Here is a 55254-nt window from a genome sequence, read left to right on the forward strand (position 1 = left end):
CGCCTGCGCGAACGGCCCGCCCTTGGCGCCGAACTGCTCGTGGAGCTGGTCGAAGAAGCTCAGGTCGAGGTAGACGCGCTGGTCGCCGGGGCAGTAGAAGGGGCCGACCGCGGAGCTGGCCGTGCCGCAGCTCGTGCGTAACCGGCCGGAGTACAGGATCGTCTTGGCCTGACGATATTCGGAAATTTCCTGCTTCCAGTAGTCCTGGATGCTGTTGACCACGCCGACCACGCGGCACCGCTCCGACTGGTCGGCGTCCTTGCCCGTGTGGCACTGCTCCGACAGGTTGGCTGGGGGCCGCCGCTGGGCCGGCTCGGCGCCGCCGCCCACGTTGTTCAGCACGAAGACGAGCACGAGCGCGATCAGGCCGATGATGCCGCCACCACCGATGATCATGCCTCCGCCGGGGAAACCGCCACCGCCGCCGCCTCCGGCGTCCTCCACCTGCGAGGGGTCGAGTTCGACGTCGTCTCTGAAATCCATTCTGACGTCCTTCCGGGGGGATACCGCCGCCTGACAGCTTCCCCGGCGGGCCGGCTAAATGCCTCCGGAGAACGTGTCGCACCGCTTCGGGTCCCCGCTGTCGTACCCGATACTGAACCACTTCTCCCGCTGCCGCGACGTGCCGTGCGTGAACGCGTCGGGGGTCACCCGGCCCTGCGTGCGGCGCTGGATGCTGTCGTCCCCGACCGCCGCCGCGGCGCTGAGCGCCTGGTCGACATCGCTCTTGGAGAACGGCTCGCGGAAGAAGCCGGTCTTGACCGCGTTGTGCGCCCAGACGCCCGCGTAGCAGTCTGCCTGGAGCTCCAGCCGTACCGACGGGCTGTCGGCGCCCGGCCGGCCGCCGGGGCCGACCTCGCGCATGGTGCCGAGCAGGTCCTGCACGTGGTGGCCGTACTCGTGGGCCACCACGTACGCCTGCGCGAACGGCCCGCCCTCCGCGCCGAAGTCGCGCTGGAGCGTGTTGAAGAACGTCAGGTCGAGGTAGACCTTGCGGTCGGCCGGGCAGTAGAACGGCCCCACGTCCGCGTCGGCCGCGCCGCAGCCGGTGTTGACCTCCCGCGAGAACAGCACGGTCTTCGCGGGTCTGTACGCCCCGCGCCCGCGCTCCTGGAACACCTGCCGCCAGTACGACTGGATGCTGTTGACCGTGCCGACGACCCGGCAGTCCGCGGACTGGTCGGCGTCGGCCCCCGTACGGCAGCGCGAGGCCAGGTTGCCCGTCGGCGACTGCGCGGGCGGTGCGCTCGGCTGCCGCCCCCCGCCCTGCCGCCCGCCGTTCCCGCCGCCGGTGAACGGCGAGGGGATGATCCCGAACAGGAACAGCCCGGCCACCGCCAGCACCAGGATGAGGCAGCCGCCGCCCCGGCCCGCGAACGGCAGCATGCATCCGCCTCCGCCGAAGGGCAGCATGCACCCGCCACCCCCGCCGCCGAGCCGCGGACCAGAGGCCCGCGCGTCCTCGACCTGCGACGGATCCAGCTGCGCGTCGTCGTCGAACTGCATGCCTCCCCTCATCCCCCGTGACGTTACAGTTACGCGGAGCAATGTTATATACGTGGGAAATTTGGCATATGTCCGCTAATCTGCCGACATGACGGGTGGATTGATCGGGATCGCGCTGGTTTCCCTGGGCATGGTGCTCACCCCGGGGCCGAACATGATTTATCTGGTCTCGCGATCCATCACCCAGGGCCGCCGGGCCGGCCTGATCTCCCTCACCGGCGTCGTCCTCGGCTTCCTCCTCTACCTGACGGCGACCTGCCTGGGGCTGACGGCGGTCTTCGCGTACGTGCCGGCCGCGTACACCGCGCTCAAGCTGGCCGGCGCCGCGTACCTACTGTGGATGGCCTGGAACGCCCTCAAACCGGGCGGCATCTCGGCCTTCCAGCCGCGCGAACTCGTACCGGAACGTCCGCACAAGCTGTTCGGCATGGGGCTGCTGACCTGCCTGCTCAACCCCAAGATCGCCATCGTGTACCTGTCGCTGCTGCCGCAGTTCATCGACCCGGCGATGGGGCACGTCCTGCTGCAGAGCCTCGCGCTCGGCTCGGTCCAGATCGTGGTCGCGACCACGGTGAACGCCCTGATCGCGATCTCGGCGGGCGCCCTGGCCGCCTTCCTGGCCCGCCGCCCCCTCTGGCTGCGCGTCCAGCGCTACGTCACCGGCACGGTGCTCGGCATCTTCGCCATCCGCATGGCGACGGACCGCTCGAAGGCTTTCGTCGCCGTCTGATCGCTCACCCGGCGGTGAGCTTCGCGACGTCGGGGGCGTAGACGGTCATCCAGTGCGGGTGCAGCCGGTAGTAGACCACCTCGTTGTCCCAGTCGAAGGCGTCCTCGCCGTAGAAGTCCTGGAAGTACGCGAGCAGTTCCGGCCAGTCCGCGGCCGGCTCGCCGCCCTCGGGATTGAGCACCTCCACCGTGCCGTGCGTGAACACCCCCAGGTCCTCGCCCCGCATGTGCGCGACGCTGGCGGCGGGCCGGGCGGCCAGATGGCGGGCCTTGGCAGCGGTGCGCGCCGTGCCGAAGTGCCACTTCCCGTGCAGGAAGTGCCCGTCCGCGCCGCTGACCCGCGGCTCCCCCTTGGCCGTCACGGTGGACAGGGCGAGTGTGCACATGCCGGTCAGGACCCGGGTCAGCTGCTCCGCGGTCATGGTGCGCTCGGTGACGATCGAGCGCAGGTGGGCGGTGGAGCGGGACAGGGAGGCGTCGAGCAGGGCCTGGAGCTCGCGGAGTTCTTCCGGCGTTTCACGCATCCCGCCACTGTAGCCACGCCTCTTGCGCACGGTCACCGTGTCCAGAGGTCGTACGGATGGCGTCCGGCCCGGAACCCCTGGGCCTCCACCATGGCCACCGCGTCCGTGAAGCCGTGCGCGACCCCGCCGGGGGCGTGGGCGTCGCTGCCGAAGGTGACCGCCTCGCCGCCTTCGTCCCGCCACCAGCGCACGATCTCCGGAGCAAGCAGCCCCCGCGTGTTCACCTCCAGGATCCGGCCGCCGTCGGCGAGCGCGCGCAGGGCATGCCGGAACTCGTCCTGGAACGCGTACGGATCGAACGGCCCCTCCCGCGCAGGCCAGTAGCGGATCGGGTAGTCGATGTGGGCGAGCACGCCGAACCGGTCCGAGCCCTTCACCAGGCGCGGAATCTCGGCCAGGTAGTCGCGGATGACCTCGGTGGCCGGGCGCCGACGATAGAGGTTCGGCGGCTCGGCGAACCGCGCGCCGAGCGGCAGGCAGTGCAGCGAACCGAGCACCCGGTCGAACCGCCCGGCGTCGAGCAGCCGCGCCGCCTCGTCACCGTGCCAGTGCGGCTCGCCCAGCTCCACCCCGCTGATGACGCGCAGGCCCGGAAAGCGATCCCGGCAGCGTTGCAGGCATTCCAGATATCCGTCGAGGTCCAGTTTCGGCGGCGCCACCGTTCCGTCCGGGGTGAGGAACGCCTTGATGTGCTCGTAACCGTCGAGCTCCCCGGCGATGACCATCCATTTCGTGAAGTCGGCGTGCTCGGTGAAGGCGATCGCGGGCAGGCCCAGTTCCACCGCCCGCGCGCAGGTCCGCTCCATCGCGCCGTCCGGCGCGTCCCACGACCATTCGCTGTGAACGTGACCATCCGCGGGCAGCACCAGAACCCCGTCCTTTTCGCCGCAACTGATTCCACGGTAACCCGGAGATCGTCCTGGCCTCCAGGGAGGAAATGTGAGGAGGACGACGGAAATCGGAACCCATCATGATTCCGAGTTGTGATCCACATGCGGAATGATCACCTGCCATGAAGAAAGCAATCGCATTAGCCGCGGCCTGTGGCGCGCTTATGGTGACCGCCGTTCCCGCCCAGGCGGCGCCCAAGGACCCCGTGCGCGCGCTGAAGGCCAAGCTGGCACCCGGACATGGGGTGCGCTTCACGGACACCGTCACCTGGTCCGACGGCATCGACGAGCGCGGGGCCCGCGACAGCAAGGGCGTCTTCCAGTTCGACAAGAAGGGCGTCGCCGCCTTCGACATCTCGATGGATTCCGGCTACGAGAAGCAGCGGGTCATCTCCATCGGGAAGACCGGCTACTACTCGGGCACCTACCTGGAAAGACTGCTCCCCAAGGGCAAGACCTGGTTCAAGGCCGCCGGCGGCGCCATTCCCGACTCCTGGGCGCAGTTCCTCAACCCGGCCGAGCCCAAGACGCTGGCCGCCCTCATCAAGAACGGGAAGTCGAAGGGCGACTCCGTCACCGGCTCGATCACCGTGAAGGAACTCAAGACGGTCTCGGCCTGGGTCGGCGCCGCGAAAATCGGCAACGAACACAACGACATCGAAATCTCCTACACCCTCACCCTGTCCTCGGCGGGGCTGGTGAGCAGGGCGCGGAGTTCGTACACGATGACGGAGGACGGTGAGAGCCAGTTCATCACCGTCGACAGCCGCTACACGGGGTGGGGCAGCAAGGTGTCGGTCAAGGCACCGGACCCTGACACCGTGACCACCAAGTGGCGCTGACCTTCCGCCGTTCTTCGCGGCCGTCGGCCGTCTTCGGCGTGCGTGTGCGGATGATCAGCGAATGCCGGCCGGGACCCGAAGGTCCGTGCAGAGGTAGAGCCGGTTGACGTCCTCAGGGACGCCCGCCGCACGGGTTGCCGCGACTTCGTCGATCAGCAGGTCGTAGCCGGGGCCGGTCCGACCCTCGTAAGAGGCGGTCATCCGGCCCCATTCGTCCCAGGGCAGGGTCTCCATCTTCCACAGCGCTGCCAGGTGGCGGATCGACCATGTCGGAAGCCTCACTGAGAGCCGGTCAATCCTCCAGGGTCTCCGCGCCGAGGAACGGCAGGTCGAGAATGTCCGAGGAGAAGGCGAGACCGGTGATGCCGCTCGCCAGGGCGAACGACCTTTCCAGCGGGTGGTCGATCTCCGCCCCGTCGGAATCGTGGTCGGGATCCAGCCCGACCTCGCGCATCTTGTCGACGAGGCGGTCCGGATCGCTGCCCGACCGGGCGTTCGGGAGGGCCGGGTCGAACCAGACGGCCGGAGTGCCGTCGACGATGTAGGCGAAAGTGTCGGAGGCGTAGTCGTGGCGGCAGACCGACACGAGTTCGGTCCCTCGCGAGACCGGAGTGTAGATCCCGGAGTCGACGGCGAGCTGCCATCCTCCCGGTTCGACGACCAGGGTCCAGTCGCCGACCTTGGCGGCGCCGATGAAGCCGGCCGCGTCGTCCCTCATGGTCTCCGTGGAGCGCTCGAACAGCTCGTCGAATGCCACCTCCTCCATGGTGTCCTCCTCCACGCCGAACCGCCGCAGGACTTCCTCCGGGGAGAGCGCGCGGACGAAGGACACGCAGTAGATGTCCTCTAATGTCTCGTGCCCGGGAAAGGACGACAGGTCTTCGGGGGTCATGGTCGCTCCTTTGATCGCGTGAGCGGCATGATCGCAGTCGTGTCCGACAACTCCTGACATTTGTCCAAGACGGATGGCCGGCGGCCGATGCATCCTTCCCGCATGAGTGAGTACGACGTTGTGCACTTGCATGGGATGCACGTGGTCCGCCACGGTTCGCGGCAGGCGCCCCCGCTGCTGCTCATCCACGGATCGGGGGCCTCGGGCGCCACGTGGAGCCCCGTCGTCCCGGCGCTGGCGGGCCACCATCACGTCATCCAGGTCGATCTCCCGGGCTGCGGCCAGTCGCCGCCCGTGCCGTCGTACGAGGTGCCCCTGCAGGCGCGCCGGGCGGCGGACATGCTGGACGACCTCGGCCTGTGCCCCGTCGCCGTGGCGGGGCACTCCAGCGGCGGGTACGTCGCCACCGCGCTCGCCGAACAGCGCCCCGAGCTGGTGAGCTCCCTCACGCTGATCAGCTCTGGCCCGCGTCCCGACGCGCTGCTCCCGCAGCCGTTCGTCGTCCAGGCGCTGACGGCCCCGCCCCTCGGCCCGGTCCTCTGGTCGATGCGTTCGGACGGGATGATCCGCAAGGGGTTCAGGGCGACGGCCGCCCGCCAGGTGGATATCCCGGACGAACTGGTCGCCGGGATGAAGGGCATCACGTACCGCGCGTTCAGGAAGGTCCTCCACGAGAACGGCACGTACATCGCCGAACGGAGCGTTCCCGAGCGTCTGGCCGCGCTCAAGACCCCGGTCCCGGTGCTGGTGATCTTCGGTGCCGCCGACCCCCGCTGGGATCCGGCCTCGGCGCACCAGTACGACGCGGTGCCGAACGCGCGGGTCGAGCTGCTGCCCGGCGTCGGGCACACCCCCATGCTGGAAGCGCCCGAGGCGACCGGCGAGCTGATGGTGGCCTTCACGGCCACGGGCGCCGGCAGCCCGCCCGTGGTTCCCGAGACGTAGATTGGTCATGTGCTAGGGACACCGCTCGACTGGGCGAAGGTGGAGGTCGCGGTCCCGCGCCCCTCCGCCCGGCTGCCGGGGGTCAGCATGGCCGGGTTCCGGCAGCGCGCCCCCGCGCTCGTGGACATCGAGATGGTGGCGCACCCGTCCGTCACGCTCCTCTTCGACCTGGGCGAGGGCGACGGCGTCGTCTACGACGCCCAGGGCCGGCACGAGCGCGGCAGCGTCGTCATCGGGCTCCTGCCCGGCGATCTCCGGGCGGGCGGCGCCGCGGGCGCGTGCCTCCAGATCCGGCTGGAGCCCGCCGTGGCGGCCGCGGTGCTCGGGGCCTCGACCGAGCTCAGCGGCACGGTGGCACCCTTCGAGGAGGTCTGGGGCCGCGACGCCGAGCAGGTCCTCGACACGCTGCGCGCCACCAGGTCGTGGGACGAACGGTTCGCGATCGCGGCGGACATGCTCGGCCGGCGGCTCGCCGCCCGCCCGCGGGTCGACCCGGAGGTCACCCACACCTGGCGGCGCACCCTCACCAGCCAGGGGCGGGTACGGGTCGAGGGCCTGGCGGACGAGGTCGGCTGGAGCCGCAAGCGCCTGTGGTCCCGCTTCCGGTCTCAGCTCGGCATCAGCCCCAAACGCGCCGCCCGGTTGGTACGGTTCGACCACGCCGCCCACCTCCTCGCGGCCGGCCACGCCGCCGCCGGCGTCGCCACCGAGAGCGGCTACGTCGACCAGTCCCACCTCCACCGCGAGGTGAAGGAGTTCTCGGGGCTCACGCCCACGGCCGTGGCCGTTGCGCCGTGGCTCGCGATCGACGACGTCGCATGGCCGTCCCGCAGCCCTGTCCCGCCGGGGTGAAATTCGGTGGCGTACGCGCGGCGGCCGTCGTTAGCGTGACGCGGTGATCTACGAGCATCCTCTGGCGTACGTGCTGGCCCTCGAAGGCATTGCCCTCATGCGGTCCTACACCGGTGAGCACGACCGCGCGTTCGTGGAGGCGCGAGTGGCCGAGATCCGCAAGTTCCTCGACGACGACTCCCTGGCCGACGCCGCGGTCGAGGTGACGCGCGTGGACACCGTGGAGGGGTACCGGATCTGGTCGCAGACGTACGACGGGCCCAACACCGCGTTCGACCTCGACGAGCCGTTCATCCGCGAGATCGTCGACGCCCTGCCGCCCGGCGACGCGCTGGACGCGGCGTGCGGCACCGGCAGGCTGGCGGCCTACCTGGCCGGTCGCGGCCACCGGGTGCGCGGCGTGGACAGCTCGCCCGACATGCTGGAGCGGGCGCGCCTGCGGGTGCCGCAGGCGGAGTTCCTGCAGGGCGACCTGTCCTCCCTGCCGGTGCCCGACGCGTCCGTCGACCTGGTGGTCTGCTCGCTAGCGCTGACGCATGTGCCCGTGCTCGACCCGGTGCTGGCCGAGTTCGCCCGGGTGCTGCGGCCGGGCGGGCATGTGGTGCTCGCCGACATCCATCCTGAGGGCGTGGCGCGCGGGGTCGTCCCGCCCGTACGGCTGCCGGACGGGCGGCCGGCGAGAGTGGCCACCTACCGACATCTGGTCGGCGACTACCTCAGGGCCGGGCTGGCGGCGGGCCTGCAGGTGCGGCGCTGCGAGGAGCCCCGGCACGCGGAAGGGGAGCCGCAGGCGCGGACCGACGTCCTGGAGCCGTGGGACGTGTGGCCGTGGGCGCTGTGCGACCTGGCGCCCGAGGCGGCGCACGCGGCCATCGCCGGGACGCCGTCCATGCTGTTCTGGCACTTTCAGCGCTGATCCGATGCAGAGGTAGGGAGGCCGCTTCGGGGCGGCGCGCCCTATCACGCGCGCAGTCTCAGCGTGCCGGCTCACTTCCAGGCACCCGCACCGCCGGCACCGTGATTCGAACGCACCCGAGACCCACGGTGAGTTATCTGGCCGCCGGAGACCGGCGGCACCGGGGAATGGCTACTGAAGGATGGTGGAGATCTCCCCGGACGGGCGGACGTCGTAGATCTTCTCGGAGGGTCCGGCGGCGGAGGCCGAGAAGGCGGTCGCAGCGCCGATACCGAGCGTAAGAAGACCGGCTACGGCCACAACGGCGAGCTTCTTGAGCAGTCTGACGTGTGTCACGAGACCTCCCGTGCGATACGAAGATGGAGGGGTGATGCTAATGGACACGGACCCGAAGCAGAAACGCTTATGGTGTCCCGCCCGACTCATCCGGCGGCATCCAGCGCGCCCGCAGCGCGCTGCGCCGGCCCGATCCCACCGTGTGGCCATCCGGAACGGACGCCGTGGGCGACGTCCTGCCGTGGTCCCTCCCGGTCAGTAGTCTGCAAGACATATGTAAGCCTGCACATCTAAACATGCACATGTGAGCAAAGACGCCGGAAATAAACACGAAGACGGCGTTCTATCCGTTATCGCCGCGAATGAGCCAGATCATCTCCTTGCATTGCCGACTCCGTTGATGGATGGGAGCACGCTTCCCATGTCGCTGGAGATCAGATTTCTCGGCCCGTGGCAGGTCCTGGCCGGTGACGAGCCGGTCCGGCTCGCCGGGCAACGACGAATCGGCGTGCTGGCCAGACTCGCCCTGGACGCCGGGCAGACCGTACACGCCGAGCGGATCCTCGCCGACGTCTGGGGGCAGAGCTCGACGGCGACCGCGGGCAAACAACTCCACATCGTGATCTCCAAACTCCGCGAAACCCTCGGACCTCACACCGCCGAAGAGATCATCCAGACCATGCCCGGCGGCTACCGGCTCGCGCTCCAACGCGACCACATCGACGCCCACCTGTTCACCCAGCTGGCCAAGCGGGCTCGCACCGCCAGGGCGCAGGGGTCCACGGCCGCCGCAGACGCCCTGTTCCGCTCCGCCCTGCAGTTGTGGCGAGGCGAACCACTCGCCCAACTAGGCGCGTCCTGGGCACGAATCGAAGCCACCCGCCTGGAAGAAGAGCACCTCACCGTCCTGGAGGACCACGCCGATCTCCGCCTCGCCACCGGCGACCACCACGCTCTGGCCGCCGACCTGGCCGCACACGTGCGGGCCCACCCACTGCGCGAACGCCCCGCCGCCCAACTCATGCACGCCCTGCACCGCGCCGGCCGCCCGTCCGAAGCGCTCGCCGTCTACCGGCGCACCCGCCAGATCATGATCTCCGAGCTCGGCCTCGAACCCGGCCCCGAGCTTCGCCGCCTGCACCAGGCCGTCCTGGCCAAGGACCCCGCCCTCGACCTGACCACCCCGGACCAGCAGGTCACGGTCAGCGAGCGGTACATCCCGGCCGAACTGCCCGCCGACACCCACGCCTTCACCGCCCGCGCCACCGAGATCAACCGCGTACGCACCGCACTCGGCCCCGCCGACGGCCCCACGTACGGGCCTGCCCTCACCGTGATCGACGGCCCCGGCGGCGTCGGCAAATCCGCCCTGGCCGTCCACGTCACCCACACCATGGCCGCCCGGTTCACCGACGGCGTCATCTACCTCAACCTGCACGGATCCACCCCCGGACTCGACCCTCTGACCACGGCCCAGGCCCTCCGCCACCTGCTGAGCTCCCTCGGCCTGGACGGCACCGCCGTCCCCGCCGACCCGGACGAGGCCGCCGCCCGCTACCGGTCCCTGACCGCGACCTGCAACCTGCTGGTCATCCTGGACAACGCCCGCGACGCCCGCCAGGTCCGCCCGCTCATCCCCGCCGGCGCCGGCTGCCGGGTCCTGATCACCAGCCGGGACCCGCTGTCCACCCTGGACAACGCCCGCCACCTCCACCTGGGCACCCTGAACGCCACCGAGGCCGTCGCGCTGCTGTCCCGCCTGGCCGGGCCCGACAGGGTACGCGCCGAACCGCAGGCGGCCGAGCGGATCGCCCACCTGTGCGGCGGTTTCCCCCTCGCCCTGCGGATCGTCGGCGCCCGCCTGGCCGCCCGCCCCGACTGGACCCTGTCCGACCTGGAAGTACGGCTGGCCGACGCCACCCGCCGCCTGGACGTGCTGGAGTACGCCGACCTGGCCGTCCGCGCCGGCATCGCGGTCAGCCACCACCACCTCCACGAAGAACCCACCGGCCGCGACGCCGCCCACCTGCTGCCCCTGCTCGGCCTGCTCGGGCTGCCCACCCACACCCCCGCCGCCACCGCCGCCCTGACCGGCTGGCCCCACCACCGCGCCGAAGCCGCCCTGGAACGCCTCAAGGACGCCCGCCTCCTCGAACCCGCCGGACCCGACCGCTACCAGTTCCACGACCTGGTCGGTCTTTATGCCCGCGAACGTGCACACCAGGACCTGTCGGAGGAGGAACGCACCACCGCCGTACGGCGGGCGCTCCACCACTACCTGACCACCCTCTGGCTGGCCAGCACCATGGTCAACGACGATGCCGTCCTGCGGTGCCCCGTCGAACTGCCCGACATGACCTTCGAGGACCTGGCGGAGGCGGAACGATGGGTCCAGGACGAGCGGGACAACCTGCTCGTCATCGCGCAGCAGGCGTTGGACGGCCCCGACCCGGCGACCGCCATCGGCCTGGCCATCGGGCTCCACTGGCCCTTCTGCTACCAGGGCTGGCACACCCAGCTGGCCGACATCTACACCCACGCCATCGAGGTGGCCGATCGCATCGCGGCATGGGAGGACAAGGCCCAGCTCCGCAACTTCCTCGGCTGGGTCCACCGAGACCAGGGTCGCTACGACACGGCGATCACGCAGCTGGAGACGGCTCTCACCGACTGGGACCGCGCGGGCCTGCCCCGGCGGAAGGCCGGAGCCCTCAACAACCTCGGTGTCATCAACACGATCGTGGGCCGTCTCGACGAGGCACTCGGCTACCTGGAGTCCGCGCTGGCGCTCAACGACGACGCCGAACGCCCGGGGGCCACGGCCACGATCCGCAACAACCGGGTGCACGTCTATTACCGGCAGGGGCGCTTCGACGAGGCGATCGCGGAAGCGCGCCAGCTGGTGGAACTGGGGCCGAAGGCGGGCCCGCTCGCCGACGCAGGCATCGCACACGGTTCGCTGGGCGACGCCTACCGCCACGCCGGCCGTCTGAGCGAGGCGGTGGAGAGCTACACGACGGCCGTGCGGCTGCTCCGCGAGTCGGGCTACCGCCTGAAGGAGGCCGTGTCACGTTGGTGGTTCGGCACCACGCTGCACGACCTCGGACGGTACGGCGAGGCGCGCGAGCAGTGGGAGGACTCCGTCCGCCTCCTGCGCGACGCCCGCCTGCTCACGCCACGGGAGGCGACCGAGATCCTCGCCCAGGACGTGCCGGAAACACCCCAGCCGATCAAGAACATGCTCTGATGACTCTGCGCGAGTAGTCGAGGGTCTCCTCTCGAAGAGAGGATGAACGGACTTTCCGCCGTACTCCTCCTGAGGGGATGCCGGCCCGCGTGTGACACGTCCTGGGCGCTGGGAAAGCCAGAGGGGGCGTGCCGTGGTCACGGCACGCCCCCTCTGAGCTGGCGGAGGATGGGGGATTTGAACCCCCGATAGGTTGCCCTATACACGCTTTCCAAGCGTGCGCCCTCGGCCACTAGGCGAATCCTCCGCCGACGAGCTTACCGGACTTCTGGAGGTGTGAAGACCACGTTTTTCGGGGGTGGAGCAAGCACTGCGGCATCCGGCTAGACTGTGGGTGGACCCCTCGCGCGGCGTCATCCTGTGAACCTCCCCAGGGCCGGAAGGCAGCAAGGATAAGCGGGCTCTGGCGGGTGTGCGGGGGGTCTCTTCGTTGGGAGCCCCCTCGCAGGCGGGATGGTCGTATGAGCCTTGCGCTTTACCGCAAGTACCGACCCGGGACCTTCGCCGAGGTCAAGGGTCAGGAACACGTCACGGACCCGCTGCGGCAGGCGTTGCGTACGGGCCGCATCAACCACGCCTACCTGTTCAGCGGCCCCCGCGGATGTGGCAAGACCTCCAGCGCCCGGATCCTGGCGCGCTCCCTCAACTGCGAGCAGGGCCCGACGCCCGATCCGTGCGGCGTCTGCGAGTCGTGCGTCGCGCTCGCCCCCACCGGGCCGGGCCACCTCGACGTCATCGAGATCGACGCCGCCTCGCACGGCGGCGTGGACGACGCGCGCGACCTGCGCGAGCGGGCGTTCTTCGCGCCGGTGTCCGCGCGCTACAAGATCTACATCATCGACGAGGCGCACATGGTGACCCGCGAGGGTTTCAACGCGCTGCTCAAGCTCGTCGAGGAGCCCCCGCCGCACCTGAAGTTCATCTTCGCGACGACCGAGCCGGAAAAGGTCATCGGCACGATCAAGTCGCGTACGCACCACTACCCGTTCAGGCTGATGCCGCCCGCGACGCTGCGCGGGCTGCTGGAGGAGATCCTCACCTCCGAGAACGTGCCGTTCGAGCCGGCCGCGCTGCCTCTCGTCGTCCGTGCGGGCGCCGGCTCCGCCCGTGACTCGCTCTCGATCCTCGACCAGCTCCTCGCCGGGGCCGAGGACGACGGCATCACGTACGCCAAGGCCGTCTCGCTGCTCGGCTACACCGACGGCGACCTGCTCGACGAGATCGTCAACGCGTTCGCGGCGCGCGACGGCGGGCAGGTGTTCCACGCGGTCAACCGGGTGATCGAGGGCGGCCACGACCCCCGCCGCTTCGCCTCCGACCTGCTCGAACGCTTCCGCGACCTGGTGATCCTGGCCAACGTCCCCGAGGCGGCGTCGAGCGGGCTGCTCGACCGTCCCGCCGACGAGCTCGAACGCCTCGTCCAGCAGGCCGCCTCGATGGGCCCGGCCGAGCTGACCCGCGCGGCCGAGGTCTTCAACGCCGGTCTCACCGAGATGCGCGGCGCCACCTCGCCGCGGCTGCTGCTGGAGCTGATGTGCGCCCGCGTGCTGCTTCCCGGCGCCGCGCAGGGTGAGGAGGCGCTGCTCGCCCGCCTCGAACGCCTCGAACGCGGCGGCGCCGTCGCCCAGATGGCGGCCCGTGCCACCACCTCCGCGCCGTCCGGTGCCCCCGCCGCCCCTGCGTCCGTGCCGATCCCACGGCCGGGCGCCGCGTCCGCCCATGCCGGGGCCCGGCTCCCGGCACCGTCCGGCAACGGCCCGGCGGCTGACGGAGCCGCCCAGCCTGATGACGGCGGCCCAGCGGCCGGCGGCGGCTCTGCCCACGTCGGCAACGGCCCCGTGAGCGGCGGTTCCGCGGGGGCCGCACCGGGTCGCGCCGGTGCCGATGACTGGCCCGAGCCCGCCCGTCCCGGCTCGTCCGCCGGACGTCCGAGCGGAACGCAGGCGGAGCAGGCCCCTTCGGGCGGCGCCGCTCCCGTAGGCGCCGCTCCCGTGAGCGGCGGGGTCGGCGCCATACAGACGCAGTGGGCCGCCGTGCTGGCCGCGCTCAAGCAGCGCAGCATCGTCGTCTGGGCGAACGTCAGCACCAACGCCCAGGTGGTGGGCGTGGAAGGCAATATCGTCACGCTGGGCTTCACCCAGGTCGGCGCGATGAAGAACTTCACGGGCGGTGGCAAGGACGCCGTGGTGGCGGGCGCGCTCGGTGACGTGCTCGGCGGTACGTGGCGCGTCGAGGCGGTCGTCGGCGGCTCCCCGCCCCCGCCCCGCAACCCTGCCCGCCCCCCGTCGCACGGCGGCCCGGCGGGCGGTCCCGGGCCGGGATCCCCGGCTGGTCCCCAAGGCACCGGCCCGCACGCCGCCTCCCCCGGTGGGGCGGGCCCCCAGAACATGGCCCACCAGGTTCCCGGCTCCCAGGGGCCCGCGGGCGCGCACGGCCCGGCCGGCTCTCACGGAGGTGCTTCCGACTCCCAGAGTGCGGAGGGGTCAGGCGGCTCGGCCGGTCAGGCGGGCTCGCGGGGGCCGGCCGGCTCTCATGGCCGTACGGCTTCGCACGGCGGCTCAGGTGACGACGCCGATGCTCAGGAGCCCGACCCGGGCCCGCCCGCGGCATCCGCACGTCCGACCACGGACGAGTCGTGGCCGGACGCCCCCGACGACTTCGGTCCCGGGGCACCGCCGAGCCCCGACCCCACGCGTACCATGCCCGCCGCCGGTGGTCCGGCCGGTCCAGGAAGGGGCGCGCCCGCCACGGGCACGGGCCTGGCCGCCGCACGGTCGGCGGCGAGGGCCGCCGCCCAGGCGGGTCCCCGCACCCCGTCCGCCCGTAGCGGCGCCCCGGCCTGGCCGGACGCCGTACCGAGCCGGAACAAGGCCCCGGAACCGGACGACGTGGACCCCCTGAACGACGCGGACGCCGACGTGCACGCGCTCACGGGCATGGCCCTGCTCGAACGCGAGCTGGGCGCCCAGATGATCGGCGAGATCGACCACACCTGACACACCCTGGGGCGCCGCGGGTCAGCGACATCACGGTGTGCGACCGGTGTGGCTGATCGGTGTTGGCACATCGGCCCGGGCCTCAGGACGCCCATGTGGTCGCGTGGCACCACCCAGATGGCCAAGTTTGCGACGTCACGGTCTGTGCCCGTGCGGCCGAGTGGCGTTGAAGTGAAGGCCCGCAGGGACGGCGGCGGGAGGTGGCCGGCCGTGCTCCGCCGTAATGGATGGAGGGCTGTGGTGGCGTCGGCGGGAAGGGTGCTGCGGCGGGTGCGCTGGAGGCGGCGAGGGTGGGTTGCGGCGAGGCAATGCGGGAGACGGCGGGCGGGCGGCGGCGAGACTGCGTTGGGGACGGCGGGGAGTGGGGGTCAGGCGCAGAGGCGGGAGCGGGCGGCGGCGGAGCGGGGGTCGGTTGGGGGGAGGTCGGCGAGGCGCTCGAGGACCTCGTAGTCGTCGCGCCCGTTGCAGGTCTGCGCGTACGCCCACAGCTCGTCCGGCGACCCGTGCCGCAGCAGGCACGCCCGCACCTGCGCCTCCAGCTCGTCGCGTTCGCGCCGGAGCTCCGGCGACTCCGAGCGCAGCAGCAGCGGGCCGGTGTAGGCGCGGGCCAGGGCGCGGGGGTCGTTGGCCGACAGGTGGCGGCGCACCTCCAGGAAGTCGGCCTCCACCGGGCAGGTCAGGCGGTACGGCTTGGCCGCGATGGCGTCGCCGAGCTGGGCGCGCAGGCGGTGGATCTCGGCCCGGATGGTCACGGGGTTGCCCTCGTCGCCGTAGACGTGGAACGACAGCTGCTCGGCCGTCAGCCCGTGTGGATGCAGGGCGAGCAGGGCGAGGATCTCCGCGTGCCGGAGCGACAGGGGGCGGTCGAGCTCGCCGAACGTGGCCCGGGGCGGCCCGTCGCCGAGGAAGGTCAGGGCGAGGGTGGCGGGGGTGGTGGACGGCGTGGGGAGCAGCAGGAAGCCGCCGGCGAACGGCTCGAGCGGGGCGACGGACCCGTCGGCGAGTATGACGCGGCGGCCGGTGAACCGAAGACGTTCGCCCAGGTCGCCGGCCGGGTCGCCGGACAGGACGCGGCCGGTGGCCGACAGCAGGATGCCCGGCCGCCCGCGCAGGGACTCGTAGCGGCGGCGCAGGCGCTCGTCGCGCTCGTGCATGCGGAGCGCGAGCTGGGTCTCGGCGAGCTTGGCCGTGGCGGCGACCAGGGCGACGGTGGCGGGGTGCAGGTTGCGTGAGGTGCCGCTGACGTCGACGCAGCCGATGATCGCGCCCGAGTCGGGGTCGGTGATGGGGGCGGCGCTGCACGACCAGATGTGCAGGACGCGCAGGAGATGCTCCTCGGAGTAGACGTGCACGGGCCGGCGGTCGGCGAGCGCGGTGCCGATGCCGTTGGTGCCGACGCTGCGCTCGGCCCATTGGTGCCCGTCGGACAGGCCGATGTGGTCGGCCCTGCGCATGACCGCGTGGTCGCCCCTGCGCCACAGCACCCGGCCGTCGCCATCCGTCACGATCATGACTTCGTCGGCCAGGCTGGAGAGCGTCTGGTTGATGAGCGGCAGCAGCGGCCGCAGCGGGTGGGCCCGGCGCATGTCACCGATGAGCGAGGCGTCGTAGACGAGGGGTGCGCTCTTGCTTTCGGGGTCGATCCCGGCCTCCAGGGAGCGCTGCCAGGATGCGGTGATCAGGCGGCGCGGCGGCTGGGGCCAGGCGCGGCCGGTCGCCGCCGCTTCGTGTGCTCCGCGTAGCAGGCGGGAGTACGCATCAAGGTGGGCGTAACTCATTGGTCACTCCAAGTAGTCAAGTAGAGCATCCGTCTTAGGAGCGATTCGCGCAACCCGTTCGAGGTCATTGCGGAGGGTGATTGATCGACAGCAACGTGTGTGCAACGTTGGGGGCGTTAGGTTCCTGACTCAACGCGTCGGCGTGGTGCGGCCGCTCCGCCGACGTGGTGGCCGGGTCTCGGACGCTGGAGGGGGGCCGAGATCCGGCCAAAAACATCCCCATAGGGCGGGGCCTCCAGTACATGACGACCGCCAAACACCGTAGGCTCGTGGAGTCAAGAACGCGGAGCCACGAGGAGCGCACGACGGTGAACCCAGGGGATGTCAACCTGCAGCAGCTGCTGGAGCAGGCCCAGCTCATGCAGCAGCAGCTTGTGAGCGCCCAGCAGGAGCTCAACGACGCGCAGATCGAGGGCTCATCGGGCGGGGGCCTGGTGACGGCCGTCGTCAACGGCTCGGGCGAACTGCTCGAGCTCAAGATCGACCCGAGCGTCATCGACGCCGGCGACGCGCAGGACACCGCCGACACGATCGCCGACCTGGTGATCGCGGCCGTCCGCGACGCCGTGCGCGCCGCGGCCGACCTGCAGCAGGAGAAGCTCGGCCCGCTCGCGCAGGGTCTGGGCGGCGGCGGCCTCGGACAGTTGCCAGGGTTCTAGGCATGTACGAAGGGGTCGTCCAGAACCTGATCGACGAGCTCGGCCTGCTGCCCGGCGTCGGTCCCAAGAGCGCGCAGCGGATCGCGTTCCATCTGCTGGCGGCCGACCCGGCCGACGTCAAGCGGCTGGCCCACGCGCTCCTGGAGGTCAAGGAGAAGGTTCGCTTCTGCCGGGTCTGCGGGAACGTGGCCTCGGAGGAGGAGTGCCGCATCTGCCGCGACCAGCGCCGTGACACGCACGTCATCTGCGTGGTCGAGGAGTCGAAGGACGTCGTGGCGATCGAGAAGACCCGCGAGTTCCGCGGCACCTACCACGTGCTCGGTGGCGCGATCAGCCCCATCGACGGCGTCGGCCCCGACGACCTGCGCATCCGCGAGCTCATGACCCGCCTGGCCGACGGCCGGGTCACCGAGCTGATCCTCGCCACCGACCCCAACCTCGAGGGCGAGGCGACCGCCACCTACCTGGCCCGTCTGGTCAAGCCGATGGGCATCAAAGTGACACGACTGGCCAGCGGTCTGCCTGTGGGCGGTGACCTCGAATACGCCGACGAGGTGACCTTGGGCCGCGCGTTCGAAGGACGGAGGCTGCTGGATGTCTGACCAGTGGAGCGCCCTGGCGGAGGAGATCTCCGGGCACGCGCAGGACTACGTTGACGGCCTGACCAGGGTCGCCGGCGGCGAGGGCGGCGACGCCATCTGGTCGCTGCTGCTGGTGGAGGTCGCGCAGGTGAGCCTGGCAGGGGCCAAGCTGGGCGCCAACCAGGACGTGATCCTCTCGGGCAACTACGAGCCGCCCATGAGCGAGGACCCCGACATCGACGGCGTGCGCACGGCGCTGGCCGAGCGGCTGGGCGCGGTCGACGACTACGCCGAGGTGTTCGACCCGTACAAGGACACCGTCGTCACCCCGTACCGCCTGTCCGACGACCTGACGGCGGTCGCCGCCGACCTCATCCACGGGCTGCGTCACTTCCACGCGGGGCGTCCCCACGAGGCGCTCTGGTGGTGGCAGTACTCCTACTTCAACACCTGGGGCAACCACGCCGGCGCCGCGATGCGCGCGCTGCAGGCCCTGGCCGCCCACTCGCGCCTCGACGTGGCCGAGGAGACCACTGTCTGATCATCCACATTGTGGTACGCCCCAGCGGGCGCATGAGACGCCGCCAGTAGACTGACAGCTCACAGTCCAAACCGGGAGAGTCTCGTGGCGCTCGTTGTGCAAAAGTACGGTGGTTCGTCCGTCGCCGACGCGTCCTGCATCAAGCGGGTCGCGCAGCGGATCGTCGCGACGAAAAAAGCCGGCAACGACGTCGTGGTGATCGTCTCCGCCATGGGAGACACGACTGACGAGCTGCTCGACCTGGCCGAGCAGGTGTCGCCGCTGCCCCCGGGCCGCGAGCTCGACATGCTGCTGACCTCGGGCGAGCGCATCTCGATGGCCCTGCTGGCGATGGCGATCGCCAACCTCGGCCACGAGGCCCGTTCGTTCACCGGCTCGCAGGCGGGCGTGATCACCGACTCCACCCACGGCAAGGCGCGCATCATCGACGTGACGCCCAGCCGCATCCGCGAGGCGGTCGACCAGGGCGACATCGCGATCGTCGCCGGGTTCCAGGGCGTCTCGCAGGACACCAAGGACATCACCACGCTGGGCCGCGGCGGGTCAGACACCACGGCGGTGGCGCTGGCGGCGGCCCTGCAGGCCGACGTGTGCGAGATCTACACCGACGTCGACGGCGTCTTCACCGCCGATCCGCGCATCGTGCCGGCGGCGCGGCAGATCCCCAAGATCTCGTACGACGAGATGATGGAGATGGCCGCCTGCGGCGCGAAGATCCTGCATCTGCGCTGCGTCGAGTACGCTCGCCGCTTCGAGCTGCCGATCCACGTCCGCAGCTCGTTCGGCACCAGGGAAGGCACGTGGGTCGTCTCCGGCCCTTACACCGAAGGAACCGAGATGGAGCAGCCGATCATCTCCGGCGTCGCGCACGACCGGAGCGAGGCCAAGATCACTGTTGTCGGGGTGCCCGACAAGGTCGGAGAGGCTGCCTCGATCTTCAAAACGCTGGCCGACGCCGAGATCAACATCGACATGATCGTGCAGAACGTCTCGGCAGCCGCGACGGGCCGCACCGACATCTCCTTCACGCTGCCCACGGCCGACGCGCAGACGGCGCTGACGTCGCTGAAGAAGATCCAGGCGCGCATCGGCTACGAGTCGCTGCTCTTCGACGACCAGATCGGGAAGGTGTCGCTGATCGGCGCGGGCATGCGCTCGCACCCCGGCGTCACGGCGACGTTCTTCGCGGCCCTCGCCGACGCGGGGGTCAACATCGAGATGATCTCCACCTCGGAGATCCGCATCTCGGTGGTCGTCGAGCAAGACGGCGTCGACGCGGCCGTGCAGGCCGCGCACCGGGCGTTCTCGCTCGACGCCGACCAGGTGGAGGCCGTGGTGTACGGAGGGACGGGACGATGAGCAGGCGACCCAATCTGGCCCTGATCGGGGCGACCGGTGCCGTGGGCACCGTCATGCGCGACATCGTGTCGTCGCGCGAGGACATCTGGGGCGAGATCCGGCTGGTGGCGTCGCCGCGCTCGGCGGGCAAGGTGCTCCAGGTGCGCGGCGAGGACGTCGTGGTGCAGGCCCTGGCGCCGGAGGTCTTCGACGGCATCGACGTGGCCATCTTCGACGTGCCCGACGAGGTGTCGGCGGAGTGGGTGCCGATCGCGGCCGCGCGCGGCCCGATCGTGATCGACAAGTCGGGCACGTTCCGGATGGAGCCGGACGTCCCGCTGGTCGTGCCCGAGGTCAACCCGCTCGACGCGCGCAACCGGCCGCGCAACATCATCTCGACCCCCAACTGCACCACGCTGTCGATGATGGCCGCGATGGGCGCGCTGCACGCCGAGTTCACGCTGACGGAGCTGGTCATCGCCTCCTACCAGGCGGTGTCCGGCGCCGGCGTGGCGGGCTCCGCGCGGCTCTACGACGAGGTCGAGGCCCTGGCGGGCGACCGTACGATCGGCCAGGCGGCCGGCGACGTGCGCAAGGTGCTGGCCAACAAGCTGCCCGACGAGTCGCCGTTCCCCGCGCCCATCGCGTTCAACGTGGTGCCGTGGGCGGGCTCCTACAAGGACGGCGGCTGGGCCTCCGAGGAGATGAAGCTCCGCAACGAGTCCCGCAAGATCCTCGGCATCCCCGACCTGAAGGTCTCCTCGACCTGCGTGCGCGTGCCGGTGGTCACCACCCACTCGCTCGCCGTGCACGCGCGGTTCGACCGCGAGATCACGGTGGCCGACGCGCACCGCGTCCTCGAGGCGGCGCCGACGGTGGTGCTCGTGGACGACCCGGCCAACGGGGTGTTCCCGACACCGCTCGACGTGGTGGGCACCGACCCCACCTACGTCGGCCGTGTCCGGCAGGCGATCGACTTCCCCAACACGCTCGACCTGTTCGTGTGCGGCGACAACCTGCGCAAGGGCGCGGCGCTCAACGCGGCGGAGATCGCCGAGCTGGTCGCGGCCGAGCTGTAGCCGCGTCGGGGTATGAGGTCCGGCCTCCCGCTACGGAGGTCCGATCCCCTGTACGACTGTCTGGTGTGCTGGTGTGGCGCCGTGCGTCCTTGCGCGGCGTCCGCACCGGCCCTCACCCGGCGGGTCCCCGGCTGGCGGGCCTGTCACCGGAAGAGGATGTCCCAGTGGCTGCTCTCGTCGGCGAAGGTGGTGCCGGCGAACGGGCTGCCTGAGCCGGCGCGGAAGAGCCGGGCGCCGTCGCTCCGTACTCCCGCATTTTCATGATTTTTCGTGATGTAGCGGTCGATGCATTTGTTGTGGGAAATGTCGAGCTTGTAGCCGTTGCCGTGGCTGTACGTGCCCGGAGCGTGACCTTCCTCCGTGCCCCCGGTCACCATGATCGGGCAGCCGCTCTCGCGCTTGAGCTCGATGATCCGCGAGATCGTCCCGACCCGCACCGAGTCGAGCGAGGTGCAGTGGTGCAGGTGCTTGCTCGTGCAGTGGCCGCTCGACCTGGTCTTCACGCCGCTGATCTTCAGCCACCGGGCGGCCGTGGCGTGGGACATGGTCATGGTCCCGCGCCGTGGCAGGACGCGCTTCAGGTCGACGCGATCGTGCTTGTGCGCCTTGACCTTGGGCATCCGGGCGACGTGGGTGTGCACGTGCCGCTTGGCGCGCCTCGACTCCGACTCCGGAGAAGGTCCCCAGTGGAACTCCGGAGAAGTCCGCCAGTGGAACTCGGGATAAGGCCGCCAGTGGAGCTCCGGTGACGGCCGCCGGCGGGAGTCGGTGGCGGGCTCCCAGCGGGTCGCGCGCTCGCCCGGCCAGTCCAGGCGGGCCCTCCTGCGCGCCTTCGCGTGCTCGTCCAGTGGCCAGTCCGGCATCGCGAGCTGCTCCATCAGCAGCGCGTCCCACGCGTCGTCCGAGAGGCCGGGGTCGGACACGCCGGCGCCCGGGATGTCGGCCGGCCGGTCGCGGGTCCCACCCCTCGAGTCTCCAGCGTCGGTGAGGGCGGTTCCGGCGGTCATGGCGGATTCGCCCGTCTCGCGGGTGCCGGACTTGTTCGTGTCCGGGACGCGCGCGACGGACGCCGGGTGGTCGAGCAGGGCGGTCGCCTCGCTGATCAGCGGCTTCGGCAGGGCCGCGAGCCGCTCACCGGTAGCGGCGAGCGGTTCGTACGCCAACACCCTGGCGAGCCGCGGCCCGCCCTCGTGGTCGGCCGGGTGAGACTCGCCCGGCACCACCGGCCCTACGGGGTGGGCGGCGGCTGAGGCGGCCGAGGCCAGCGCGATTATGGTGATCTCGATGCCGAGGAGTGCGACTACGATGAGGCGCACTGTTCCACGTATCCACATGTCGATGCCTTTTCGCGGAAATAGCCCTTCCGCCTGAAACGACAATCCCACCATTCACAGGAGATAACTCATGCCGCGAGAGCAACTTTGCCTTGTGGCGGCGATCACCGTGCGGCTCCATGACCTAACGTCGTTTCACAACGTAAAGTGACGAACGTGTCCGAAGCCCGAAACCGAGGATCGGAGAGCACCCGAGAGGTCATCGTCGAGACGGCACTGCGGATGTTCAGGGAGCGCGGCTTCGACGCGACCACCATGCGTGCCATCGCCGCCGAGGCCGGGGTGTCCGTGGGCAATGCCTACTACTACTTCGACAGCAAGGAAGCGCTGATCCAGGCGTACTACGACCGCGCGCAGGCCGAGCACGAAGCGGCTTGCATGGCGTACCTGGAGACCGAGACGTCGTTCGCGGCCAGGCTGAGCGGGGTGCTGCGCGAGTGGGTGCGTGTGTCCGAGCCGTACCACGAGTTCGCCGTCAAGTTCTACAAGCACGCGGCCGAGCCGACCAACCCGCTGAGTCCGTTCAGCGAGCAGTCGTCACCGGCTCGCGAGGCGTCCATCGCGATCTACCGGCAGGTCGTCGAGGGGTCGCGCGACCGCATGAACGCTGAGCTGCGCGAGGAGCTGCCCGAGCTGCTCTGGCTGCTGTCCATGGGCATGGTGCTGTTCTGGGTGCACGACACCTCGCCGGGCTGCGCGCGCACGTACCGGCTGATCGAGGTGACGGTGCCGCTGGTCGACCGGCTGGTCGGGCTGTCGCACCTGCCTGGCCTGAGGGGGATCACGAAGGACTTCATCGCCGCGGTCCATGAGCTGCGGGCCTAGGATCACATACCGGGCGGTTGGTAAGGTGCGCTAAAGCCCTGTAGGCGCACCGGAGGCCGTGGATGACTGACAACTGGGGCATGACCATCCCCTTCTCCGACCGCTCGCTGGCGCGGTCGCGGGAGCTGGTCGCGGAGCTGCCGGGGCTGGGCTACACCGACGCCTGGTCCGCCGAGGTCAGCGGGGTCGACGGGTTCACGCCCCTCGCCCTGGCCGCACAGTGGGCGCCGGGGCTCAGGTTGGGTAGCGCCATCGTGCCCGTCTCGACGCGGGGTCCCGGGCTGCTCGCCATGTCCGCGGCCACGCTGGCCGACCTGGCGCCCGGGCGGTTCGTGCTCGGGATCGGCGCGTCCTCGCCGGCCATCGTCGAGCGGTGGAACGCGGGGCGGTTCGAGAAACCGTACGCGCGTACGCGGGACACGCTGCGGTTCCTGCGCCGGGCGCTGGCGGGGGAGAAGGTCTCGGAGGCGTACGAGACGTTCGAGGTCAAGGGGTTCAAGCTGGAGCGGGCGCCGGAGGTCGCGCCGAAGATCGTGCTGGCCGCGCTCCGCCCGAGGATGCTCCGGCTGGCCGCCGCCGAGGCCGACGGAGCGATCACGAACTGGCTCTCGCCCGACGACGTGCGCAGGGTGCGCGCCGAGATCGGCGAGGGCACCGAGCTGATCGCCCGCCTGTTCGTGTGCGTGAGCGAGGACGCCGAACGGGTGCGCGAGATGGCGAGGCGCATGCTGGCCGGCTACCTGACGGTCCCGGTGTACGCCGCGTTCCACGACTGGCTGGGGCGGGGCGAGGTGCTGCGTCCCATGCACGAGGCGTGGCGGGCGGGCGACCGGCGGGCGGCGGTCAAGGCCGTCCCGGACGAGGTGGTCGACGCGCTGATCGTGCACGGTGACGCGGCGACCTGCCGGGCCAGGATCCGCCAGTACGTGGACAACGGGCTCGACACCCCCGTGCTCGCGCCCATCCCGGGTGGCGACATCTCCATCGAGCAGGCCGTACGGGAGCTGGCGCCCACGGCGTAGGAGGGGTCATGGACGACGTACTGGGGCTGGATGCCGTCGGCCAGGCGCGGGCGGTCAGGGACGGGCAGATCTCGGCGCGGGAGCTGGCCGAGGCCGCCATCGCGCGCATCGAGGCCCACGACGGCGAGCTGAACGCGGTCATCCACCGCCGGTTCGAGCGGGCGCTGGCCGAGATCGACGCCATCCCGGAGGACGCGCCGTTCCGCGGCGTGCCGATCCTGCTCAAGGACCTGGGCTGGCGGCAGGCGGACGAGCCGTACGCGGCGGGCTCAAACGTACGGGACGGGGTCGAGCCCGGCCTGGACGGCTACGGCGTCGTACGGCTGCGCCAGGCCGGGTTCGTCATGCTCGGGCGGACGAACACCCCCGAGTTCGGCAGCACGATCACGACGGAGCCGGTGGCGTTCGGGCCGACGCGCAATCCGTACGACCCGGCGTACTCGGCGGGCGGTTCCAGCGGGGGCTCGGCGGCGGCGGTGGCGGCCGGGATGGTGGCGCTGGCCACCGCCAGCGACGGGGGCGGCTCGATCCGCGTCCCCGCGTCCCTGTGCGGCCTGGTGGGGCTCAAACCGACGCGCGGGCGGGTGAGCGCCGGGCCGGCCCTGGGAGAGGGGTGGAGCGGCTTCTCGTGCGCGGGGTTCGTCAGCAGGAGCGTGCGCGACACGGCGGCGGCGCTCGACGTCGTGTCCGGCATGCACCCCGGCGACCCGTACGACGCCCCGCCGCTGCCGGGCCCGCTGGCCGGCGAGCTGGGCAGGGAGCCGGGGCGGCTGCGGGTGGGGTTCATCACCCGGCACCCCAACGGAACCGTGCCCGAGTCGCCCGAGCTGACGGAGGCCGTCACCGGGGCCGCGGCGCTGCTGGAGTCGCTCGGCCACGACGTCGCGCCCGGCGGCCCGGAGGCGCTGGCCGAGCCGGGGTTCGCCGGGCGGTTCGGCGCCATCGTGGCGAACAACCTGGCCGCCCACGTGGCGAGCCTGGGGGAGCTGCGCGGCAAGCCCGTACGGATGGAGGAGCTGGAGCCGCACAACGCCGCCATGCTCGGCGCGGCCCGGGGGCACAGCGCGGCCGACCACATCCTGGCCACCCAGTGGATGGACGCCTTCCGCCGGCGCATGGCCGCGTGGTGGAGCGCGGGCCACGACCTGCTGCTGATGCCCTCGCTGGGCGTCGCGCCGTTCCGGCTGGGCTGGCTCCCGCCCGACGATCTCGCCACCGCGTTCCGGAGGACGGGGCACGCCGTGGCCTACACCTCGCCGATCAACGCGACCGGTCAGCCCGCCATCTCGCTGCCGCTGCACAGGACCGAGGCGGGGCTGCCGGTGGGCGTGCAGCTCGTGGCGGCGGCCGGGAGGGAGGACCTGCTGATCAGGGTGGCGGCGCAGGTCGAGCGGGCCAGGCCGTTCCAGCACGCCGCGATGCGCTGACGGGTCAGGAACTCGTGGCCTCCGCGACGCGTTATGTCGTGAGAAGCCGGGGGTAGGGGGTTCCTCATGATGGCGAAGGCAGCACGGGCGGCGGCGGCGTGGCGGACGTACCGCGAGGTGACCAAGCCAGGCTCGCCCAGCCTGATGACCAGGGTCAGGGCGATCCCGCGGATGATCGGCGCGGTCATGCGCGGACGCTACGACGGCATGGGCAGGGGCAAGCTCAGCCTGCTCGGGCTCGGCGTCGTCTACATCCTGTCGCCGGTCGACGTCGTGCCCGACTTCCTGATGCTCATCGGCGTGGCCGACGATTTCGGCGTGTTCCTGTGGCTCATCGCGTCGCTGCTCGGTGAGAGCGGGCGCTACGTCGAGCACGAGCGCCGCGTCATCCAGGCACGGCTTCTGGAGGAAGAGGCCTAGGCCACCACAGATCGACGCCGCTCGGATCATCCGGTCAGGTGAGACCGGGGGCGCGGGTCACGGTTGGAGGGGCGTCTCGAAGCGCGCCAGCCACTCGGCGAGCAGCGCCTCCAGCTGCGCGGCCTGCTCGGCGCCCAGCTCGTCCACGAGGCGGCGCTCGTTCCGCATGTGCTCGGTGAACGCCCGGTCGATCAGGTCCTTGCCGGCCTCGGTGAGCGCGACCACCCGCCCGCGCCCGTCAAGCTCGCTGACCCGCCGGGTGACCAGCCCGTCGCGTTCGAGCCGGTCGAGGCGCTTGGTCATCGCACCGGTGGTGACCATGGTGAACGCGGCCAGCTCGCCGGGCGCGTACTCGTACGGCTCGCCGGCCCGGCGGAGCGCCGCCAGGACGTCGAACTCGCCCTCCTTGAGCCCGTACCGCCGGTAGACGACGCACAGCTGCTCCGTCAGGTGCCCGGCGAGGCGGTGCAACCGCCCGATCACCCCCTGCGGGCCGACGTCGAGATCGGGCCGCTCGCGAGCCCATTGCTGCTGGATGCGCGCGATGTGGTCCAGGGGTTCGCTCATGCCCTCCACTATAACTTCCATGGAAGCTATTATGTCTTCCATGAAAGCTACTCTGGGTTGGGCGCTGATCACTGCCGTGGCACCGGTGGCGTGGGGAACGAACTACTACGTCACCCACGAGTTCCTCCCCTCCGGCAACCCGCTGTACGGGGCGGCCATCAGGGCGCTGCCCGCCGGGCTGCTGCTCCTCCTGCTGAGCAGGAAGCGCCCGCGCGGCAGCTGGTGGTGGAAGTCCCTCGTGCTCGGCACGCTCAACATGAGCGCCTTCTTCGCGCTGGTCTACCTGTCGGCGCAACTGCTCCCGACCAGTGTCGCCTCCACGATCATGGCCACATCGCCCGTCGTGATGATGCTCCTGGCCTGGGCGTTACTGGCCGAACGCCCCAGGGTCCCCCACGTCGCCGGAGCCGCGATCGGCATCGCGGGCGTCTGCCTCATGCTGCTCACCGGCACGGCGTCGGTCGCGGTCCTCGGCGTGCTCGCCTCCGTCGCCGCCATGCTGATGTCGTCACTCGGGTACGTGCTGGCCAAACGCTGGAGCCACGAGGTCGACGTGCTGTCGTCCACCTCGTGGCAGCTCATCGCGGGCGGCGCCGTCCTGGTCCCGTTCGCCGCCGCCGTGGAAGGCCCCCCGCCGGCCCTGGACGCTCCCGCGATCCTCGGCTTCACGTACGTCACGGTCATCGCGACCGCGGTGGCCTTCGCCGCCTGGTTCCTGGGGCTGCGCCACCTGCCGGCCGGAACGGTCGGCCTGCTCGGCCTCCTGAACCCGGTGACCGGCGTCCTCATCGGCACGACGATCGCCGCCGAGGCGCTCACCGTCCAGCAACTCTGCGGAATCGCGCTCGCCCTGCTCGGCCTCCTCCTCGGCCAGCCCACCGCCGCCCGCCTCGCCACGACCGTCAGGACCCGGGCCGACCGCATCCTCGAACGGATCTGAGGCCGGCCTAGATCTCCTCCATCCGCAGCCAGGCGCGAGAGGGCAGCGGGTGGCCGAAGAGGCGGGCGGCGTTGCCGTACGCGACCCTGGCGATGTCGGCGGGCGGGAGCGTGCCGAGGTTGCGCGCCACCGACTTCTGCGTGTCGGGCCAGGTCGAGTCGGAGTGCGGGTAGCCGCTCTCCTGCAGCACGTGGTCGAGCCCGACCGCGAGCCGCACGCCCGACAGCGCGTGGTCGTCGAGCGTGCCGAAGAAGAAGTTGCGGCGCAGCACCTCGCTGGGCTTGAGCCCGCCCTCCCACGACGCCTCGCCGGCGACCGGGTGGTCGAGGGCGTAGTCGGCGCGCTCGGCCAGCATCGGCAGCCAGCCCACGCCGCCCTCGACGATGAGGATGCGCAGCGCGGGGAACCGCAGTGGCACCCCCGACCAGAGCCAGTCGGCGCAGGCGAACATGGCGCTGGTCGGCATCAGCGTGGTGATGGCCTCGATGGGCGTGTCGGGCGAGGGCACCGGCGACCACGAGGAGTCGCCCGCGTGCAGCGCCACGACCGTGCCCGTCTCCTCGCAGGCGGCGAAGAACGGGTCCCAGTGGCCCGAGTGGATCGACGGCAGCCGCAGCCTGGTCGGGAACTCGGGGAAGACCACGGCCTTGAAGCCCCGGGCGGCGTTGGCCCTGATCTCCTTGGCGGCCACGTCGGGATCGGGCAGCCAGGGCAGCTGCAGGCCGATGATCCGCTCGGGGTAGGTGCCCGCCCAGACGTCGATGTGCCAGTCGTTCCACGCCTTGACCAGGGCGAGGCCCAGCTCCTGGTCGCGGGTCCTGGCGAACGGCATGCCGGACTGCCCGGCCAGCATGCCGGGGAAGCAGAGCGCGGCCCAGATGCCCGCGACGTCCATGTCCTCGACGCGGGCCTCGATGTCGTGGCAGCCGGGGCGCATGTTCTCGAACCTGATCGGGTCCAGCGTCCGCTGCTCCCTGGGCAGCCCGGCGCCCACGTCGATGCCGGCGCACGGGTAGGTGGCGCCGCCGTAGCGCCAGACCTGGTGACCCGCCTCCGTCTCCACGACCTTGGGCGCGACCTCGGCATATTTCTCCGGCAACCGGCCTTCGAACAGGTCGGGAGGCTCGATCAGATGATCGTCGGCGGAGATGATCACGTAGTCGCGCCGCCTGGGTTCAGGGTCGGGGAGCAGCGGCGTAGTCACGCAGGTAACCGTACGACGGCGGGATAACGTCGAACAAGCTGCGACGTATCCGTTGGGTCTCCAAGATTTCCGACCCGGGACCGCCGGGAGGGGGATGTGGCGGTCCCGGGCCATGGAACGGGCTGCTCGCCCGGGTACGGTCGGGCGGCGCCCGGCCAGCCACTACCCCTTTGAGATCGGTTCAGTCAGGAGATGCGCGCGCATTTCGGCGATGGTGGCGGGGGAGACCTGGAGAATCCGTGTGACGTACGTCTCGACCGAGCCGTGCCGGGCTGTCAGATCGGTGAGAAAGAATCGCATGGCCTCGGCGGGCGCCAGCCCGAACCCCGGCCACATGGGCGAGTCGGGATGCCTCTCGCGCCAGTCGGCGATGAAGTGCTCGGTGGCCAGCCCGGTCAGCGCGTAGTCCGCGACGATGTCGTCCTCGCTCACGCCCGCCAGCGACAGGACGAGGGCGGCGAGCACCCCGGTGCGGTCCTTGCCGGCCGCGCAGTGGATCACGACGGGCGCGTTGGCCGCCTGCGCGATCGTCTCCAGCGCGATCCGGAGGTTCCCGACGCCGTCCTCGGTCACCTCGAGGTAGCGGTCGGCGAGGTATCGCGCGACCCCGATCCGCTCGTCGTACGGCGAGAGTGACCAGCGTCGCCCCTCGATGGGCAGGTTCTGGTAGAACTGGCCCTCCGCCTCGGGGACGCGCCCGCGCTCTTCGACCTCGAACCCATGGCGCAGGTCGATGACCGTGCGGACGCGCAGCGTGCGGAAGGTCGTGAGGTCGTCTCCGGCCAGCCAGCCGAGGGAGTCGGCCCGGTAGAGCCGCTGCCACCGGACGGTGCGCCCATCCTGGGTGGCATATCCACCTATGTCGCGAAAATTACGGAGCTTGGCGAACTCGATGTGGCGGATCACCCTCCACACCTTAGTTGGCGGCGGGCACGGACTCCTCGGGCTCCTCGGGCTGCTTCCCGGCCCTGCGCTCGGCCGCCTCGCGCCGGATCAGCAGGATCCACCCGGCCACCGCGATGCCGATGAACAGCCACCACTGGATCCCGTACGCCAGGTTGAGCCCGCCACCCGCCCCCACGTCCGGCGCGGGCACCGGTGCGGGCGCCGCGGCGGGCGCGGGCGCCTGCTCGGTCAGCTCCACGAACCCGCCCACCAGCTGGTACGGCAGCCCCTGCCCGATCGTGTCGGCGTTGATCAGCAGCACCTGCCCCGGCGGCAGCCCGGGACGCACCCTGATGCCGCTGGACTCCTCGGTCTCGCTGGGGCGTAGCCGCCCGGTGACAGTTACCTGCCCGGCGGGCGGTGCGGGCACCTCGGGGACGGCGTCGGCGGTGGCGCCCGCCTTGACCCAGCCGCGGTTGACGATCACGCCGGTGCCGTCGCCGGTGACGAGCGGGGTCAGGACGTAGAAGCCGTTCTGGCCCTGCTGGGGACGGCGGCGTACGAGCAGGGCGTGGGACGGGTCGTACGAGCCGGAGACCGTGACCTTCCTGAACCGGTCGTCCTCGCGGACGGGCCGCCCGACGCCCGCCAGCGTGTCGAGGGGCACGGGCGCGGCCTCGATGTTGGCGGTGACCCGCGAGCTGTTGGCCGAGCGCTCCTCGAACCGCCCGAACTGCCAGCGCCCGAGGAACACGAACGCGGGGATGACCAGCAGCACCACCACGTGGAGCGCCAGCCATCGGGGCGTCAGCAGGAACCGGTACACGCTCTCAAGGGTAGGCACAGGCAGGGGTGCCCCTTCACGCGCCCAGCCGCTCCTCGGCCCCTGGCCCCGGCACGGGGGTGACCTCGCGCGGCCCGCCCACCTCGTGGCCGTCGGCGCAGCGGAAGTGCAGCTCGACGGGGGCGCCGCAGCCGCGGTGGGTCAGCAGCACCGGCGGCCCCTCCTCGTCGGCCAGGTATTTGTCGCCCCAGTGCATGAGCGCGACCAGCAGCGGGTACAGGTCGCGCCCCTTCTGCGTGAGGCGGTATTCGTCCCGCTGCCGCTGGCCGGGCTCGCGGTAGGGCTCCTTGCGCAGCAGGCCCTCGTCGACCAGCCGGGCCAGCCGGGCGCTGAGCACCTGGCGGGGGGCGCCGGTGATCGCCTGCATGTCGGCGAATCTCCGCACGCCGCCGAACGCCTCGCGCAGCACCAGGAAGGTCCACTTCTCCCCGACGATGCCCAGGGTGCGCTCGATCGAGCAGTTGTTCACCCGGGAGAGAAAGTTCATCTTCGCAGTATATCTGAGTTCATTTGACAGACTCAGATCTCGCCGGGCAGGCTGAGTCCATGCAACGAACCCAGATCCGCCCCGCCCGCGCCGACGACGAGGAGCGGATCAGGCGCTTCCTGGGCGGCCTGTCGCTGCACACGCAGACGCTGCGGTTCTTCACCGGCGTCAGCGCCCCGCCGCCCGCGCTGGTGAGGACGCTGCTCTCCGTGGACGAGCGGCGCGACGCGCTCGTCGCCATCACCGAGGAGTGCGGCGAGGTGGTCGGCCACGCCATGAGCTTCCGGGGCGAGTGCGCCGACGTGGAGATCGCCGTGGTCGTCGCCGACCGGTGGCAGGGGCAGGGGATCGGGCCCCGCCTGGTCGACACGCTGCTGCTGAGGGCGTCCGTACGGGGTGCGCGGACGGTCGGCATGGACGTGCTGGGCGAGAACCGGCGCGTGCTCCGGCTGGTCCGCAGGCTCTGGCCGGACGCCCGGATGACGGTCAGCTCCGGGACGGTTGAGGTGAGCGCTATGATCGATCCGGCCGGTTTATTTGCGGAACAAGGTTCTGGTGGCACACCATTGACAGCGTGAAGAGTGTCAAGAACGGGCGCGACGGCCGGACCCGCATCATCGAGGGGGCCCTGCGCCGTTTCAGCCAGGACGGGGTGTCGGCCACGACCCTGGCGAGCCTGCGCGAGGAGAGCGGCGTCAGCGTCGGCAGCTTCTACCACCACTTCGCCAGCAAGGAGCACGTCTTCGGCGTGCTGTACGCCGAGATCCTCAACGCGTACCAGGAGGCCTTCCTCGCCGAGCTGGTCGGCCACGAGGACGCCCGCGCCGGCATCGAGGCGGTCGTGGCCTTCCACATGCGCTGGGCCGGGGAGCACCCCGACAAGGCGAGGATCCTTGTCAGCGAGCGTCCGCCGCGCAAGCAGGAGCCGGGCGGCGCCGAGGTGGCCGAGGCCCGGCGGGCGTTCTTCCGCCGGGTGGCCGACTGGTGGCGGCCGCACATGAAGAACGGCCTGCTCCAGCCGGTGCACGCGACCATGTGCTACGTGCTGTGGCTCGGCCCCGCGCAGGAGATGTGCCGACTGTGGTTCGCCGGCGCCCACACGCCCACGGAAGAGGAGATCCAGGGGCTGGGCGCCGCCGCCTGGCAGAGCCTCCGCCAGCAGTGACCGCCGCCCGGGCGGGGGTCAGGCGGGTTGGCGGAGGCGGGTGGGGACGCGCCAGCTGGCGCGGTCGAGCGAGATGTCCAGCCGCAGGTCCCCGCGCTGCCTCCGGAGCCCCGGCACGCGCACCCGGTCGTGCACGTCGAACCGCCCCCGATGCGGATAGCCGAACCCCAGCTCCCCGGGCAGCACCCGCAGGTCGTCGCGGTTGCCGCAGCGCGGGCACGTCCAGGACACCAGGTCCAGGCCACGGTTGTAGTCGGAGCAGGCGCGGAAGTATTCGTCGGGCCCGAATCGGGACTCGCAAGCCAGGCAGGGGATCAGCATGGGCCCGCTCCTCCGGTACGGCGTGGTGACCTCCCTAGAGATACCGCTCCCTACTTGTTCGCCGCTTGCAGAACGCTTGGCTGAGTAAGTAACGGTATGAACACGCCCAGCGACGAGCGGGGGCCTGTTCGCGTGTGGCCGATCAGGCTGGTGTTCGATCATGCCGGGGAGCCACCGGTGAAAGGATGGGGTCGTGGAACGACTGCGCCAACACCTTCTGGAGACCGGTTACACGATCGACGGCGTCCGCGAGCGGCTGGGGAGCACGGCCGCGTCGGCGCTGGCCAGGGAGGAGCTGGTGCCGGCGCTGCGGGCGACCGCCGAGCTCGACCCGCTGGGGGCGCTGATCAGGCTGTGGTGGCTCGGGGCCCCCGTCCCGGCCCGGTCGCTCGCTCCGGAGGTGCTCGAGTCGGGGCTGGTCGGTGTGGACGGCGGGCAGGTGCGCGCGACCGTGCACCTGCAGCCCTGGGAGACCGGCGGCTACGTGGTCTTCGACCGCAAGGTGCGCCCCGGCGACCCCGCGCTGCGACCCGACCACGTGGTCGGCGCGGGCGGCGCCTCCTCCAACCTGGCCCAGCTGGTCACCCGCCGCCCGGTGGGGCGCGCGCTCGACCTCGGCACCGGGTGCGGGGTGCAGGTGCTGCACCTGGCCGGGCGGGCGGAGCAGATCGTGGCCACCGACGTCAACCCGCGCGCCGTGGAGCTGGCCAGGCTGAGCTGGCGGCTGTCCGGCGTCGCCGAGGTGGACGCGCGTACGGGGTCCGTGTTCGAGCCGGTCGGGGACGAGCAGTTCGACCTGATCGTGAGCAACCCGCCGTTCGTCATCGGCCCGGGCGGCGGCCTGACCTACCGGGAGGCGGGCGGCGACGGCTTCTGCCACGACCTCGTACGCCGTACGCCCCGCCACCTCGCCCCCGGCGGCCAGGCGCACTTCCTGGCCAACTGGCTGCACGTCGAGGGCGAGGACTGGCACGACCGGGTGGGCGGCTGGCTCCGCGAGACCGGCTGCGACGCCTGGGTGGTGCAGCGCGACGTGCAGGACCCGGCCGAGTACGTCGAGCTCTGGCTCAGGGACGCGGCCGAGCAGGGCACGGCCGCCTACGCCGACCACTACGACCGCTGGCTGGCCTGGTTCGACGAGCGGAAGGTCGAGGGCGTCGGGTTCGGCTGGATCACGATGCGCAACTCCGGCACGCTCGACCCCGTCGTACGCGTCGAGCATCTGGACCACCAGGTGGTGCTCCCGGTCGGCGACTACGTCGACTCCGTGCTCGACGCCGTCGCCGCCGCGCACCGGGCCGATCGGCTGGACGCCGCGTGCCTGCGCACGGTCGACGGCCTGCTGGACGAGCGGGTCGGCCTGCCGGGAGCCGAGGATCCGATCCGGATCGTGCTGCGCCAGACGCAGGGGCTGCGCCGCAGCCGGGAGGTCGGCACGGTGGAGGCGGCGCTGGCCGGGGTGTGCGACGGCGATCTGGCGCTCGGGCCGCTGCTCAACGTGATCGCCGAGCTGGTCGGCGACGGCGAGATCCCCGACGCGGACGCGATTCGGCCGCTCATAGCGGAGGGATACTTCCTGCTTTAATCGGGCGTTGATTGCACGTTGACCGCCCGGGTGGAGGCTCTGGGGCCAGGACACGGACCTGGGGGGTTCGAGGGCCGTGTCGAGTCCGGCCGGTCGTCCGACAGTGAGGCGGCTAGCCGCCACGCGGAGCATCCGGACAACCGGGCCCCCTAGCGACGCGTGGCGGCTATGGACGGCCGGCCGGGCTGCATCACGACGCATTCGTGACGGCCTAAGGACAGCCTTGATCAACCATGTGTGGATGACACGTCTGGACGACGAGCTGTACTCAGGACTCGACGACGGCCTCGACGACGCCATCGGTGACGGGACGGGTGGCGGCGTCGGCGGCATCCGCGAGGGGGGCGTCGTCGAGCAGGGGTTTGAGGTCTCCCGCCTCGGGGGCGCCGAGCCGGGAGAAGATGTCGAACGCCTGGCGTAGGCAGTCGAGGCTCCGCCTGGCGTCGCCCAGACCGCGCAGTGCCTTGCCGAGCACGGTGAGCGAGAGCGCCTGGCCGTAGGGGTGGCCGATCTCGCGGGAGACCACCAGCGCCTGCTCGGCGTGGCGCACCGCGTCGGGGTAGCGCTCGGCGGCGATGAACGTCTCGGCCAGCCGGGAGCAGACCCGCTGCTCCCAGACGCGCTGCTTGCCGGCCCGGAAGAAGGCCAGGCACTCGGCGTGGTGGTGCACGGCCTCGGTGAGCCGGCCGACGCGGGACAGCACGATGCCGAGGTGGTAGCGGGCGCGGGCGGTGCCGGCGCCGCTGCCGATCTCGGTGAAGATGGCCAGGCCCCTCTCCGCCGCCGCGATCGCGTCCTCGGGGCGGCTCAGCCCCAGGTGCTCGCGGGCGGAGTAGCTGAGCACGAGGGCCTCGCCGGCCGGCACGCCGTTCTCGCGGTAGAACCGCATCGCGCGGTCGAACAGCTCCAGCGCCTCGGTGTGGCGGCGCTGCCTGCCGACGACGACGGCCAGCGCGTTCAGCACCTCGCCGGTCACGATCTTCTCGCCGCGGTCGGCGGACAGCTCGTGAACGGCCCTGAAGTGCTCCTCGGCCTCCCTGAGCCGGTTGCCGGCGAACAGCACCCGGCCCAGCACGTACCGGACGCGCAGCTCGCTGGCGGCGTCGCCGAGCGAGCGGGCGGCGGCCAGCACGGCACGGGTGGCCTGGCCGAACTCGCGCGTGTGGGTGCCCGACTCCAGCAGCGGCTCCATGGCCAGCAGGAGGTCGGCGGCGGGCAGGAGCTGGTCGGCGGTGCGGGCCAGCGCGGCGGCCTGGTTGATGGCCGCGAACAGCGAGTCGCCCTCGGAGATCAGCCAGGCCACGGCCTCCTCCGCGGTGGCGAACGAGCGCCCGCCGCCGATCGCCACGAGGTTGTCGGGGATCATGCTGCCCTCGTACGCCAGCCGGTGCGCCGACTGGGCCGAGGCCAGGTAGAAGCCGAGCAGGCGGCGCAAAGCGAGCGTCCTGGCCTGGGGGCGCTCGGTCTTGTCGAGCTCGCGCCGGGCGAAGAGCCTGAGCAGGTCGTGGAAGCGGTACCGGCCGGGCGCGGGGGCCTCCAGCAGACTGGCGTCCACCAGCGACTCGAGGACGGACTCCGCCTCGATCTCGCTCACCGACAGCACGGCCGCGGCGGCGCCCGTGGAGATGTCGGGCCCGTTCGGCAGGGAGAGCAGGCGGAAGGCGCGGGCCGGGGAGGGGCCCACCTGCCCGTACCCCAGGGCGAACGTCGCCTCCACGGCCAGGTCGCCCACGCGCAGCTCGTCGAGGCGGCGCTGCTCGTCGGCCAGCCTGGGCACCAGCGAGGCGACCGTCCAGGAGGGCCGCGCGGCCAGCCTGGAGGCCACGATCCGCACGGCGAGCGGCAGGAACCCGCAGGCCGCCACCACGTCCATGGCCGCGCCGTGCTCGGCCGAGACCCGCTCGGCCCCGGCCACCGCGGAGAACAGCGACAGCGCCTCGTCCGGCTCCATCACGTCGAGGTCGACCAGCCGGGCGGAGGGCAGGTCGGCCAGCTTCCCGCGGCTCGTCACGATGGCCGCGCACCCGGGGGAGCCGGGCAGCAGCGAGGTGACCTGCTCGGCGTTGCGGGCGTTGTCCAGGAGCACGAGGATGCGGCGTTCGGCCAGGATCGACCGGTAGAGCGCGGAACGTTCCTGCAGGCCGTCGGGGATGACGTCCGGCGGGATGCCGAGCGCGCGCAGGAACCCGCCGAGCGCCGACTCGGGGGCGGTCGGCTCGTCGGCGTGGCCGCGCAGGTCGGTGTAGAGCTGGCCGTCCGGGTAGAGGTCGCCGGCCAGGTGGGCGGCGTGCACGGCCAGCGCGGTCTTGCCGACGCCGCCGATGCCGGAGATCGCCACCAGGGGGACGCCTTCCGGCGAGGACTCGCCCGCCAGCAGCGTACGGAGCCGCGTGGCGATCTCCTGGCGGCCGGTGAAGTCGTTGACGGCGGCGGGCAGCTGCGCGGGGCGGGGCAGCTGGGGGGCGGGACGCGGGTCCGCCGCCTCGTCCCGCTCCTCGGGGGCCGCCTCGACGGTCGCCAGCGTGGGGTCGGCGGCCAGGATGCGCTGGTGCAGCGCGGCCAGCTCGGGGCCCGGCTCGATGCCCAGCTCGTCGATCAGGACCTCGCGCGTCTCGGTGAAGACGTTGAGCGCGTCGCCCTGCCGGCCGCACCGGTAGTAGGCGAGCATGAGCTGGGCGCGCAGCTTCTCGCGCAGCGGGTGGTCGGCGGTCAGCGCGATCAGCTCGGAGACGATCCGCGCGTGGTCGCCCAGCTCCAGGTCCACGTCCATGAGCGTCTCGACGACGCTGATGCGCCGCTCGACCAGCCGGTCGCGCTGGTGCTCGGCGTACGGGCCGACGGTCCCGGCCAGCGGCTCGCCCTCGAACAGCGACAGCGCGGCCCGCAGGGACCGCGCGGCCTCGTGCGGCCGGCCCGCCTTGCGCGCGCCCTCGGCCTCCTGGACGCCGCGCTCGAAGCGGGTCAGGTCGAGCGAGCCGTCGGGCAGCCGCAGCGCGTAGCCCCTGCCGATCGAGGTGAGCAGCTCGGGCCGGGAACGCGCGGGCCTGTCCGGTTCGAGCACCGTGCGGAGGCGGGAGACGTACGTGCGCAGCGCGCCCAGGGCCCGCGGCGGCGCGTCCTCGCCCCAGACCCCGTCGATCATCTCGTTGGGGGTGACCGCACGGCCCTCCCGCAGGAGCAGCATGCCGAGGATCGAGCGCTGCAAGGGGGTGCCCAGATCGAGCTCCTGGCCGTCACGCCACGCGCGGACAGGACCGAGCACGGCGAACCTGAGCTCGCCCTCAACGCTCTGACCAGCCATGCCGTATGTCTCCAAGCCAATGGATCGTTTTGTTGCCAAATGATAGTTGGAACGCCATTTGTCACCTAGATTCCGGACTGATCGTTAACTGTGCCGTTGATCCGCCTTTGATCAGGTGTTGAACGCGCCCCTGGATGCTGATGGTCGGCTAGGCATGACGCACATCGCGGGGGCGTGTCATGTAGAGCATCGGCAGGCAGGAAAAAATACGGCCCCGCCCGAACTTTCTCAGGCGGGGCCGTGGGTGGACGGGTTACTCAGGCTGCCTCGACCAGACCGAGCCGCATGGCCAGACGCTCGCGCACGAGCGGCCATTCGGAGTTCAGGATCGAGTAGAACGCGGTATCTCGGACCGTGTTGTCGGCGCCTCGGCTATCCGCTCGCCGCACCCCGTCGAAGTGTGCGCCGAGGGCCTCGATGGCGGCCCGGGACCTGGTGTTGCGTACGTCTGCCTTCAGGGTGATGCGGTGGACGTTCCACGTCTCGAAGGCGTGCGAGAGCATGAGGAACTTGCTCTCACGGTTGACACCCGTGCCCTGGGCGCCGGCGCCCAGCCAGGTGTAACCGATGTCGGCCACGGACGGGATCTCGCCCACCGCGCCACGTGTACCCGGTGGCCAGGGCATGGGGCCCTGCCAGTACTCCAGGTGCATGAGACGGGTGGCACCGACCACGCGGTCGGTGTTCAGCCACCGGATGGCGAAGGGCAACGAGCGGCCCTCCGCCTGCTCAGCCATGGCGGCCTCCACGTAGGAGACCATCTCGTCCCGGCCATCCGGGACGCGGGTGAAGCCGTAAGTGGAGCGGTCTTCACCCGCCGCGGCGACCAGGTCATCGATCGCCGTGAGGCTGAGAGGTTCCAGGCGCACGGAGCGCCCGGACAAGGTGACAAGAGCGGGCATGTGCACATGATGAGGGGAAGCAGGGGTGCACGTAACCATGCCCAAAGGAAGATCTTTTGCAGGTTTCTGCAGATGGGGTGTTTCCCCAGGTCAGAGCCCCCTTTTGCGGGGTGGTCGGCCCGCTCTTGGAGAAAGGTTCGCCTAACCGTGACACGGCGTCGGCACGAGGGCGGCACGCCGTTCACGTACCGCGCCGTGCCGGGGGAGGGTCAGCTCCTTCAGGCCGGTCGTCAGGTGGTCCAGGTTGGCCGCTATCCAGGGCAGCCGCAGGGGATCGGGGCTGTTCAGGGCGGTCAGCCGCTCGTCCGGGCTGTCGCCGTAGAGCAGGCTCACCGCGACCCGCACCCTGGCCGCCGCGGGGTCGTCGCCGAACGCGTGTCCGGGCAGGACACCGATGCCGTGTTCCTCCAGCAGGATCTTGGTGATCTCGGCGGAGCCGCCGAGTCGCAGGTGGCTCAGGTCGGGATAGAGGTAGAAGCCGCCCTGAGGCGTGGGCGCGGAGATCCCGGCCTCGGCGAACCTCTGGTGCACGGCCCCGGCGACCGCGCCGTGCAGCCTGCGGCTGCGCTCGATGCGCTCGGTCAGCTCCGGCGGCTCGCCGAAGGCGTACGCCGCGGCGTCCTGCACGGGGGCGGCCGGCGCGGACCAGATCTCGCTGGCCACCGCGAGCAGGCTCCTGTGCAGCGCGTGGGCGCCGGCGGGCAGCCTGGCCACGCCGATCCGCCAGCCGCCCAGCGCCAGACTCTTGCTCAGGCCGGTCGTGATGACCGTGCGCTCCGGCGCGAGCTCGGCGGGCGAGGTGTACGGCAGCGCGGGGTCGTGCAGGAGATCGCGGTAGATCTCGTCAGAGATGATCATCAGGTCGAGCTCGCGGGCGATCTCCGCCAGCCGGCCGATGGTCGCCGGGGAGGCCAGGCGGCCGGTCGGGTTGTCCGGCAGCGTCACCAGCAGCGAGCTGACGGTCCTGCCCTGGGCCCTGGCGCGGCGCACCTCGGCGGCGACCAGGTCGGGGTCGGGCACTCCACCCTCTCCTGGCGGTGCGGGCACCAGGATGGGGCGGGAGCCGACGAGGTCGGCCTGCGCGGCGTAGCTGACCCAACTGGGCACGGGCAGGACGACGTCTCCGCCGATCGCCAGCAGCAGCCCGTACAGCAGCGACTTGCTGCCGGGGCCGCTGACGACCAGTTCGGGATCGGTGATGAGCCCCCGTCGTGTCCAGTAGCCCGCCGCCGCCGTCCTGAGCTCGGACGCCCCCGCCACCGGCCCGTAGCCGTTGCGCTCTGATGCGGCGGCCAGCCTGTCGCGCAGCGCCGGGTGGACGGGCAACCCTGCCTCACCGAAGGCCAGGTGGAGCACACGTTCCCCGGCGCGCCGTCTTCGGTCGATGTCTTCGTTTGCCGCCAGAGTGGCGGAGAGGGTAACGGTCATGTTTGTCACGTTCCCAGGGTGGTTGGATGAAGGCATCAGCACAAGCGAGGCTTTTTGTGGGTAGGCATAAGGAAGACTGATGCTTGAATTGCGGCGATTGATCCTGATCTGCGAGTTCGCTCGCCGTGGCAGCATCGCGGCGACGGCGGCCTCCCTCGGCTACAGTCCTTCGGCCGTCTCGCAGCAACTGGTGGCTCTCGAACGCGAGACCGGCACGGCCCTCATCGACAGGACCGCGCGCAGCGCCGAGCTGACCGACGCGGGGCGGCGGCTGGTGCGGCACGCCGAGCGCATCCTGTCGATGGTGGAGGAGGCCGAGTCCGACCTGTCCCGCCACGCGGGCACGCCCTCGGGCCGGGTGGTGGTCACCGCCTTCCCCACGGCCGCGACGGCGTTCGCGCCGGCCCTGGCGCGCTCCCTGCGCCGCCACACGGAGCTGACGCTCCGGCTCGGGCAGAGCAGGTCGGGGCGCGGCATGCGGGAGGTGCAGTCGGGTGAGGTGGACATCGCCCTCGTGGACGACTGGTACGGGCGGGTGCGCGACAGCGAGAGCCTGCGGGTCTTCCCGCTGCTGAAGGACCCGCTGGTCCTGGTGGTGCCGCGCAAGCACCGCCTGGCCGACCCCGACGTGCCGCTGGACCTGCTGGAGCTGCGCGACGAGCCGTGGATGGCGACGCCCGACGGGGAGCCGTCGCGGCTGGCGGTGGACCGGCTCTTCTTCGACGTGGGCGGCACCCGGCCCACGCCGTGGGAGTTCGAGGGGCTGGGGACGATCCTGTCGCTCGTGGCCAAGGGCATCGGCATCGCGGCCGTGCCCGCCCTGGCGCTGGCGGCCGGGGTGCGCGGCCTGGCGGTGCGCCAGTTCCCCGGAGACCCGGTGGGGCGCGAGGTGCACGCGGTCGCGCGCGGCTCCAGCGTGCACCGTCCCTCGGTGTCGGTGACGCTGCGCGCCATCCACGTGGCCGCCCGCTACATCGCCGCCGACCTCGAACCCGTACGGTCCGCGGACCGGCGCCCACCGGAGAGCCCGCTGGAGCGGTAGCGTTTGGCGTCATGGCGCCGACGTACGAGATCGAGCACCTCCTGCTCGCCCAGCCGAGCATCCGGACGGTCGCGGGCATCGACGAGGTGGGCCGCGGCGCCTGGGCGGGTCCCGTGACGGTGTGCGCGGTGGTCACCGACCTGTCGGAGCCGCCGGCCGGGCTGACCGACTCCAAGCAGCTCACGGCGGCCAGGCGCGCGCCGCTGGCCGAGCAGCTGGCCGCGTGGGCGGCCGGCGTCGGCTACGGCGAGGCCACCCACGCGGAGATCGACGCGCTCGGCATGACGGAGGCGCTGCGCCGGGCCGCCCGCCGGGCGCTCGACGCGCTGCCGGTGCGCCCCGACGCGCTGATCCTCGACGGCAAGCACGACTACATCGGAGCGCCCTGGCCGGTGCGCCTGGAGGTCAAGGGCGACGCCGCGAGCGTCTCGGTCGCGGCGGCGTCCGTCCTGGCCAAGGTCCGGCGCGACGCGTACATGGGGACGATCGGCTGCGACGAGTACGGCTTCGCGGAGAACGCCGGCTACCCGTCGCCCGCCCACCAGGAGGCCCTGGCCCGGCTCGGCCCCACCGCCCATCACCGCCTCTCGTGGTCCTACCTCGACGACCTGCCGCGCTGGCGGCACCTCAAACACCATCGCGACCCGCTGGTGGGCGAGGGCCAGGAAAGCCTGTTCGGCTGACATGCGGATCGGAGTCTTCGTCCTCGCGGCCCAGTTCCCCGGCCAGGAGCCCGGCCGGGTGCTCGCCGACGCCGCCGAGCTGATCGTGGCGGCGGAGGAGGCCGGGTTCGACGACGCGTGGATCGCCGAGCACCACTTCATGTCGTACGGCGTGTGCCCCTCCGCGACGACCCTGGCGGCGGTCGCGATCGGCAGGACCACCCGCATCGGGCTCGGCACGGCCGTCAGCGTGCTGTCCACGCACCACCCCGTGGCGCTGGCCGAGCAGGCGGCCATGCTGCACCACCTGTCCGGCGGGCGCTTCACGCTGGGGGTCGGCAGGGGTGGGCCGTGGGTGGACCTGGAGGTGTTCGGGACGGGCCTCGCGCGGTACGAGCGGGGCTTCGGCGAGTCGCTCGACCTGCTGCTCGGCGCGCTCACGGGCGGCCCGGTCGCCGCTGACGGGGAGTTCTTCCGCTTCGGGGAGGTGCGGGTGGTGCCGCCCGCGCCGCTGCGGCCCGTGGTCGCGTGCACCTCGGAGTCGAGCGTGGGGCTCGCGGCGGAGCGTGGGCTGCCGATGCTGCTGGGCATGCACATCGGCGACGCCGACAAGGCCGCCCTGGTCGCCGACTACGCGGCGCGCGGCGGCAGCGCCCGGGAGCACGTCGCGGCCGGGGTGGCCCACGTGGCCGACTCGACGGAGCAGGCGGTGCGGGAGATCAAGGAGTCGCTGCCGCGGTGGCTGGAGCCGGGGCTGGCGGGCTATGTGCCGGTGGACGGCCGGCCCAGACCCTCACGAGATGTCCCGAAATATGTGGACCTGCTGACGAGGATCCATCCCGTCGGATCGGCCGAGCACTGCGCAGCCACGCTGCTGCGCACCGCCGAGAGCACCGGGATCGAGCGGTTCGTCCTGCTGGTCGAGGGGATGGGGGAGCACCGGCGGACGCTGGAGAACGTGCGGCGGCTCGGCGCGGAGGTGCTGCCGATGGTGCGCCGGTGACCCAGGGGCCACCGGCGCGCCGGCTCAGCAGTCGACCAGCTCCGGCTTCTGGTTGAGGATCTGGGCTCTCGGGGTGACGAAGTCACGCAGGGCCTCGGTGGCCGTCGGGTCGAAGACGGCGACCCGGTGGCAGTTCTGGAAGGCCAGGCGCACCCCGAAGTGGCGCTCCAGGGCCCCGCGCATCGCGTCGCTCGCCAGGCAGCGCAGGAGCTGGCCGCGGGCCTCCTCCGACGGCGGCGGCACCTGGTTGTCGGCGAACTTGGCTCCGCTCCGCTCGCGCTGCTCGGCCAGCCCGCTGATCAGCGACCACGCGTACGGGAGCGAGTCGCGGACGCAGGCGATGAACGCCGGGTCGTCCACCTCGCCGGCCTTGGCCTGGTCGAGCAGATCGGTGGGTACGGTCAGCGACATGCTGTCTCCTCTCGAAAGGGATCTCTTTGACGCTAAGTGGCGAAACGTTCTTGCTCCAGATGGCGTGAAGGCGGCAGTCAGGGGCCGTACACGAAATCCGGGTCTATCTGTGAGGCCAGGTCGACACCGGTCCGGTCGTTGGCCCACGCGCGGGCGTTGCGCAGGTGGAACTCCGCCGTCTGGCGGCCGAACCTGGCCCAGTCCTTCTCCTGCTCGTCGAGGGTCTTGCGGAGCACGGCCAGCGCGTCGGCGTTGACCGGCTCCAGGTCGTCGAGGGCGAAGTGGCGGCCCTGCTCCATGGCGCGCACGGCCGCGGAGTGCTCCATCCAGGTGAGCAGGTCGTCGCCCACGTGCTCGCGCAGGAAGTCGACGTCGGACGGGCCGTGCACCTTGTTGCCGATCACGGCCAGGGCGACGTCGTACGTGGAGGCGTGGTCGCGATACTGCTGATAGACGCTCACGCCCTGCCGGGTCGGCTCGGCGACGAGGAACGTCAGGTCGAACCGGGTGAACAGCCCGGAGGCGAAGGAGTCGGCCCCCGCGGTCATGTCGACCACGACGTATTCGCCCTGGCCGTCGACCAGGTGGTTGAGCAGCAGCTCGACCGCGCCCACCTTCGAGTGGTAGCAGGCCACGCCGAGGTCGTCCGCGCCGAACGGGCCGGTGGCCAGCAGGCTGATGCCCTCGGGAGCGGTCATGGCGTAGGGGTCGGCGGCGAGGTCGTCGAAGCTCAGCAGCCGGGAGCCGCGGCCCGGCGGGGTCGTCTTGACCATGACCTCGGCGGAGGGGATGCGCGGGTTGTCGCCGCGCAGCCGCTCCTTGATCTCGTTGAGGTGGGCGCCCAGCGGCTCGGGCCGGCCGTCGAGGCCCAGCACCATGGCCAGGTGCTGGTTGATGTCGGCGTCGATGGCCACCACCGGCCCGCCCTGGGCGGCCACGTGCCTGGCGAACAGCGCGGACATCGTGGTCTTGCCGCTGCCGCCCTTTCCGACGAACGCCACTCTCACGGCGCCTCCAAGCGAGTATGAAAATCGTTTCCGTTCCGGTCGGGCACCATCATGCCACACTCCGTGCGCGCGTGACGACGAACCGGCGCGGGCGGTTCGCCGGGAGATCTCGTGCCGGATTTCTGGGAGAGCGGGTCTACGCGCAGGTGGCGTCGAGGTTGACCGGGTTGTCCGGCTCCGGCGTGCGGCGCGGGGCGGACCTGTTCGCGGGGCGCGACTCCAGGGCCTCGGCCACCGTGTGCCGGATCAGCGACCAGTCGGGGTAGGCCGTGTTGATCAGCGGCGGCACGAAGCTGAGGCTGCGGATCTTGGCGTCCTTGACCTTCTGCGCCAGGTCGATGACGGCCGGCAGCAGCTCCTGCGGCAGGTCGGTCGAGATGGCCCGCTTGGTGGCCGCCGCCAGCCGCTCGAAGCTGTTGAGCACGGTCAGCGGGTCGGCCTGCTTGGCGACCGCGTTGAGCAGGCACTTCTGGCGTCCCATGCGGACGTAGTCGTCGCTGTCGGTACGGGAGCGGCCGTACCACAGGGCCTCCTCGCCCGACAGCTTGCGGGTGCCGGCCGGCAGCAGGCCCTCGCGCTGGCGGCCGTACACGATGGGCTCCCTGATGGAGACCTTCACGCCCCCCATGGCGTCGATGATCTCCGCGAAGCCCTTCATGTCCACCATCGCGTAGTAGTCCACGTTGATGCCGAGGATGTCGCTGATCGTCTGCTTGAGCAGGGTGGAGCCGCGCCGGCCCTTCGGCGCGTCCGGCACCAGCTCGGGGTGGTCCTCGGCGTACTGGTAGATCTCGTTGAGCAGGCCCGGCGTGTCGGTGCCGCTGCCGGTGAAGCCGTACGGGAACTGGGCCCTGGCCGGGCCGGCCGGCATCTGCACGCGTTGGAGGTTGCGCGGCAGGCCGAACAGGGTGGTCGCGCCGGTCTCGACGTCCACGCTGGCCACGGTCATGCTGTCGGTGCGCACGCCGGGCCGGTTCGGCGCCGCGTCGCCGCCCACGAGCAGGAAGTTCACCCGGCGGGCGCCGTTCCACGGGTCGTGGGCCAGCACGGGGGCGCTGGTGGTGCGCGGGAACAGGGTGTTCACCACGTCGCGCGAGAGGTAGGCGAGCCTGGTGGCGTACACCGTCGGGCTCAGGACGAGCGCGCACAGGGCGACGGTGAGCGCCGTGGTCAGGAAGCGGCCGACGGTGTCGCCGCGGGGCGGGCGTACCAGGAGGAAGGACCAGACGATCACGCCGGTCCAGGCGAGTGCGATCGCCGTCAGCACGACGGTGAACCAGATGAGCCAGCGGGGCTGCACCGCGAGCGACAGGAGGTTGGCGCTGTACGCCGTGAGCAGGGTGAGGACGGCGCCGAGCATCACGACATATCCGACCATGAGTGCCAGGCCCGTCCTGCGGCGCTCGGCGGCCAGGTGCGCCACGCCCCAGAGCAGAGCCGAGGCCAGCGTGAGCGCCATGCTCGCCCCCAGGCCGAATCCCCGCCGGTTCACTGTCATGCCTGGTCAAACCCCCATCGGACGCCCGTCCAGGTCACCGTAGTAATGCGCTGTGCGGGAAAGACGGTAGGAAAGAGAAGGGTTCGGTCAATTCCATGTCAAGACCACCTTGAGATATAACGTGACTGTGCGCAAGCGACACGGTAGCTATGGATTTGATGCGCCATGGGCACTGGCCGGTCTGCTCTTCGGGGCTCTCGTCCTGATCGGCCTGGCGGCGATCTCCTTCGCGTTCGACATCATCGCGGCGGGGATCGCGTTCCTGCTGGGCGCGCTCTATACGCTGGCCAGCGCGGCCAGCTATCTCTACACGACCCGGCGCGGCAAGTTCGTGGTCTGGGACGCGGAGCTGGGGCGGCTGAAGGGCGACGAGCGGCTGCTCGACCTCGGCTGCGGCCGGGGCGCGGTGCTGCTGATGGCTGCCGGGCGGCTCGACCGCGGGCACGCGGCCGGCATCGACCTGTGGCGTGCCAAGGACCAGTCGGGCAACGCCGAGTCGACCGCCAGGGCCAACGCCGAGGCGGAGGGCGTCTCCGACCGGGTCGAGCTCGTGACGGGCGACCTGCGCGACCTGCCGTTCGACGACGGCGCTTTCGACGTGGTGGTCTCCAGCCAGGCCATCCACAACATCCCCGACACCGGGGGCCGCGAGCAGGCCGTGCGCGAGGCGTACCGGGTGCTGCGACCCGGCGGGCTGATGCTGCTCGCCGACTTCCAGCACACGCCCGCGTACGAGGCCACGCTGCGCGCTCTCGGCGTGGTGGACGTGCGGCTGCGCGACGCCGGCTGGCGCTTCTGGTACGGCGGGCCGTGGTTCGCGACGGGGATCGTCGAAGCCAGGAAGTGATCCTCAGTCGTCAAGGATGGCTTCGGTGAGCGCGGTCGCGCCGCCCGGGTCCTGGTCGTACTCGCCGGCCGTCATGGCCATGACCAGCGCGTCCTCCTCGCGGACGATCAGGCGCTGGCCGCCGTTGCCCAGGGCGGCGGCCCAGGGGCGCTTGCCGGTGTTCAGGTACCACTGGTAGCCGTACTCGAAGCCCGGGTCGATCACCACGCGGGGGGTCAGCGCGGCCCGCAGCCACGAGGCGGGCACGACGTCCCGGCCGCCGTCGAGCACGAGCTGCCCGATCGCGGCCAGGTCCATGGGGCGCAGCCGCAGCCCGGCCGCCGCGCTCACCGTCCCGTGGCCGCCCTTGGACCACTCCCACGAGGTGATCCCGAGGGGCTCGAAGAGCGCGGTCGCCGCGTACTCCTCCAGCGGGCGGCCCGCCCCGCGCGCGATGATGCCGCCGAGCAGCGCGCTCGCCCCGCCGCAGTAGAGCCAGCGCCGGCCCGCCTCCTCGGCGACCGGCCGCTCCAGGACGTACCGGTAGCGGTCAGGGGCCTCCTCCATCGCGATCTCGCTGTTGGCGGTGCTGGTGTAGGGGGCGTCCTCGTTCCAGTCGAGGCCGAGCGTCATGGTCAGCGCGTGCTCGATGGTGAGATGCGCCCGCGCCGGGTCCGCCACCAGGTCCGCGTACTCCGGGAACTGGGCCACCAGGCCCGCGCCCGGCTCCGGCACCAGGCCCTCGCCCAGGGCGATGCCGTACAGCAGCGCCACCATGCTCTTCGACACGGACCGCAGATCGTGCAGCGTGTCGCGTCCGAACTCGACGTGACCCAGCGGCTCGCCCAGCCGGTGGTCCGGCCCCGAGCCGTACCGTTCGAGCACCGGCTCCCCGCCCCGCAGCACCACGAGGCCGTGGAAGTGGGGCGCCCCGCCCGCCCGCAGGATCTCGTCAACCCGTTCCGCCATCGCCACGATGTTCCTCCTGAAAGTCGGCACATCCTGGCATACCGTCTCACATGGTGTGAGACTCAAACATCTTCTCTTACATCACGCCGCGGTGAGCGGTTTGGCGATGGCCTCCAGGCCCTTGCGCTCGGCCTTGACCCCGAACACCAGCTCCACCAGCCCCGCCGCGATCATCACGATGGCCCCGATCACGAACGCCAGCGCCGTGTCCCCCGGGACGCCGCTCTCCACCAGGGAGGCGAAGACCAGCGGGCTGGCGATGCCGCCGGCGGCCGTGCCGATCGCGAAGAAGAACGCGATGGCCATGGCCCTGGTCTCCATGGGGAAGATCTCGCTGACCGTCAGGTACGCCGAACTGGCCCCGGCCGAGGCCACGAAGAGCACCACGCTCCAGCACGCGGTCAGCGTGACGGCATCGAGCATGCCCTGGTCGAACAGCCAGGCCGTGCCCAGCAGGAGCACCCCCGAGCCGATGTACGTGGCCGAGATCATCGGGATCCTGCCCACGGTGTCGAAGAGGCGGCCGAGCAGCAGCGGGCCCAGGAAGTTGCCGGCCGCGATCACGGCGAAGTAGTAGCCGGTGTGCGTGTCGATCTTGTAGAAGGTGGTCAGGATCTGCGCGTAACCGAAGGTGATCGCGTTGTAGAGGAACGCCTGTCCGATGAAGAGGGAGAGGCCGAGAATCGTGCGCTTGGGGTAGAGCGCGACCATCGTGTGCGCGATCCGTACGAATCCGATGGACTTGCGCTGGTGCACGGTCACCGACTCGCGCGGCTCCGGCAGGTCCCCGCCGATGCGCCGCTCGATGCCGCCGACGATGTCCTCGGCCTCCTTGCCCTTGCCGTGGATGAACAGCCAGCGCGGGCTCTCCGGCACGTTCCTGCGGACGAGGAGGATGGCCAGGCCCAGCACCACGCCCAGCCCGAACGCGACCCGCCAGCCGATGTTCACCGGCAGGTCGTTCAGCAGCGGCACGGTCAGCAGCGCGCCGCCGGCGGCGCCGAGCCAGTAGCTGCCGTTGATGAGGATGTCGATGCGCCCCCGGTGGTGGCTCGGGATGAGCTCGTCGATGGCGGAGTTGATGGCCGCGTACTCCCCGCCGATCCCGAAGCCCGTCAGGAACCTGAACAGGAAGAACCACCACGCCTGGAAGGAGAACGCGGTCATCAGCGTCGCCGCCAGATAGACGCCCAGGGTGATGAGGAACAGCTTCTTCCTGCCGAACCGGTCGGTCAGCCAGCCGAAGAACAGCGCGCCCGAACACGCCCCCGCGACGTAGAGCGCGGCGGCCACGCCCGCGACCTGCGCCTGGGTGATGTCCAGTCCGCTGCCCGGCTTGGCCAGCTGGGCCGACAGGTTGCCCACGATGGTGACTTCGAGCCCGTCGAGTATCCAGACGGTGCCGAGCCCCACGACGATCATCCAGTGCCAGCGGGACCAGGGCAGCCGGTCAAGCCGCGCGGGCACCTTGGTGGTGATGGTGCCGGTTTCCACGTCGCTCATAAGCTCATCTGGCTACCCACGATCTCTCCGGCTAGGCCCGTGCCGCGGGGGTCAGGGGATCAGCATGACGCGGCCCATGACGGCGCGCTCCTCCAGGAGGCGGTGCGCCTGGGCGGCCTCCTCCAGCGGCAGCGTCCGGTCGACGTACGCGCGGCTCCGCCCGGTGGCCAGCCGGTCGAGCATCGCCGGATAGTGCGTCCCGAACACCTCCCCGGCCCACCCGGGGCCGCTGCAGCCGGTGACCGTCACGCCGCGATCCATCAGGTCGGCGGCCGTGATGGCGGCGGGCTCGCCGCTGAGCAGCCCGTAGGTGAGCATGCGCCCGGTGCCGGGGGTGAGGTGGTCGAGCACCCGCCGGGCCACCGTGCCGCCGATGGACTCGAAGACCACGTCCACGTCGGGCAACGTGTCCGTCCAGGCGGGCGTGCCGTGGTCGAGCACGAGATCCGCGCCCAGGCGTTCGGCCCGCTCCCGCTTGGCGGCCGCGCCGGTCGTGGCCAGCACGCGGCCCGCCCCGAACTCCTTGGCGTGCTCGACGAGATAGGTGCCGACCGAGCTGCCGCCCGACTCCACCAGCACGGTCTCCCCGCCTTCGAGCCTGGCCCGGTGCAGCAGCCCGAGGGCGATCGCGCCGGGCGCCGCCGCGGCCAGCGCGTCCACCGGGCTCAGGCCGTCGGGCACCGGGGCGGCCATGGCGGCCGGGAGCAGGACGTACTCGGCGTACGCCCCGACTCCGCCGGTGATCCCGGCGAGCGCGCTCCCGAGCAGCTTCGCGTCCACCCCCTCGCCCACCTCGACCACCTCGCCGGCCGCCTCCGCGCCGAGCACGGCGGGCAGCGGCAGGGGGAACGGCAGCGTGCCCGCCCTGATCTGCGTCTCGGCGTAGCTGACGCCGACGGCCTGGGCGCGGATGAGCACCTGGCCCGCGCCAGGGCTCGGGCGGGGCAGGTCGGCGGGCTGGAGGAACTCGGGGCCGCCCTTCTCGGACAGGACGATCGCGCGCATGCTGGGACTCCCTCTAAGTGAACCAGTGGTCCAGTAAATATATGGACCACTGGTCAAGTTTGTCCATGGGCAAGAATGTCCCGATGGAACGTCGAGAGCGGGCCGATGCCGCGCGCAACAGGCAGGCCATCCTGCGGGCGGCCGAGGAGCTGCTGCGGCGGCACCCGCCCGAGCAGGTCTCGGTCGAGCGCGTGGCCGCCGCCGCCGGCGTGGGCAAGGGCACGGTCTTCCACCGGTTCGGCAGCCGTACGGGGCTCATGCTGGAGCTGATGAGCGAGCGGGCGCGCGAGTTCGAGCAGGCGTTCACCGAGGGGCCGCCGCCGCTGGGGCCGGGCGCGGGACCGGCCGAGCGGCTGGTCGCGTTCTTCGCGGCGGTGGCGGAGCTGGCGGCGCGCAACGGCAACCTCGTCGGCGCCATCGAGCACGCGAGGGTCACCAGCAGGAGCCACGGCGAGCAGCCGAGGGAGAGCAACCCGGTCTACCTGGCCTGGCACCGGCACGTGTGCGCGCTGATCGCCGAAGGGCGGCCGGACGTGGACGCCGACCAGATCGCCCACATGCTGCTCGGGACGCTGCACATGGAGCCGATCGCGAGCCGGCTGCGGTCCGGCGAGCACGAGCGGCTGGCCGCCGCCTTCGCGGACCTGGTCAACGGGCTGCTCGGGGCCGGCGCGGCGGGCGGCTGACCGATCGGCGCGGCCCTCCCGCCGGTCGGCCGGGCCGATGGGTGGCTGATCGGTCAGGGCGGCGGGTGGCCGCCGGGGGTCAGAGGGGCAGGTGGGTGATCGCCGTGTGGAAGGCGGCGACGGCCGCCCTGATCGCGGGGTGCTCGCCGTTCCCCTTCCTGAACGCCGCCAGCGTGCGGCGGCTCAGCGGCAGCCGGGTGAGGGTCACGCCCGGAGGCGGGTCGAGCGCGGCCAGGTGCGGCACGATCGCGACCCCCTGACCGGCCGCGGCGAACGCCAGCACGGTGCCGAAGTCGTCGATGTGGTGCCGTACGAGCGGCTCGAACCCGGCCGCCTGGCACGCCCTGATCGCCATCGTGTGGCAGAGGGTGCCCGGCCGGTCGGTGATCCACGGGTCGGTGCGGGCGGCGGCCACCGAGGGCCGGTCCGTGAGGTACATCGGCTCGCTGAACAGCGGCTCCGTCTCGATCGACGCGTCGGTCACGGGCGGCACGAAGTCGTACTCGTGCACGAGCGCCACGTCCAGCTCACCGGCCCGCAGCGCGGCGGAGACGTCGGCCGGGTCGATCTCGGAGACCATCGGCACCAGCCCGGGATGCGCCCTGGTCAGGCCGGTCAGGGCCGGGGGCAGCAGCACCCGCGCGGCGGTGGGGAAGGCACCGACGCGCAACGGACCGGAGGGCCCGCCGCGGGCCGCGGCGAGCGCCGCCGAGGCGCGTTCGAGCTGCTCCAGCACGGCGTGCGCGTGCTCCACCAGGAGGTGACCGGCAGGTGTCAGCGTCACGGTGCGGCCCGTGCGCTCCAGCAGCGGCACGCCCGCCTCCCGCTCAAGGGCGCTGAGCTGCTGGGAGACGGCCGACGGCGTGAACGTGACCGCCTGCGCCACCGCGGCGATCGTGCCACGCCTGGCGAGCTCGCGGAGCAGGAGGAGCTTGCGCGGATCCAGCATAAGCTCAGCTTAAGGTCGAGCGAAGAAATCCGCGCTGGACCTAACGGGTCGCGGCGCGCCACGCTCGAAGCATGCTGAGAGGAATCCACGTACCGCTGGTCACGCCGTTCGCCCCCTCGGGGGAGGTGGCGGTGGACGCCGTCGAGAAGCTCGCCGCCCACATGCTCGACCAGGGCGCCGCGGGGCTGGTCGCGCTGGGGACGACCGGCGAGGTGGCCGCGCTCGACCCCGGCGAGCGGGCGCGGGTGATCGACACCTGCGCGCGGGTCTGCGCCGAGCGCGGCGCGCTGCTCACGGTGGGGGTGACGGGCAACGACACCCGCTCGACCGCCCAGGCGCTGAAGAGCCTGCCCGAGGGCGTCGGGGCCGCGCTGGTGACGGTGCCGTACTTCCTGCGGCCCGGCGAGCGCGGCGTGATCGCGCACTTCGAGGCGCTGGCGGAGGAGACGCCGGTGCCGCTGGTGATCTACCACATCCCCTACCGGACGGGGCAGGCGGTCGGCGCCGCGACGCTCCGGCGGCTCGGCGCGCACCCGATGATCGCGGGCGTGAAGTACGCGGCGGGCGGGATCGACCAGGACGCGGTGGACCTGCTGGGCGACCTCCCCGAGGGGTTCGCGGTGCTGGGGGGCGACGACGCGTACATCTCGCCCCTGCTCGCGCTGGGCGCCGCGGGCGGCATCCTCGCCTCCGCGCACCTGGAGACGGCGAGCTTCGTGGAGCTGGTGGACGCCTGGCACGCCGGCGACGTCGCCAGGGCCAGGGCGCTCGGGCACCGGCTGGCCCGCCTGTCCGCGGCGCTCTTCGCCGAGCCCAACCCCACCGTGATCAAGGGCGTGCTGCACGCCCACGGCCTGATCCCGACCCCCGGCGTGCGGCTGCCGCTGCTGCCCGCCGGAGAGGAGTCCGTGTCACAGGCTCGGCTGGTAGCGGTACATCCAGGCCAGTGACTCCTGGCTCGCGCTCTTCCTGAGGAAGAACGGCAGCATCAGGTCGCGGAAGACCCGGGCGACCGGGCCCGCGGCCTTGCTGTTGCTGATCGTCCTGGAGTACGCCACGACCCGTTCCACCCGGGGCCGCCGCTCGGCCTCGAACCGCTCGAACGCCTCGGTGTGGCTCGCGCCATCACGCAGGCATCCGGCCAGCACGATCGCGTCCTCGACGGCCAGCGAGGCGCCCTGGCCCGAGCTGGGGGAGGTGGCGTGCGCGGCGTCCCCCGTCAGCAGCACCCGGCCGCGGTGCCACACGGGCACCGGCGGCAGGTCGTGGATCGGCAGCCCCGGCCCGACCTCGCCGCGCCCGATGAGCTCGGCGGAGAAGTTCGCGTCGTCCGCGAACGCGCCGGCCAGCACCGGCTTCCAGTCCTCCGGCACGTCGCCGAGCCGTCTCGGCAGGTTCGCGAACCACCAGACGTCGCCCGACCCGGCCACCGTGTAGCCGAAGAAGGCGCGCTTGCCGAACACCATGTTGTAGACGCCCGGCTCGCCGGCGACTCCGGCGTCCCGGACGATGCCCCCGAAGCCGTACAGCCCGCTGTAGCGGGGTGCGGGCGCTCCCGGGTCGAGAATCGCGCGGGTGCGCGAGTGCACGCCGTCGCACGCGATCAGCAGGTCGCCCGTCGCCTCCGTGCCGTCCTCGAACCTCGCCGTCACCTGCGCGCCGTCGTCGTCATAGGAGACCAGGCGCTTGCCGTACGAGATGCGGATGCCGCGCCGCGTGGCCTCGTCGCGGATGCTCCGGTAGAGGTCGGAGCGCAGGATGGTGTGGCTCACGGTGCCGTCGTCGAGCCGCAGCCCGTTGGCCACCTCGCCCAGCCGCTTGCCCGAGCCGCTCCACATCACCATGCGGGGAGTGGGAATCGCCTGCGACAGCACCGTCCGGTGCGCGCCCAGCTCGCGGAGGGCGGCCAGGCCGTTGGAGGCGACGTTCAGGAACGAGCCCACGTCGTCGGCGCCCTGCCCGTACGCCTCGTGGATCTCGGCGTCGATGCCGACCTCGCGCAGGGCCATCGCGGTCACGGGTCCGGCGATGCCGCACCCTATGATCAGAGCCTTCATGGTGATAACCTTTCGTTCGGTCGAACGAAATATATGTGGGAGGCCGTGCCCGTGTCCAGAGATATTTCGGAACGTCGAAAGAATTTGCTGGAGGCGCTGTCTCTGGCCGGACGGGAGAGCAGCAACGCCGCCGTGATGTACCACAGCGCCATGAGCGAGCGGATGGGCCTCGGCATGACCGAGGAGAAGACGCTCGACCTGCTGCAACGCAGGGGGCCGCTCACGGCGGGCGAGATCGCGCAGCACGTCGGGCTGGCCCCGGCGACGGTCAGCGGGCTGATCGACCGGCTGGAGTCCAAGTGGCTGGTACGCCGGGTGCGCGACACGCGGGACCGGCGGCGGGTCATCGTCGAGGTCAACGAGGAGCGGCTGTCCGGGTTCGGCGAGCTGTTCGAGCCGTTCGTGGCCGCGCTCGCGGAGCTGTACGAGCGCTACACGGACGAGGAGCTGGAGCTGATCATCGACTACGTCACCCGCTCCACCGCCCTCCAGCGCGACGCCACCCGGGGCCTGACGTCCTGAGCCCGAGCAGGGCGCCGGACCCCGGGTGGCGTCGCGTTCGGAGCCGGACGGCCCGGCCGCGGATCAGCGGGCGGACGAGCCCCGGATGGCGCTGCCGACCTCGCCCACGCGGTCGGCCAGCAGCCCGATGGCGCCCACCGCCCTGGCCATCGGGTCGTCCTCGGCGCCCCCGAGCGCCTTCGCCCTGAGGTAGGCGGTCTTGATCTCCGCCCAGCGCGCGGCCTGCTCCGGGCTGAGGCGGCCACGCAGCTCGGCCAGCTTGAGCAGGTTGGCCTCGGCGTCCGCGGTCAGGGTCTGCGCCTCGCCGAGGTAGTGGTCGTCGATCACCGCTTCCAGCTCGTCGTCGTTCATGGCGGGCACGATGCGCTCGGCCAGCTTGTTCATGTTCCGGTACGAGCCCTGCAGCCGGTACGGCGGCTCCGTGCGGGCGGCGTCGGACTGGGCGGCCGAGGCGATGTAGGCCTGGTTGTTGGCCAGCACGACCTCCTGGACGCGTACGAGCTTGGCCAGCACGCTGAGGATCTGGTCCAGCTCCGCCTTGGAGTACGGGTGGCGCAGCTGGTCCGGCTGGACGGTCGTGTCGCCCTTGGCCAGCCGTACGAGCAGCTCGACGTCCGCGCGGTCGCGGCCGGACAGGGGCGCGAGGACCGGGTTGGAGGTGAGGGCGTTGTCGATGTAGCTGAGCGCGAACAGGTCGTCCTTGCCGGACAGCACGTCGCCCAGGTTCCACACGTCGGCGCGGTTGGCCAGCATGTCCGGGATGCGGAACCGCTGGCCGGACTCGGTGTACGGGTTGCCCGCCATGCACACCGCGAACCGCTTGCCGCGCAGGTCGTACGTCCGGGTTCGGCCGTTCCAGACCCCCTCGATGCGGCGCTGGGCGTCGCACAGGGAGATGAACTTCTGCAGCAGCTCCGGCGAGGTGTGCTGGATGTCGTCGAGGTAGAGCAGCGTGTTGTTGCCGGTCTCCAACGCGAACGAGATCTTCTCCACCTCCTGCCGGGCCGTCGCGTCGGGCGCGTCCGCCGGGTCCAGCGAGGTCACCTCGTGGCCCAGCGCAGGCCCGTTGACCTTGACGAACATCAGGCCGAGGCGGCTGGCCACGTACTCCATGAGCGTGGTCTTGCCGTAGCCGGGCGGCGAGATGAGCAGCAGCAGGCCCATCTGGTCGGTGCGCTTGCCCGCGCCCGCCGCGCCCAGCTGCTTGGCCAGGTTGTCGCCGATCAGCGGCAGGTAGACCTCGTCGAGCAGGCGGTTGCGCACGAAGGCGCTCATGACCTTGGGGCGGTACTCGTCCAGGCGCAGCCGCCGCCGCTCTTCCTCGACCAGCTCGCTCCTGCGCCGCTGGTAGGCCCGGTACGCCGGCACCCGCTCCGCGCTGAACCGGCGCGTCCTGGGGAGGAACTCGTCCAGCCTGATGTCCAGCTTGCGGTCCTTGAGGCGGGGATGCGTGCCCAGGAGGCCGTCCACGACCTCGTGGGTGGCGGCGCTGGAGTCGTGGCGGGGGACGTCGCACAGCTGTACGGCCACGGCCTCCGCCGTTTCCTGGCCCTGGTGGTAGGCGGCCATCCAGGCGCGGGCCAGCTGCACCCGCTCGGGGAGCGGCACGCTCCTGAGCTCCTCCTCGAACTCGCGCACCTTGGCCGGGCCGAGGGCCTTCCTGAAGCCGTCGAGGAGGTCGCGCGCCGCCTTGCTCGTCACGAACCCGAACGGGCTGCTCCCGAGCTCCTCGAGCAGGTACTCCCCGGCCAGCCCCGCCCCGGTGCCCGTGACCTCCACGCCCGCGCCCGGCGCGGCGGTCCGGCGGCCGTCCAGAGGCGCGGCGTCAATGGGAGAGAGGGTGTGCTCGGTGAAGTGGGCGATCAA

At 71.5% G+C, this 55254-nt stretch carries 54 protein-coding genes, 1 tRNA gene and 1 other RNA gene (2 of these 56 cut by a window edge); 28 read left to right on the forward strand and 28 right to left on the reverse strand.

Annotation, left to right across the window (positions count from 1 at the left end; genetic code table 11):
* Together ypfJ (FH608_RS06865) and ypfJ (FH608_RS06870) are read right to left on the reverse strand one after the other, a co-directional pair.
* On the reverse strand, positions 1-483 hold the 5' portion of the coding sequence (ypfJ, locus tag FH608_RS06865; RefSeq protein ID WP_139629521.1) for a KPN_02809 family neutral zinc metallopeptidase. It extends 351 nt beyond the left edge of the window; 483 of the gene's 834 nt are visible here — the first part of the coding sequence; it begins with the start codon at positions 481-483; its stop codon lies beyond the left edge, outside the window.
* Positions 484-537: 54 nt separating this feature from the next.
* The gene (gene ypfJ / locus FH608_RS06870; protein WP_139629522.1) at positions 538-1506 is read right to left on the reverse strand and encodes a KPN_02809 family neutral zinc metallopeptidase; all 969 of its coding nucleotides are present in this window, start codon (positions 1504-1506) and stop codon (positions 538-540) included.
* An 88-nt stretch (positions 1507-1594) separates the two neighbouring features.
* Here ypfJ (FH608_RS06870) and FH608_RS06875 point away from each other — a divergent pair, with 88 nt between their 5' ends.
* Entirely contained in the window at positions 1595-2236 is a 642-nt protein-coding gene (locus FH608_RS06875; RefSeq protein WP_139629523.1) for a LysE family translocator, read from the forward strand.
* A 4-nt stretch (positions 2237-2240) separates the two neighbouring features.
* On the opposite strand, the gene FH608_RS06880 is transcribed toward FH608_RS06875, so the two are convergent.
* Together FH608_RS06880 and FH608_RS06885 are read right to left on the reverse strand one after the other, a co-directional pair.
* On the reverse strand, positions 2241-2759 hold the full coding sequence (locus FH608_RS06880) for a pyridoxamine 5'-phosphate oxidase family protein (protein ID WP_139629524.1): 519 nt from the start codon (positions 2757-2759) through the stop codon (positions 2241-2243).
* 32 nt (positions 2760-2791) lie between these two features.
* Complete coding sequence (locus FH608_RS06885; protein ID WP_226899081.1) at positions 2792-3625, reverse strand: PHP domain-containing protein; 834 nt, start codon at positions 3623-3625, stop codon at positions 2792-2794.
* 188 nt (positions 3626-3813) lie between these two features.
* Between FH608_RS06885 and FH608_RS06890 the strand changes: the two genes are divergently transcribed.
* Positions 3814-4491, forward strand: coding sequence for a hypothetical protein (locus FH608_RS06890; protein ID WP_193318269.1), 678 nt, complete (start codon positions 3814-3816; stop codon positions 4489-4491).
* A gap of 54 nt (positions 4492-4545) precedes the next feature.
* Here FH608_RS06890 and FH608_RS51300 read toward each other — a convergent pair whose 3' ends face one another.
* Both FH608_RS51300 and FH608_RS06900 read right to left on the reverse strand, forming a co-directional pair.
* Positions 4546-4773, reverse strand: coding sequence for a hypothetical protein (locus FH608_RS51300; RefSeq protein WP_193318270.1), 228 nt, complete (start codon positions 4771-4773; stop codon positions 4546-4548).
* A 10-nt stretch (positions 4774-4783) separates the two neighbouring features.
* Positions 4784-5383, reverse strand: coding sequence for a DUF6461 domain-containing protein (locus FH608_RS06900; protein WP_139629527.1), 600 nt, complete (start codon positions 5381-5383; stop codon positions 4784-4786).
* 102 nt (positions 5384-5485) lie between these two features.
* Here FH608_RS06900 and FH608_RS06905 point away from each other — a divergent pair, with 102 nt between their 5' ends.
* Genes FH608_RS06905 through FH608_RS06915 form a run of 3 tightly spaced genes read left to right on the forward strand, consistent with a single transcriptional unit; the run spans position 5486 to position 8096 of the window.
* Entirely contained in the window at positions 5486-6328 is an 843-nt protein-coding gene (locus tag FH608_RS06905; protein ID WP_226899083.1) for an alpha/beta fold hydrolase, read from the forward strand.
* A 9-nt stretch (positions 6329-6337) separates the two neighbouring features.
* Positions 6338-7180 (forward strand): helix-turn-helix domain-containing protein, encoded by an 843-nt coding sequence (locus tag FH608_RS06910; protein WP_226899084.1) that lies wholly within the window; start codon positions 6338-6340, stop codon positions 7178-7180.
* Positions 7181-7223: 43 nt separating this feature from the next.
* Positions 7224-8096 (forward strand): class I SAM-dependent methyltransferase, encoded by an 873-nt coding sequence (locus tag FH608_RS06915; protein ID WP_139629528.1) that lies wholly within the window; start codon positions 7224-7226, stop codon positions 8094-8096.
* 171 nt (positions 8097-8267) lie between these two features.
* Here the strand turns inward: FH608_RS06915 and FH608_RS51305 are convergent, their stop codons facing one another.
* Positions 8268-8432 carry a hypothetical protein gene (locus tag FH608_RS51305; protein ID WP_153265570.1) on the reverse strand — a complete coding sequence of 55 codons (165 nt, stop codon included), beginning with the start codon at positions 8430-8432 and terminating at the stop codon, positions 8268-8270.
* A 361-nt stretch (positions 8433-8793) separates the two neighbouring features.
* On the opposite strand from FH608_RS51305, the gene FH608_RS06920 reads away from it, so the two are divergent.
* Positions 8794-11619 carry an AfsR/SARP family transcriptional regulator gene (locus FH608_RS06920; protein ID WP_193318271.1) on the forward strand — a complete coding sequence of 942 codons (2826 nt, stop codon included), beginning with the start codon at positions 8794-8796 and terminating at the stop codon, positions 11617-11619.
* Between the two features lie 159 nt (positions 11620-11778).
* On the opposite strand, the gene FH608_RS06925 is transcribed toward FH608_RS06920, so the two are convergent.
* Positions 11779-11866: transfer RNA gene (locus FH608_RS06925), tRNA-Ser, on the reverse strand.
* 87 nt (positions 11867-11953) lie between these two features.
* Between FH608_RS06925 and ffs the strand changes: the two genes are divergently transcribed.
* Positions 11954-12049: signal recognition particle sRNA small type (gene ffs / locus FH608_RS06930), an RNA gene on the forward strand.
* 31 nt (positions 12050-12080) lie between these two features.
* The gene (locus tag FH608_RS06935; protein WP_139629530.1) at positions 12081-14615 is read left to right on the forward strand and encodes a DNA polymerase III subunit gamma and tau; all 2535 of its coding nucleotides are present in this window, start codon (positions 12081-12083) and stop codon (positions 14613-14615) included.
* A gap of 368 nt (positions 14616-14983) precedes the next feature.
* Here FH608_RS06935 and FH608_RS06940 read toward each other — a convergent pair whose 3' ends face one another.
* Positions 14984-16393 (reverse strand): helix-turn-helix domain-containing protein, encoded by a 1410-nt coding sequence (locus FH608_RS06940; RefSeq protein WP_139629531.1) that lies wholly within the window; start codon positions 16391-16393, stop codon positions 14984-14986.
* Between the two features lie 308 nt (positions 16394-16701).
* On the opposite strand from FH608_RS06940, the gene FH608_RS06945 reads away from it, so the two are divergent.
* From FH608_RS06945 to FH608_RS06965, 5 genes are all read left to right on the forward strand, one after another.
* The gene (locus FH608_RS06945; RefSeq protein WP_139629532.1) at positions 16702-17052 is read left to right on the forward strand and encodes a YbaB/EbfC family nucleoid-associated protein; all 351 of its coding nucleotides are present in this window, start codon (positions 16702-16704) and stop codon (positions 17050-17052) included.
* Positions 17053-17054: 2 nt separating this feature from the next.
* Positions 17055-17654 carry a recombination mediator RecR gene (gene recR, locus FH608_RS06950; RefSeq protein WP_139629533.1) on the forward strand — a complete coding sequence of 200 codons (600 nt, stop codon included), beginning with the start codon at positions 17055-17057 and terminating at the stop codon, positions 17652-17654.
* Complete coding sequence (locus FH608_RS06955; protein ID WP_139629534.1) at positions 17647-18174, forward strand: DUF5063 domain-containing protein; 528 nt, start codon at positions 17647-17649, stop codon at positions 18172-18174. Before recR ends, FH608_RS06955 begins: the two co-directional genes overlap by 8 nt.
* 84 nt (positions 18175-18258) lie before the next feature.
* A complete protein-coding gene (locus FH608_RS06960; protein WP_139629535.1) occupies positions 18259-19533 on the forward strand; it encodes an aspartate kinase in 1275 nt (424 codons plus the stop codon).
* A complete protein-coding gene (locus tag FH608_RS06965) occupies positions 19530-20591 on the forward strand; it encodes an aspartate-semialdehyde dehydrogenase (protein WP_139629536.1) in 1062 nt (353 codons plus the stop codon). Before FH608_RS06960 ends, FH608_RS06965 begins: the two co-directional genes overlap by 4 nt.
* Before the next feature lie 143 nt (positions 20592-20734).
* Here FH608_RS06965 and FH608_RS06970 read toward each other — a convergent pair whose 3' ends face one another.
* Entirely contained in the window at positions 20735-21907 is a 1173-nt protein-coding gene (locus FH608_RS06970; RefSeq protein WP_139629537.1) for a hypothetical protein, read from the reverse strand.
* A gap of 174 nt (positions 21908-22081) precedes the next feature.
* Here FH608_RS06970 and FH608_RS06975 point away from each other — a divergent pair, with 174 nt between their 5' ends.
* From FH608_RS06975 to FH608_RS06990, 4 genes are all read left to right on the forward strand, one after another.
* On the forward strand, positions 22082-22750 hold the full coding sequence (locus tag FH608_RS06975; RefSeq protein ID WP_139629538.1) for a TetR/AcrR family transcriptional regulator: 669 nt from the start codon (positions 22082-22084) through the stop codon (positions 22748-22750).
* 62 nt (positions 22751-22812) lie between these two features.
* Positions 22813-23772, forward strand: a complete 960-nt coding sequence (locus tag FH608_RS06980) for an LLM class F420-dependent oxidoreductase (protein ID WP_139629539.1) — start codon at positions 22813-22815, stop codon at positions 23770-23772.
* An 8-nt stretch (positions 23773-23780) separates the two neighbouring features.
* Positions 23781-25199: an amidase gene (locus FH608_RS06985; protein WP_139629540.1), complete on the forward strand. Its 1419-nt coding sequence runs from the start codon at positions 23781-23783 to the stop codon at positions 25197-25199.
* A 66-nt stretch (positions 25200-25265) separates the two neighbouring features.
* The gene (locus tag FH608_RS06990) at positions 25266-25619 is read left to right on the forward strand and encodes a YkvA family protein (RefSeq protein ID WP_226899086.1); all 354 of its coding nucleotides are present in this window, start codon (positions 25266-25268) and stop codon (positions 25617-25619) included.
* A 57-nt stretch (positions 25620-25676) separates the two neighbouring features.
* Here FH608_RS06990 and FH608_RS06995 read toward each other — a convergent pair whose 3' ends face one another.
* Positions 25677-26186 carry a MarR family winged helix-turn-helix transcriptional regulator gene (locus tag FH608_RS06995; protein ID WP_193318272.1) on the reverse strand — a complete coding sequence of 170 codons (510 nt, stop codon included), beginning with the start codon at positions 26184-26186 and terminating at the stop codon, positions 25677-25679.
* A 40-nt stretch (positions 26187-26226) separates the two neighbouring features.
* Between FH608_RS06995 and FH608_RS07000 the strand changes: the two genes are divergently transcribed.
* Positions 26227-27126 (forward strand): DMT family transporter, encoded by a 900-nt coding sequence (locus tag FH608_RS07000; RefSeq protein WP_139629541.1) that lies wholly within the window; start codon positions 26227-26229, stop codon positions 27124-27126.
* Positions 27127-27133: 7 nt separating this feature from the next.
* Here the strand turns inward: FH608_RS07000 and FH608_RS07005 are convergent, their stop codons facing one another.
* From FH608_RS07005 to FH608_RS07020, 4 genes are all read right to left on the reverse strand, one after another.
* Positions 27134-28330, reverse strand: a complete 1197-nt coding sequence (locus FH608_RS07005) for an amidohydrolase family protein (RefSeq protein ID WP_139629542.1) — start codon at positions 28328-28330, stop codon at positions 27134-27136.
* Between the two features lie 162 nt (positions 28331-28492).
* Entirely contained in the window at positions 28493-29236 is a 744-nt protein-coding gene (locus tag FH608_RS07010; RefSeq protein ID WP_139629543.1) for a tyrosine-protein phosphatase, read from the reverse strand.
* 10 nt (positions 29237-29246) lie between these two features.
* Entirely contained in the window at positions 29247-30041 is a 795-nt protein-coding gene (locus FH608_RS07015) for an SURF1 family cytochrome oxidase biogenesis protein (RefSeq protein WP_139629544.1), read from the reverse strand.
* 34 nt (positions 30042-30075) lie between these two features.
* A complete protein-coding gene (locus tag FH608_RS07020; protein WP_139629545.1) occupies positions 30076-30546 on the reverse strand; it encodes a winged helix-turn-helix transcriptional regulator in 471 nt (156 codons plus the stop codon).
* Between the two features lie 59 nt (positions 30547-30605).
* Here FH608_RS07020 and FH608_RS07025 point away from each other — a divergent pair, with 59 nt between their 5' ends.
* Positions 30606-31124, forward strand: a complete 519-nt coding sequence (locus FH608_RS07025) for a GNAT family N-acetyltransferase (protein ID WP_139629546.1) — start codon at positions 30606-30608, stop codon at positions 31122-31124.
* Positions 31121-31711, forward strand: coding sequence for a TetR/AcrR family transcriptional regulator (locus FH608_RS07030; RefSeq protein ID WP_139629547.1), 591 nt, complete (start codon positions 31121-31123; stop codon positions 31709-31711). Before FH608_RS07025 ends, FH608_RS07030 begins: the two co-directional genes overlap by 4 nt.
* 18 nt (positions 31712-31729) lie before the next feature.
* On the opposite strand, the gene FH608_RS07035 is transcribed toward FH608_RS07030, so the two are convergent.
* Positions 31730-32032, reverse strand: a complete 303-nt coding sequence (locus tag FH608_RS07035) for a hypothetical protein (protein WP_139629548.1) — start codon at positions 32030-32032, stop codon at positions 31730-31732.
* Positions 32033-32225: 193 nt separating this feature from the next.
* Between FH608_RS07035 and FH608_RS07040 the strand changes: the two genes are divergently transcribed.
* Positions 32226-33617 (forward strand): DUF7059 domain-containing protein, encoded by a 1392-nt coding sequence (locus FH608_RS07040; protein WP_139629549.1) that lies wholly within the window; start codon positions 32226-32228, stop codon positions 33615-33617.
* 268 nt (positions 33618-33885) lie between these two features.
* Here the strand turns inward: FH608_RS07040 and FH608_RS07045 are convergent, their stop codons facing one another.
* The 3 genes from FH608_RS07045 to FH608_RS07055 form a co-directional block, all read right to left on the reverse strand.
* Positions 33886-36918 carry an AfsR/SARP family transcriptional regulator gene (locus FH608_RS07045; protein ID WP_139629550.1) on the reverse strand — a complete coding sequence of 1011 codons (3033 nt, stop codon included), beginning with the start codon at positions 36916-36918 and terminating at the stop codon, positions 33886-33888.
* A 257-nt stretch (positions 36919-37175) separates the two neighbouring features.
* A complete protein-coding gene (locus FH608_RS07050) occupies positions 37176-37820 on the reverse strand; it encodes a GNAT family N-acetyltransferase (protein ID WP_139629551.1) in 645 nt (214 codons plus the stop codon).
* Positions 37821-37961: 141 nt separating this feature from the next.
* Positions 37962-39248 carry a pyridoxal phosphate-dependent aminotransferase gene (locus tag FH608_RS07055; protein WP_139629552.1) on the reverse strand — a complete coding sequence of 429 codons (1287 nt, stop codon included), beginning with the start codon at positions 39246-39248 and terminating at the stop codon, positions 37962-37964.
* A gap of 79 nt (positions 39249-39327) precedes the next feature.
* Between FH608_RS07055 and FH608_RS07060 the strand changes: the two genes are divergently transcribed.
* From FH608_RS07060 to FH608_RS07070, 3 genes are read left to right on the forward strand one after another with little or no spacing between them, the layout of a single operon-like run.
* Entirely contained in the window at positions 39328-40290 is a 963-nt protein-coding gene (locus FH608_RS07060; protein WP_139629553.1) for a LysR family transcriptional regulator, read from the forward strand.
* An 11-nt stretch (positions 40291-40301) separates the two neighbouring features.
* On the forward strand, positions 40302-40973 hold the full coding sequence (locus FH608_RS07065; protein WP_139629554.1) for a ribonuclease HII: 672 nt from the start codon (positions 40302-40304) through the stop codon (positions 40971-40973).
* Position 40974: 1 nt separating this feature from the next.
* Positions 40975-41955 (forward strand): LLM class flavin-dependent oxidoreductase, encoded by a 981-nt coding sequence (locus FH608_RS07070; RefSeq protein WP_139629555.1) that lies wholly within the window; start codon positions 40975-40977, stop codon positions 41953-41955.
* Between the two features lie 24 nt (positions 41956-41979).
* On the opposite strand, the gene FH608_RS07075 is transcribed toward FH608_RS07070, so the two are convergent.
* The 3 genes from FH608_RS07075 to FH608_RS07085 all read right to left on the reverse strand — a co-directional run bounded on the left by FH608_RS07075 (position 41980) and on the right by FH608_RS07085 (position 44871).
* Entirely contained in the window at positions 41980-42366 is a 387-nt protein-coding gene (locus tag FH608_RS07075; protein ID WP_139629556.1) for an SCO5389 family protein, read from the reverse strand.
* 77 nt (positions 42367-42443) lie between these two features.
* A complete protein-coding gene (locus FH608_RS07080) occupies positions 42444-43373 on the reverse strand; it encodes an ATP-binding protein (protein ID WP_139629557.1) in 930 nt (309 codons plus the stop codon).
* A 136-nt stretch (positions 43374-43509) separates the two neighbouring features.
* Positions 43510-44871 (reverse strand): LCP family glycopolymer transferase, encoded by a 1362-nt coding sequence (locus tag FH608_RS07085; RefSeq protein WP_193318273.1) that lies wholly within the window; start codon positions 44869-44871, stop codon positions 43510-43512.
* Between the two features lie 127 nt (positions 44872-44998).
* On the opposite strand from FH608_RS07085, the gene FH608_RS07090 reads away from it, so the two are divergent.
* A complete protein-coding gene (locus FH608_RS07090; RefSeq protein ID WP_139629558.1) occupies positions 44999-45718 on the forward strand; it encodes a class I SAM-dependent methyltransferase in 720 nt (239 codons plus the stop codon).
* Positions 45719-45721: 3 nt separating this feature from the next.
* On the opposite strand, the gene FH608_RS07095 is transcribed toward FH608_RS07090, so the two are convergent.
* The 3 genes from FH608_RS07095 to FH608_RS07105 all read right to left on the reverse strand — a co-directional run bounded on the left by FH608_RS07095 (position 45722) and on the right by FH608_RS07105 (position 49174).
* Positions 45722-46666 carry a serine hydrolase domain-containing protein gene (locus tag FH608_RS07095; protein WP_226899088.1) on the reverse strand — a complete coding sequence of 315 codons (945 nt, stop codon included), beginning with the start codon at positions 46664-46666 and terminating at the stop codon, positions 45722-45724.
* Positions 46667-46747: 81 nt separating this feature from the next.
* Entirely contained in the window at positions 46748-48169 is a 1422-nt protein-coding gene (locus tag FH608_RS07100) for an MFS transporter (protein WP_139629559.1), read from the reverse strand.
* A gap of 51 nt (positions 48170-48220) precedes the next feature.
* Complete coding sequence (locus FH608_RS07105) at positions 48221-49174, reverse strand: quinone oxidoreductase family protein (RefSeq protein ID WP_226899090.1); 954 nt, start codon at positions 49172-49174, stop codon at positions 48221-48223.
* 83 nt (positions 49175-49257) lie between these two features.
* Here FH608_RS07105 and FH608_RS07110 point away from each other — a divergent pair, with 83 nt between their 5' ends.
* Positions 49258-49860 carry a TetR/AcrR family transcriptional regulator gene (locus FH608_RS07110; RefSeq protein WP_226899092.1) on the forward strand — a complete coding sequence of 201 codons (603 nt, stop codon included), beginning with the start codon at positions 49258-49260 and terminating at the stop codon, positions 49858-49860.
* 79 nt (positions 49861-49939) lie between these two features.
* On the opposite strand, the gene FH608_RS07115 is transcribed toward FH608_RS07110, so the two are convergent.
* On the reverse strand, positions 49940-50809 hold the full coding sequence (locus FH608_RS07115) for a LysR family transcriptional regulator (RefSeq protein ID WP_139629561.1): 870 nt from the start codon (positions 50807-50809) through the stop codon (positions 49940-49942).
* A gap of 71 nt (positions 50810-50880) precedes the next feature.
* On the opposite strand from FH608_RS07115, the gene FH608_RS07120 reads away from it, so the two are divergent.
* Positions 50881-51759, forward strand: coding sequence for a 4-hydroxy-tetrahydrodipicolinate synthase family protein (locus FH608_RS07120; protein WP_139629562.1), 879 nt, complete (start codon positions 50881-50883; stop codon positions 51757-51759).
* Here the strand turns inward: FH608_RS07120 and FH608_RS07125 are convergent.
* Positions 51721-52866, reverse strand: coding sequence for an FAD-dependent oxidoreductase (locus FH608_RS07125; protein ID WP_139629563.1), 1146 nt, complete (start codon positions 52864-52866; stop codon positions 51721-51723). The genes FH608_RS07120 and FH608_RS07125 overlap by 39 nt on opposite strands.
* Before the next feature lie 150 nt (positions 52867-53016).
* Here FH608_RS07125 and FH608_RS07130 point away from each other — a divergent pair, with 150 nt between their 5' ends.
* Positions 53017-53388, forward strand: coding sequence for a MarR family winged helix-turn-helix transcriptional regulator (locus FH608_RS07130; RefSeq protein ID WP_226899093.1), 372 nt, complete (start codon positions 53017-53019; stop codon positions 53386-53388).
* A gap of 63 nt (positions 53389-53451) precedes the next feature.
* On the opposite strand, the gene FH608_RS07135 is transcribed toward FH608_RS07130, so the two are convergent.
* On the reverse strand, positions 53452-55254 hold the 3' portion of the coding sequence (locus FH608_RS07135) for a DNA repair ATPase (RefSeq protein WP_139629915.1). It continues 3054 nt past the right edge of the window; the window shows 1803 of its 4857 coding nt (coding positions 3055-4857); the start codon falls outside the window, past its right edge; the stop codon is at positions 53452-53454.

The organism is Nonomuraea phyllanthi, assembly GCF_006334985.2.
Lineage (GTDB): Bacteria > Actinomycetota > Actinomycetes > Streptosporangiales > Streptosporangiaceae > Nonomuraea > Nonomuraea phyllanthi.

Excerpts from the sequence above, each read along its gene's own strand:
- ypfJ (WP_139629522.1), bottom strand. The coding sequence starts at position 1,506 with ATGCAGTTCGACGACGACGCGCAGCTGGATCCGTCGCAGGTCGAGGAC.
- FH608_RS06875 (WP_139629523.1), top strand. The coding sequence starts at position 1,595 with ATGACGGGTGGATTGATCGGGATCGCGCTGGTTTCCCTGGGCATGGTG.
- FH608_RS06880 (WP_139629524.1), bottom strand. The coding sequence starts at position 2,759 with ATGCGTGAAACGCCGGAAGAACTCCGCGAGCTCCAGGCCCTGCTCGAC.
- FH608_RS06890 (WP_193318269.1), top strand. The coding sequence starts at position 3,814 with ATGGTGACCGCCGTTCCCGCCCAGGCGGCGCCCAAGGACCCCGTGCGC.
- FH608_RS06900 (WP_139629527.1), bottom strand. The coding sequence starts at position 5,383 with ATGACCCCCGAAGACCTGTCGTCCTTTCCCGGGCACGAGACATTAGAG.
- FH608_RS06905 (WP_226899083.1), top strand. The coding sequence starts at position 5,486 with ATGAGTGAGTACGACGTTGTGCACTTGCATGGGATGCACGTGGTCCGC.
- FH608_RS06920 (WP_193318271.1), top strand. The coding sequence starts at position 8,794 with ATGTCGCTGGAGATCAGATTTCTCGGCCCGTGGCAGGTCCTGGCCGGT.
- FH608_RS06935 (WP_139629530.1), top strand. The coding sequence starts at position 12,081 with ATGAGCCTTGCGCTTTACCGCAAGTACCGACCCGGGACCTTCGCCGAG.
- FH608_RS06940 (WP_139629531.1), bottom strand. The coding sequence starts at position 16,393 with ATGAGTTACGCCCACCTTGATGCGTACTCCCGCCTGCTACGCGGAGCA.
- recR (WP_139629533.1), top strand. The coding sequence starts at position 17,055 with ATGTACGAAGGGGTCGTCCAGAACCTGATCGACGAGCTCGGCCTGCTG.
- FH608_RS06955 (WP_139629534.1), top strand. The coding sequence starts at position 17,647 with ATGTCTGACCAGTGGAGCGCCCTGGCGGAGGAGATCTCCGGGCACGCG.
- FH608_RS06965 (WP_139629536.1), top strand. The coding sequence starts at position 19,530 with ATGAGCAGGCGACCCAATCTGGCCCTGATCGGGGCGACCGGTGCCGTG.
- FH608_RS06980 (WP_139629539.1), top strand. The coding sequence starts at position 22,813 with ATGACTGACAACTGGGGCATGACCATCCCCTTCTCCGACCGCTCGCTG.
- FH608_RS06985 (WP_139629540.1), top strand. The coding sequence starts at position 23,781 with ATGGACGACGTACTGGGGCTGGATGCCGTCGGCCAGGCGCGGGCGGTC.
- FH608_RS06990 (WP_226899086.1), top strand. The coding sequence starts at position 25,266 with ATGATGGCGAAGGCAGCACGGGCGGCGGCGGCGTGGCGGACGTACCGC.
- FH608_RS06995 (WP_193318272.1), bottom strand. The coding sequence starts at position 26,186 with ATGAGCGAACCCCTGGACCACATCGCGCGCATCCAGCAGCAATGGGCT.
- FH608_RS07000 (WP_139629541.1), top strand. The coding sequence starts at position 26,227 with ATGAAAGCTACTCTGGGTTGGGCGCTGATCACTGCCGTGGCACCGGTG.
- FH608_RS07020 (WP_139629545.1), bottom strand. The coding sequence starts at position 30,546 with ATGAACTTTCTCTCCCGGGTGAACAACTGCTCGATCGAGCGCACCCTG.
- FH608_RS07025 (WP_139629546.1), top strand. The coding sequence starts at position 30,606 with ATGCAACGAACCCAGATCCGCCCCGCCCGCGCCGACGACGAGGAGCGG.
- FH608_RS07035 (WP_139629548.1), bottom strand. The coding sequence starts at position 32,032 with ATGCTGATCCCCTGCCTGGCTTGCGAGTCCCGATTCGGGCCCGACGAA.
- FH608_RS07045 (WP_139629550.1), bottom strand. The coding sequence starts at position 36,918 with ATGGCTGGTCAGAGCGTTGAGGGCGAGCTCAGGTTCGCCGTGCTCGGT.
- FH608_RS07050 (WP_139629551.1), bottom strand. The coding sequence starts at position 37,820 with ATGCCCGCTCTTGTCACCTTGTCCGGGCGCTCCGTGCGCCTGGAACCT.
- FH608_RS07055 (WP_139629552.1), bottom strand. The coding sequence starts at position 39,248 with ATGACCGTTACCCTCTCCGCCACTCTGGCGGCAAACGAAGACATCGAC.
- FH608_RS07060 (WP_139629553.1), top strand. The coding sequence starts at position 39,328 with ATGCTTGAATTGCGGCGATTGATCCTGATCTGCGAGTTCGCTCGCCGT.
- FH608_RS07065 (WP_139629554.1), top strand. The coding sequence starts at position 40,302 with ATGGCGCCGACGTACGAGATCGAGCACCTCCTGCTCGCCCAGCCGAGC.
- FH608_RS07070 (WP_139629555.1), top strand. The coding sequence starts at position 40,975 with ATGCGGATCGGAGTCTTCGTCCTCGCGGCCCAGTTCCCCGGCCAGGAG.
- FH608_RS07075 (WP_139629556.1), bottom strand. The coding sequence starts at position 42,366 with ATGTCGCTGACCGTACCCACCGATCTGCTCGACCAGGCCAAGGCCGGC.
- FH608_RS07085 (WP_193318273.1), bottom strand. The coding sequence starts at position 44,871 with ATGACAGTGAACCGGCGGGGATTCGGCCTGGGGGCGAGCATGGCGCTC.
- FH608_RS07095 (WP_226899088.1), bottom strand. The coding sequence starts at position 46,666 with ATGGCGGAACGGGTTGACGAGATCCTGCGGGCGGGCGGGGCGCCCCAC.
- FH608_RS07100 (WP_139629559.1), bottom strand. The coding sequence starts at position 48,169 with ATGAGCGACGTGGAAACCGGCACCATCACCACCAAGGTGCCCGCGCGG.
- FH608_RS07105 (WP_226899090.1), bottom strand. The coding sequence starts at position 49,174 with ATGCGCGCGATCGTCCTGTCCGAGAAGGGCGGCCCCGAGTTCCTCCAG.
- FH608_RS07110 (WP_226899092.1), top strand. The coding sequence starts at position 49,258 with ATGGAACGTCGAGAGCGGGCCGATGCCGCGCGCAACAGGCAGGCCATC.
- FH608_RS07115 (WP_139629561.1), bottom strand. The coding sequence starts at position 50,809 with ATGCTGGATCCGCGCAAGCTCCTCCTGCTCCGCGAGCTCGCCAGGCGT.
- FH608_RS07120 (WP_139629562.1), top strand. The coding sequence starts at position 50,881 with ATGCTGAGAGGAATCCACGTACCGCTGGTCACGCCGTTCGCCCCCTCG.
- FH608_RS07125 (WP_139629563.1), bottom strand. The coding sequence starts at position 52,866 with ATGAAGGCTCTGATCATAGGGTGCGGCATCGCCGGACCCGTGACCGCG.
- FH608_RS07130 (WP_226899093.1), top strand. The coding sequence starts at position 53,017 with ATGAGCGAGCGGATGGGCCTCGGCATGACCGAGGAGAAGACGCTCGAC.